This window comes from Commensalibacter sp. M0355 (assembly GCF_016101365.1).
Lineage (GTDB): Bacteria > Pseudomonadota > Alphaproteobacteria > Acetobacterales > Acetobacteraceae > Commensalibacter > Commensalibacter melissae.
Genome location: NZ_JACFQQ010000002.1, coordinates 409,919 through 467,589, shown reverse-complemented (window position 1 = coordinate 467,589; position 57,671 = coordinate 409,919). Strand labels below are relative to the sequence as shown.

The 57,671-nt window shown below is 36.6% G+C and carries 48 protein-coding genes and 1 riboswitch (2 of these 49 running past the window's edge); of the genes, 30 read left to right on the top strand and 18 right to left on the bottom strand.

Annotated elements, in window-relative coordinates; genetic code table 11:
- On the top strand, positions 1 to 2,075 hold the 3' portion of the coding sequence (locus H3T44_RS05815) for an MMPL family transporter (RefSeq protein WP_198196525.1). The gene continues 538 nt to the left of window position 1, outside the view; only the last 2,075 of its 2,613 coding nucleotides appear in the window; its start codon lies off the left edge, out of view; it ends in the stop codon at positions 2,073 to 2,075.
- A 45-nt stretch (positions 2,076 to 2,120) separates the two neighbouring features.
- Here H3T44_RS05815 and rdgB read toward each other — a convergent pair whose 3' ends face one another.
- Positions 2,121 to 2,726: an RdgB/HAM1 family non-canonical purine NTP pyrophosphatase gene (rdgB, locus tag H3T44_RS05810; protein ID WP_198196524.1), complete on the bottom strand. Its 606-nt coding sequence runs from the start codon at positions 2,724 to 2,726 to the stop codon at positions 2,121 to 2,123.
- A gap of 324 nt (positions 2,727 to 3,050) precedes the next feature.
- Between rdgB and H3T44_RS05805 the strand changes: the two genes are divergently transcribed.
- The 22 genes from H3T44_RS05805 (at position 3,051) to H3T44_RS05700 (ending at position 31,009) form a co-directional block, all read left to right on the top strand.
- The gene (locus H3T44_RS05805) at positions 3,051 to 3,953 is read left to right on the top strand and encodes an aldo/keto reductase (RefSeq protein ID WP_198196523.1); all 903 of its coding nucleotides are present in this window, start codon (positions 3,051 to 3,053) and stop codon (positions 3,951 to 3,953) included.
- 122 nt (positions 3,954 to 4,075) lie between these two features.
- A complete protein-coding gene (locus H3T44_RS05800) occupies positions 4,076 to 6,613 on the top strand; it encodes a penicillin-binding protein 1A (protein ID WP_198196522.1) in 2,538 nt (845 codons plus the stop codon).
- Between the two features lie 80 nt (positions 6,614 to 6,693).
- A protein-coding gene (prfB, locus tag H3T44_RS05795; protein WP_110438641.1) for a peptide chain release factor 2 occupies positions 6,694 to 7,825 on the top strand; the annotation gives its coding sequence in 2 pieces (ribosomal slippage) (positions 6,694 to 6,762 and positions 6,764 to 7,825; 1,131 coding nt in all).
- Positions 7,826 to 7,918: 93 nt separating this feature from the next.
- The gene (locus H3T44_RS05790; protein ID WP_122123220.1) at positions 7,919 to 8,632 is read left to right on the top strand and encodes an energy transducer TonB; all 714 of its coding nucleotides are present in this window, start codon (positions 7,919 to 7,921) and stop codon (positions 8,630 to 8,632) included.
- Between the two features lie 455 nt (positions 8,633 to 9,087).
- Positions 9,088 to 10,041 carry a MotA/TolQ/ExbB proton channel family protein gene (locus H3T44_RS05785; RefSeq protein WP_232347525.1) on the top strand — a complete coding sequence of 318 codons (954 nt, stop codon included), beginning with the start codon at positions 9,088 to 9,090 and terminating at the stop codon, positions 10,039 to 10,041.
- Positions 10,042 to 10,067: 26 nt separating this feature from the next.
- On the top strand, positions 10,068 to 10,490 hold the full coding sequence (locus tag H3T44_RS05780) for an ExbD/TolR family protein (RefSeq protein ID WP_370552732.1): 423 nt from the start codon (positions 10,068 to 10,070) through the stop codon (positions 10,488 to 10,490).
- A 52-nt stretch (positions 10,491 to 10,542) separates the two neighbouring features.
- On the top strand, positions 10,543 to 10,983 hold the full coding sequence (locus tag H3T44_RS05775; protein ID WP_232347524.1) for a biopolymer transporter ExbD: 441 nt from the start codon (positions 10,543 to 10,545) through the stop codon (positions 10,981 to 10,983).
- Between the two features lie 29 nt (positions 10,984 to 11,012).
- The gene (locus H3T44_RS05770; protein WP_198196521.1) at positions 11,013 to 12,245 is read left to right on the top strand and encodes a lipopolysaccharide assembly protein LapB; all 1,233 of its coding nucleotides are present in this window, start codon (positions 11,013 to 11,015) and stop codon (positions 12,243 to 12,245) included.
- A gap of 199 nt (positions 12,246 to 12,444) precedes the next feature.
- Positions 12,445 to 13,011 carry a NifU family protein gene (locus H3T44_RS05765; protein ID WP_155567806.1) on the top strand — a complete coding sequence of 189 codons (567 nt, stop codon included), beginning with the start codon at positions 12,445 to 12,447 and terminating at the stop codon, positions 13,009 to 13,011.
- Between the two features lie 74 nt (positions 13,012 to 13,085).
- Entirely contained in the window at positions 13,086 to 13,682 is a 597-nt protein-coding gene (locus H3T44_RS05760; protein WP_198196520.1) for a malonic semialdehyde reductase, read from the top strand.
- Between the two features lie 4 nt (positions 13,683 to 13,686).
- A complete protein-coding gene (locus H3T44_RS05755) occupies positions 13,687 to 14,379 on the top strand; it encodes a tRNA (adenosine(37)-N6)-threonylcarbamoyltransferase complex dimerization subunit type 1 TsaB (RefSeq protein WP_110438647.1) in 693 nt (230 codons plus the stop codon).
- A 21-nt stretch (positions 14,380 to 14,400) separates the two neighbouring features.
- Positions 14,401 to 14,850 (top strand): ribosomal protein S18-alanine N-acetyltransferase, encoded by a 450-nt coding sequence (gene rimI / locus H3T44_RS05750; protein ID WP_198184729.1) that lies wholly within the window; start codon positions 14,401 to 14,403, stop codon positions 14,848 to 14,850.
- A 175-nt stretch (positions 14,851 to 15,025) separates the two neighbouring features.
- Positions 15,026 to 15,469, top strand: a complete 444-nt coding sequence (locus H3T44_RS05745) for a Fur family transcriptional regulator (protein WP_110438649.1) — start codon at positions 15,026 to 15,028, stop codon at positions 15,467 to 15,469.
- A 55-nt stretch (positions 15,470 to 15,524) separates the two neighbouring features.
- Positions 15,525 to 16,373 carry a GNAT family N-acetyltransferase gene (locus H3T44_RS05740; protein WP_198184730.1) on the top strand — a complete coding sequence of 283 codons (849 nt, stop codon included), beginning with the start codon at positions 15,525 to 15,527 and terminating at the stop codon, positions 16,371 to 16,373.
- Positions 16,374 to 16,435: 62 nt separating this feature from the next.
- Positions 16,436 to 18,010: an apolipoprotein N-acyltransferase gene (lnt, locus tag H3T44_RS05735; RefSeq protein ID WP_198196519.1), complete on the top strand. Its 1,575-nt coding sequence runs from the start codon at positions 16,436 to 16,438 to the stop codon at positions 18,008 to 18,010.
- A 33-nt stretch (positions 18,011 to 18,043) separates the two neighbouring features.
- Positions 18,044 to 20,197 carry an FUSC family protein gene (locus H3T44_RS05730; protein ID WP_155567811.1) on the top strand — a complete coding sequence of 718 codons (2,154 nt, stop codon included), beginning with the start codon at positions 18,044 to 18,046 and terminating at the stop codon, positions 20,195 to 20,197.
- A 71-nt stretch (positions 20,198 to 20,268) separates the two neighbouring features.
- Positions 20,269 to 22,179: a hypothetical protein gene (locus H3T44_RS05725; RefSeq protein WP_198196518.1), complete on the top strand. Its 1,911-nt coding sequence runs from the start codon at positions 20,269 to 20,271 to the stop codon at positions 22,177 to 22,179.
- 158 nt (positions 22,180 to 22,337) lie between these two features.
- Positions 22,338 to 24,455 (top strand): FUSC family protein, encoded by a 2,118-nt coding sequence (locus tag H3T44_RS05720; RefSeq protein ID WP_198184734.1) that lies wholly within the window; start codon positions 22,338 to 22,340, stop codon positions 24,453 to 24,455.
- A gap of 115 nt (positions 24,456 to 24,570) precedes the next feature.
- Positions 24,571 to 26,751, top strand: coding sequence for an FUSC family protein (locus H3T44_RS05715; protein WP_198196516.1), 2,181 nt, complete (start codon positions 24,571 to 24,573; stop codon positions 26,749 to 26,751).
- Between the two features lie 42 nt (positions 26,752 to 26,793).
- A riboswitch (TPP riboswitch) is annotated at positions 26,794 to 26,886 on the top strand.
- A complete protein-coding gene (locus H3T44_RS05710; protein WP_198196515.1) occupies positions 26,878 to 29,289 on the top strand; it encodes a TonB-dependent receptor in 2,412 nt (803 codons plus the stop codon). (Overlaps the previous riboswitch by 9 nt.)
- Before the next feature lie 14 nt (positions 29,290 to 29,303).
- Positions 29,304 to 30,230, top strand: coding sequence for an ABC transporter substrate-binding protein (locus H3T44_RS05705; RefSeq protein ID WP_232347523.1), 927 nt, complete (start codon positions 29,304 to 29,306; stop codon positions 30,228 to 30,230).
- Positions 30,231 to 30,343: 113 nt separating this feature from the next.
- Positions 30,344 to 31,009, top strand: a complete 666-nt coding sequence (locus tag H3T44_RS05700; RefSeq protein ID WP_198196514.1) for a DUF805 domain-containing protein — start codon at positions 30,344 to 30,346, stop codon at positions 31,007 to 31,009.
- Between the two features lie 711 nt (positions 31,010 to 31,720).
- On the opposite strand, the gene H3T44_RS05695 is transcribed toward H3T44_RS05700, so the two are convergent.
- Both H3T44_RS05695 and H3T44_RS05690 read right to left on the bottom strand, forming a co-directional pair.
- On the bottom strand, positions 31,721 to 32,635 hold the full coding sequence (locus H3T44_RS05695) for a phosphate acetyltransferase (RefSeq protein ID WP_198196513.1): 915 nt from the start codon (positions 32,633 to 32,635) through the stop codon (positions 31,721 to 31,723).
- Between the two features lie 3 nt (positions 32,636 to 32,638).
- Positions 32,639 to 33,160, bottom strand: a complete 522-nt coding sequence (locus H3T44_RS05690) for a DUF721 domain-containing protein (protein WP_122123246.1) — start codon at positions 33,158 to 33,160, stop codon at positions 32,639 to 32,641.
- 3 nt (positions 33,161 to 33,163) lie between these two features.
- Here H3T44_RS05690 and mutY point away from each other — a divergent pair, with 3 nt between their 5' ends.
- The 3 genes from mutY (at position 33,164) to H3T44_RS05675 (ending at position 35,717) form a co-directional block, all read left to right on the top strand.
- Positions 33,164 to 34,225, top strand: a complete 1,062-nt coding sequence (mutY, locus tag H3T44_RS05685) for an A/G-specific adenine glycosylase (RefSeq protein WP_198196512.1) — start codon at positions 33,164 to 33,166, stop codon at positions 34,223 to 34,225.
- Between the two features lie 25 nt (positions 34,226 to 34,250).
- Positions 34,251 to 35,252, top strand: coding sequence for a ferrochelatase (hemH, locus tag H3T44_RS05680; protein WP_198196511.1), 1,002 nt, complete (start codon positions 34,251 to 34,253; stop codon positions 35,250 to 35,252).
- 63 nt (positions 35,253 to 35,315) lie between these two features.
- On the top strand, positions 35,316 to 35,717 hold the full coding sequence (locus H3T44_RS05675) for a POTRA domain-containing protein (RefSeq protein ID WP_155571717.1): 402 nt from the start codon (positions 35,316 to 35,318) through the stop codon (positions 35,715 to 35,717).
- Positions 35,718 to 35,719: 2 nt separating this feature from the next.
- Here the strand turns inward: H3T44_RS05675 and H3T44_RS05670 are convergent, their stop codons facing one another.
- The gene (locus H3T44_RS05670) at positions 35,720 to 35,869 is read right to left on the bottom strand and encodes a hypothetical protein (protein ID WP_155580137.1); all 150 of its coding nucleotides are present in this window, start codon (positions 35,867 to 35,869) and stop codon (positions 35,720 to 35,722) included.
- A 56-nt stretch (positions 35,870 to 35,925) separates the two neighbouring features.
- On the opposite strand from H3T44_RS05670, the gene H3T44_RS05665 reads away from it, so the two are divergent.
- A complete protein-coding gene (locus H3T44_RS05665; protein ID WP_198196510.1) occupies positions 35,926 to 36,249 on the top strand; it encodes a multidrug efflux SMR transporter in 324 nt (107 codons plus the stop codon).
- 59 nt (positions 36,250 to 36,308) lie between these two features.
- On the opposite strand, the gene H3T44_RS05660 is transcribed toward H3T44_RS05665, so the two are convergent.
- The 5 genes from H3T44_RS05660 to H3T44_RS05640 all read right to left on the bottom strand — a co-directional run bounded on the left by H3T44_RS05660 (position 36,309) and on the right by H3T44_RS05640 (position 41,478).
- A complete protein-coding gene (locus tag H3T44_RS05660) occupies positions 36,309 to 37,304 on the bottom strand; it encodes an aldo/keto reductase (protein ID WP_110438664.1) in 996 nt (331 codons plus the stop codon).
- Positions 37,305 to 37,501: 197 nt separating this feature from the next.
- Entirely contained in the window at positions 37,502 to 38,584 is a 1,083-nt protein-coding gene (locus tag H3T44_RS05655; protein WP_155571718.1) for an AI-2E family transporter, read from the bottom strand.
- A 90-nt stretch (positions 38,585 to 38,674) separates the two neighbouring features.
- Complete coding sequence (locus H3T44_RS05650) at positions 38,675 to 39,484, bottom strand: ABC transporter ATP-binding protein (protein WP_198184739.1); 810 nt, start codon at positions 39,482 to 39,484, stop codon at positions 38,675 to 38,677.
- Positions 39,485 to 39,494: 10 nt separating this feature from the next.
- On the bottom strand, positions 39,495 to 40,607 hold the full coding sequence (locus tag H3T44_RS05645; RefSeq protein WP_198196508.1) for a glycosyltransferase 61 family protein: 1,113 nt from the start codon (positions 40,605 to 40,607) through the stop codon (positions 39,495 to 39,497).
- A 43-nt stretch (positions 40,608 to 40,650) separates the two neighbouring features.
- The gene (locus H3T44_RS05640) at positions 40,651 to 41,478 is read right to left on the bottom strand and encodes an ABC transporter permease (protein WP_198196507.1); all 828 of its coding nucleotides are present in this window, start codon (positions 41,476 to 41,478) and stop codon (positions 40,651 to 40,653) included.
- A gap of 312 nt (positions 41,479 to 41,790) precedes the next feature.
- Between H3T44_RS05640 and H3T44_RS05635 the strand changes: the two genes are divergently transcribed.
- Positions 41,791 to 43,323 (top strand): lytic transglycosylase domain-containing protein, encoded by a 1,533-nt coding sequence (locus H3T44_RS05635; protein ID WP_232347522.1) that lies wholly within the window; start codon positions 41,791 to 41,793, stop codon positions 43,321 to 43,323.
- A 905-nt stretch (positions 43,324 to 44,228) separates the two neighbouring features.
- Here H3T44_RS05635 and H3T44_RS05630 read toward each other — a convergent pair.
- The 7 genes from H3T44_RS05630 to H3T44_RS05600 all read right to left on the bottom strand — a co-directional run bounded on the left by H3T44_RS05630 (position 44,229) and on the right by H3T44_RS05600 (position 51,128).
- Positions 44,229 to 44,486 (bottom strand): hypothetical protein, encoded by a 258-nt coding sequence (locus tag H3T44_RS05630; protein WP_198196506.1) that lies wholly within the window; start codon positions 44,484 to 44,486, stop codon positions 44,229 to 44,231.
- 65 nt (positions 44,487 to 44,551) lie between these two features.
- The gene (nfsB, locus tag H3T44_RS05625) at positions 44,552 to 45,208 is read right to left on the bottom strand and encodes an oxygen-insensitive NAD(P)H nitroreductase (protein ID WP_198196505.1); all 657 of its coding nucleotides are present in this window, start codon (positions 45,206 to 45,208) and stop codon (positions 44,552 to 44,554) included.
- A 673-nt stretch (positions 45,209 to 45,881) separates the two neighbouring features.
- Entirely contained in the window at positions 45,882 to 46,133 is a 252-nt protein-coding gene (locus H3T44_RS05620; RefSeq protein ID WP_198196504.1) for a hypothetical protein, read from the bottom strand.
- A 142-nt stretch (positions 46,134 to 46,275) separates the two neighbouring features.
- The gene (locus H3T44_RS05615; protein ID WP_198196503.1) at positions 46,276 to 46,980 is read right to left on the bottom strand and encodes an SDR family oxidoreductase; all 705 of its coding nucleotides are present in this window, start codon (positions 46,978 to 46,980) and stop codon (positions 46,276 to 46,278) included.
- Positions 46,981 to 46,990: 10 nt separating this feature from the next.
- On the bottom strand, positions 46,991 to 48,469 hold the full coding sequence (gene purF / locus H3T44_RS05610; RefSeq protein WP_198196502.1) for an amidophosphoribosyltransferase: 1,479 nt from the start codon (positions 48,467 to 48,469) through the stop codon (positions 46,991 to 46,993).
- Between the two features lie 57 nt (positions 48,470 to 48,526).
- Complete coding sequence (locus H3T44_RS05605; RefSeq protein ID WP_155568974.1) at positions 48,527 to 49,192, bottom strand: CvpA family protein; 666 nt, start codon at positions 49,190 to 49,192, stop codon at positions 48,527 to 48,529.
- 202 nt (positions 49,193 to 49,394) lie between these two features.
- A complete protein-coding gene (locus H3T44_RS05600; protein ID WP_110438675.1) occupies positions 49,395 to 51,128 on the bottom strand; it encodes a Na/Pi cotransporter family protein in 1,734 nt (577 codons plus the stop codon).
- 339 nt (positions 51,129 to 51,467) lie between these two features.
- Here H3T44_RS05600 and H3T44_RS05595 point away from each other — a divergent pair, with 339 nt between their 5' ends.
- Entirely contained in the window at positions 51,468 to 51,677 is a 210-nt protein-coding gene (locus H3T44_RS05595) for a hypothetical protein (protein ID WP_122123259.1), read from the top strand.
- Between the two features lie 224 nt (positions 51,678 to 51,901).
- Here the strand turns inward: H3T44_RS05595 and H3T44_RS05590 are convergent, their stop codons facing one another.
- Together H3T44_RS05590 and metH are read right to left on the bottom strand one after the other, a co-directional pair.
- A complete protein-coding gene (locus tag H3T44_RS05590) occupies positions 51,902 to 53,059 on the bottom strand; it encodes a polysaccharide pyruvyl transferase family protein (RefSeq protein ID WP_110438677.1) in 1,158 nt (385 codons plus the stop codon).
- Positions 53,060 to 53,149: 90 nt separating this feature from the next.
- Positions 53,150 to 56,647, bottom strand: a complete 3,498-nt coding sequence (gene metH, locus H3T44_RS05585) for a methionine synthase (protein WP_198196501.1) — start codon at positions 56,645 to 56,647, stop codon at positions 53,150 to 53,152.
- Positions 56,648 to 57,085: 438 nt separating this feature from the next.
- Between metH and H3T44_RS05580 the strand changes: the two genes are divergently transcribed.
- A protein-coding gene (locus H3T44_RS05580; RefSeq protein WP_370552685.1) for a peptidase domain-containing ABC transporter crosses the window boundary here: on the top strand, positions 57,086 to 57,671 show its beginning. It continues 1,685 nt past the right edge of the window; 586 of the gene's 2,271 nt are visible here — the first part of the coding sequence; its start codon is at positions 57,086 to 57,088; the stop codon falls past the right edge of the window.

Sequence of the window (57,671 nt, the reverse complement as noted above, 5' to 3'; positions counted from 1 at the left end):
ATGGATTTGCTAAAACATTAGAGAAAGCATCACAAAGAGATTTTGAACCTTTTTCATGGGAGAAAAGTCTTTCTGGAGAACTTTCAAGTTTGGCTGGTCGATATCAAATCGTAGTGGCAAAACCAAAAATGGATTTAACCTCCTTGCAACCTTCAGGGGAGGCTGTTGCGTCATTAAAAAAAGCAATTTCTTCCATATCATATGTTCAAAGAGGAGATGTGAAGATTCATATTACAGGAGATGCAAAAATCAATGATGAGGAATTTTCCACGGTCATGGATGGCATGGTTCTCGGTCTTTTTGCCTCTTTTGTATTGGTTGCGGGCTGGTTATTCCTTGCAGTAAAAACCTGGCGTATTATTTTACCCATACTATATGTGTTATTGATCGGTTTGATTCTTACAACAGGTTTTGCTTCAATTGCGGTGGGCACGTTAAACCTTATATCCGTTTCTTTCGCAATTTTGTTTGTCAGTATTGCTGTTGATTTCGCAATCCAGTTTTCTGTTCGTTTCAGGGGGCAAGATATTCAAGCGGATGACAATACCAATAAAAGGCAATCAACTTTATTGGCATTGTCTAAAACAGGATATGATACAGGTCATCAGATATTTACAGCTTCTGTTGCGGCAGCAGCAGGTTTTTTGGCGTTTACTCCGACAAATTTTGTTGGGGTTAAGCAGCTTGGCTTAATTGCTGGCACGGGTATGATTATTGCCTTGATCTGCACGTTAACACTTTTGCCAGCCATGTTAACAATTTTACAGCCAAAAATAGTTCAAGCTATGGCTGGTTTTCCCAGATTGAAAAGTTTGGATAATAAATTTCGACATTATCGTTGGTATATCCTTGCTGTTTATGCAGTGATTGCTGTTATCGGCATTTTCTTTCTGGTTGATCAAAAGGTCAGCTTTGATGCAGACCCATTTCATACCAAGGATACCCATTCTGAAGGGATGAAGGCTTTACAGCTATTGATGAATGATCCGAATACTAATCCTTATACAGCAGATGTAATGGCTAAATCTCCTGAAGAGGCAAAAAAACTCGTAGATCAGATTGGTCAGCTTTCTTCAGTGCAAAATGTTATTTGGCTTGGATCTTTTGTTCCGGAGGATCAAAAAATTAAAATTCCAATGATCAGGGATGCAGCGTCGGTCTTGTTAAACACTTTGTCAAACACATCAATCAAATCTAGACCATCAGCATTGGAATTACGTCAGTCTATGCAAAAAATGTTGGATAAACTCAATTCGGTGCAAAATATACTGACGTCTGATAGTCCATTGGAAAGAATACGTCTTGCATTGCAAAAAATTGTCAATATGTCTGATAATGACCTCATGAAAATCAATGATGATCTGGTTCGTTTTCTTGGTTTTCAATTGCACCATCTGGAAATTATGTTAACGCCATCAGCCGTTTCTTTAACTGATGTTCCCAAAAAGTTGGCAAATGAATATCGAACAAAAGATGGATTATACAGGATAGAGATTTATCCAAAAGGCACAAATCTTGATAATGAACAAATTGCAACGTTTGTTAAACAAATTCGTTCCGTTGCTCCTGAAGCGGCCGGAACTTCCGTTGATATCATAGAAAGTGCAAATACAGTGGTTCATGCTTTTATTATTGCGGCGGTTATGGCGATAATAACTTTGGCCATCATTATATTTATCGCATTACGTCGAATATTGGATATGTGTCTTGTATTAATGCCTTTGATATTGTCAGGACTTATGACAATTATTGTGATTGTCTTAATCGATCAGCCTTTGAATTTTGCCAATATCATTACATTACCGCTTTTACTTGGAGTTGGTGTATCCTTTAATATCTATTTTGTAATGAATTGGCGTGAAGGACTATCGAATCCCTTATCATCGCCAACTGCTAGAGCGGTTCTATTTTCAGCTTTAACAACTGGAACGGCTTTTGGATCTTTGGCAGCTTCAGCCCATCCTGGAACAGCGAGTATGGGGTTATTACTATTGATATCCCTAGGATGTACATTGGTGGCGACATTAATATTTGTTCCTGCGTTATTACCCAAACGGGATATCGATAGGGAATAAATCTATTGGGATGTTTCATTCCAATAGATTATATAGAGGTAAGGGTTAGAAACAGGCCTGAATGAATTTTTGAAAAGCTAGAGCACGGTGACTAATTGAATTTTTTTTCGAATCAGACATTTCTGCAAAAGTTAACAAGTTATTTAATGGTTGAAAAACGGGATCATATCCATGACCGTATTGTCCACGGGGAGGCCAAATAAAATTACCGTCAACTTTTCCTTCAAATTCATATGTTTTACCGTTTGGATATGCAAGGGATAGCACACAGATAAAATAAGCCGATTTATCAGGAATGGACTGTAATTTATCATGTATTTTTTGCATGGCCATAGAATAATTCTTATGGGGTCCCGCCCAACGAGCAGAATATAAACCAGGATCCCCATTCAATCCATTAAGGCAAAAACCGGAATCATCTGCCAAAGCAATCATGTTTGAGACATAACTGGCTTGTAAAGCTTTCAAACGGGCATTTTCATGAAAGGTTGTCCCTGTTTCTTCAGGTTCTGTCAGGTTAAGTTCACCTGCCGAATGAATTCTTAATGAAAAATTGGAAAGTAATTGATGAATTTCCTTTACCTTATTTGGATTATGGGTGGCGAGAACAAGTTCTGTATCACGAATAATTTTAGGTGGAAGCGAAAACATTTAAATTCTTTCATCATTCAAAAATTAAATATGTTTAAATGAGAATTACCTCTGATTAAATTATAATGCCATAATAATTTGTTTAAAATTAGAATAAATATAAGGTTATGATTTTAATGTACAATAAAATAATATTTCTAGATTTATTTGCGGCAATTATTTTTAATATGATCTAATAAAATTTCATACTGAATAAATAAAATTCATTATTAAAAATATTACTTTATATCATTCTGATAGATAATTTATTTTTCTAAAGTGGTATTTATTTTATAAATCATTTATTTTTAATAATTAATGAATGATCTATGATAGGAAAAAAGAATGCAGTCAATTGATGCGGCTTTAGCGGGTAATTTTCAATTTGATCACCAAATCAAGATCAATCGAATGGGATTTGGTGCGATGCGTATTGTTGGTAAAGGTGTATGGGGGGAACCTGAAAATCGTAAGGAAGTTATTGCAACTTTATATCGTACGCTAGAATTGGGGATTAATTTTATCGACACGGCAGATAGCTATGGTCCTTTTATCAGCGAAGAATTAATTTGCGAAGCACTTTATCCTTATCCGAAAAATGTATTGATTGGCACAAAAGGGGGGCACACCCGGCATGGGCCGGATATTTGGCGACCCATTGGCAGTCCAGATTATTTACGTCAATGTGTTTTAATGAGTATGCGTCGTCTAAAACTGGATCAAATCCGTTTATGGCAATTGCATCGTGTGGGGGAAGATACTTTTCCGGAATTACAGTTTGAAGCTATCGCCAAAATGCAGCAGGAGGGATTAATCGGTCATGTCGGGTTATCTGCCGTATCTGTAGGGATGATTAAACGTGCGTCAAAATTTTTCAAGGTTGCTTCCGTTCAGAACAAATATAATCTGGTTAATCGGGAATCAGAAGCCGTTGTTGATTTTTGTGATGAAAATAATATCGCTTTCATACCTTATGCACCTTTGGAACAGGGTGTGAAATTCACTGGTCCTGTTCTTGAAGAAATTATGAACAAAAAACACGCCTCAGCCCGTCAGATAGCGTTGGCCTGGCTATTAAAACGTTCAAAAATCATTGTTCCCATTCCCGGTACGGGTTCCGTTCAACATTTAGAGGAAAATACAGCAGCGGTGAATGTTAATTTGACGGATGATGAATGGACAAAACTTGATTTGGAGGGGAAAAAGATTTGGGATAAACAAAAAAAATCTGCAAAATTATATTTGTAAACTGAATAAAAGATCGACATATTCTTGGAATAACAACATAGTTGTTTTTTACTCATATTAAAAATGTTATATAAGAATAACTCCTAATAATCGAGTTTTCACAATTGATGTAGAGTTTTTTTATGTCTTCGAAAAATTCTGATCCGTCTAATGCTGGTAATAAATATAGTAATTCAATTATAAAACGCCCCAGATACCGTATATGGCGGATGTTGGTTGGAATACTTGCAGGCTTGTTCCTTTTTATTCTTGCGGGAGGTGGATTATTTGCCTGGATAAAATATGAGGGAGCTGTACAGGATTTGCCTACTGTTGAGGGGTTGAAAAATTATGCCCCGCCTGTTATGAGCCGGATATATGCCAATAATGATCGTGTCATGGCAGAATTGGCATCAGAGCGGAGATTATTTGTTCCTATTACCCTTATTCCGGATCGGGTCAAGAATGCTTTTATCTCGACAGAGGACAAGAATTTTTATTCTCATGGCGGGATAGACCCCTTGGCAATTGTACGTGCGGTTGTACAAGATATGTTCCGTAAAACGTCAGGTAAGCGTCTGGTGGGGGCCTCAACGATTACGCAACAGGTTGCGCGTAATATGTTGCTTAACAATAAGCGGAATTTGAATCGCAAGATTAAGGAAGCTATCTTGGCAATTCGAATTGAACAATCCCTGACCAAAGATCAAATTCTGGAAATTTATTTAAATGAAATTTATCTTGGTGATGGTGCCTACGGGGTTGCTGCGGCCGCACAAACTTATTTTCATAAAAATCTTGATCAGCTGACCGTGGCAGAAGCGGCCTATCTCGGTGGATTGCCGAAATCTCCTTATAATTATGATCTTTATCATCATCCAAAAGCAGGGCTGGAACGTCGTAATTTCGTTTTGAGCCGTATGCTAGAAACTGGTGTAATCAGCAAAGAAGTCTTGAAACAGGCAATGGATGAACCTCTGCAAGTGACACAATCTGTTATAAGACGTGGACCTTTGGCAGGAACACAATGGTTTTCCGAGGCTGTAAGGCGTGATCTGATAGATCGCTATGGAATGGATAAAACAATGCAGGGTGGTTTGGAAGTTCATACGAGTTTGGATCTGAAAAATCAAAATCTAGCAACAAGGTTAATGCAGCAGGCATTAATGAAATATGATCGGCAACATGGTTGGCGAGGTGCAATAAATCATTTAAATATTGAAGATGGAAAAGAATGGAGTGATTTGCTAGCCAGACAAAAAAATCCTGCCGGGATATTGGATGCATGGCGTGTTGCCATTGTTTTGAATAGTAGTACGGGAAAAGTTGGATGGTTGGAGAATAAGAATGAGAAATTGGCTTTATTGGAAAATAAGGATGTAAGTTGGACAAAGCGTTCTTCTCATCCATTAAAAATGGGCGATGTTGTTTTAATTGAGCCTTTGGCTGATAATGGTAAAGTCGCCTTGCGTCAGGTTCCTCTGATAGAAGGTGCGTTAATTTCTGTTGATGTTCAGACAGGCCGCGTTTTATCCATGTTTGGTGGTTGGTCATTTGCTGAGTCACAGTTTAATCGAGCAACACAAGCTCAACGACAACCAGGCTCTTCTTTCAAACCCATAGCTTATCTGGCGGGGATGGAACAAAATATTCCGCCATCTCAGATTTTTATGGATTCCCCTTTTTCAGCAGGTAGTTGGCATCCAAACAACTATGAAAAAACATTCTGGGGACCAACAGCGTTACATAATGGCTTACGTTATTCAAGGAATTTGGTCACCATTCGTTTGGCCGCTCAAGTCGGGATGAATGCTATTTCAAATTTGGCAATTGCATTAGGTGAAGTAGATTCAATGCCTAAGGTTTTACCTGCCGTTTTGGGTGCTGTGGAGACAACGGTTTTCCGTCATGCTGGTGCCTATGCAAGTATTGCGGCAGAGGGGTTGTTAACAAAACCAACCTTAATTGACTATATTCAGGATCGGAATGGAAAGGTAATCTGGCATTCAGATGTCTTGAAGTTGGAACATTCGGAAGATCCAGATAGGCTTCCCCTTATTATTGATCATCGTAAACGTGTTGCATCAGCTCAAAGTTCCTATCAAATTATAACCATGATGGAAGACGTGATGAAACGTGGAACCGGTATGTCGGCAGCGCGTGGGATAGATCGTCCACTTGCCGGCAAGACAGGAACCAGTCAGGATTTTAATGATGCGTGGTTTGCAGGATTTTCACCGGATGTCGTGACAGTAGTATGGTTTGGGTTTGATCAGCCAAAAACATTGGGAAAAGGTATGTCTGGCGCTGTTGTTGCCGCGCCAGTTTGGAATGAATTCATGAAAAACATTCTGGCTAATCGTCCCAAACTTGATTTTGCAAAACCAGAAGGTGTTTTTCTAGCAAGTTATGATACGAGTAAAGGAAGTGTAACCGATGCTTTTAAGGAAGGACAAACCCCGGGAATTAGCATCAATTTGAATAAGGGGGCAGCAACGGGTGAGTTGACAGCCCAGGATACAGGAGCTGAAAATATACCTGATTCTGAAGAGTCCATGGATAGTAATGAGGGGATTGTATCTCCATCTAATGAAGGAAGTGAAAAAAAGATTGGTGAAAAAACAGGTCAATCTTCATCTTCAGGTGAAGGGGAAGATATAGGTATGGGTGGATTATATTAAGGTTGACCTTGTATTTTTATTAAAATCTTGTTAATTGGATTAATAATTAATTGCATTTAAGGTAAATAAAGGAAACGAGTATGTCTGCGGAGAGTGATACACTCCAACAAACAATAGAGCAGTCTTTAGAACTGCTGAGGAGGCATCTTTGACTGGGATACAGCTAAAGATCGTCTAGCCGAGTTAAATAACCGCATTGAAGATCCCAATCTATGGGATGATGCGGAAAATGCGCAAAAGATTATGCAGGAAAGAACAGGGCTTGCCAATCAAATTGAGCGGGTTGAACGGTTGGAGCAGGATTGCAAGGAAAATCTTGACCTAATTGCGTTGGCTGAACAGGACAATGACATGGAAATTGTTCAGGATGCCTTGCAACAATTGCAATCAATGGAAAAAGAAGTTAAACGTCTTGAATTGGAAAGTTTACTTTCTGGTGAAGCCGATCGGAATGACTGTTATCTGGAAGTGAATTCCGGGGCAGGAGGCACGGAAGCGCAGGATTGGGCTGAGATGATGTTAAGAATGTATACACGTTGGGCTGAACAACATGGTTATAAGGTAACCATGTTGGAAAGTACTGAAGGGGAACAGGCGGGTATAAAATCGGCAACATTGCAAATAAGCGGGATAAATGCCTATGGGTGGCTGAAAACTGAAGCGGGAGTTCATCGCTTGGTTCGTATTTCGCCTTTTGATTCCGCTAAAAGGCGTCATACATCTTTTGCTTCTGTTTGGGTTTATCCAGTTATAGATGATTCAATTGATATTGAAGTAAATGAATCAGATTTGAAAATCGATACGTATCGTGCATCGGGTGCTGGCGGACAGCATATCAATAAAACGGAATCAGCCATAAGAATTACCCATGTTCCAACAGGAATTATTGTCGCTTGTCAAACGGATCGATCACAACATCGTAATCGGGCAACAGCAATGGAAATGTTGAAGGCCCGTCTATATGAATTGGAATTAAAAAAACGCGAGGAAGAGGCGGCACAGACAGAAGCCAATAAAACTGATATAGGTTGGGGTCATCAAATCCGTTCTTATGTTTTGGCACCCTATCAATTGGTGAAAGATTTGCGAACGGATGTGGAAAAAACCAATCCAGATGCTGTTCTGGACGGTGATCTGGATGATTTCATGGCAGCGGCACTGGCTTTAAGGGTGGGGGCAACACGTTCAGAAGCAAGTGCGAAAGCAACATGATAAAAAGGCTTTGTTAAAAACTTTGACTAATAATGATTTATCAGTGGATAAGTATTGAAGATGAGTAATTTCACAGGAAATGGAAAATGATTCATGGTTAATCTTAATCAACGTCATCCTATTGAATCTATTGGTATTTTAATTCTTGTTATTTTGTTTCATATTTTTGGAATTCTTGGATTATTGTTTCTGATGCATTCCAATAAAAAAGAAGATATGCCTGCTCCATTAGAAATAAGGGTTGTAGATGTATCTTCCGCCGCATCCTCAGCTTCCGCACAGGTTTCACAACCACCTGCACCGGAAATGATTGTTCCACCTCCACCAGAGATTGAGCCCCCCCCAATTAATACAGAAGCCCCTGTACAACCTAAACCGCCTAAAATTGTAAAAAAACAAGTCAAAAAAAGGGAACCGGCTGCCCAACCTGCAAAAAGCTCGGCATCCGATAGTCAAAATCAAGGGAATATGAATGGTACATCTGGTGAGGGGATGTCGAATACTCCAAATGATGGTCCTCCTGACAGAAGTGCTGGCAGCCGTGCACTTAATGGTGTTAAAATGAATTATCCTCCTGATATGGAAGCGGCGGGTAAGGAAGGTCGGGTTATACTATCCTGTGATATTGAAGCGGATGGCCATACCAATAATTGTAATGTAATTGAAGCCAAAGGAGGAAACTCGTTTAAAGAAGAGGCTCTACGCTATGTGGCTTCTGCCCGTTATCGTCCAGCCACACGCAACGGTATGCCAGTAAAAGAGAAAAATCATCGTCTTACAATCAGTTTTAAATTAGGTGCTGGATAAATGGTTCATTTATTTTGGATTGGATATGTCAATTAATCATCTTAAATGCAAATAAAGTTAAAATTTCTTTAAATTTAGTTACGTTAATGTCGAAAAATATGAATAAATTTACCAAACAAGATATTGGGCAGACCAACATTGATAATCTGTGCTTTCATGATATGAATTTTTATGACAAAAATTTTAGGGATGGTTTAGTTGATGCTTTAAATATTTGTAAAAATATATTTAAGGAACATGATCGTTACGTTATTGGGTTATCAAAAATCAACCCTAGAGCGTCACCAATTCGATAACAGATATGGTATATAGGTTTGAAATGAACCTAGAATCAATTATAAGTTGATGGTTATTCATATCAATATAAAAATAAATAACAATGAATATGTTTATGTTGTCTGAGGTTGTTTAAAGAAATTACTGCCCAGTAAAATTAACGAAGGAATGTGTTAAATATGGATAAAAATAAAAGTTTATTTCGATTGATTCGTTTTAAATTCACTGTGATTGCTGCATTTTCTGGAATGCTTTGCCTGTCAGGTATAAACAATGGTTTTGCACAGCAGCCTCAGCAAAATATACCAACATCAACTGCACATGATAACTCCGCTTCTCAACCAATGCAAAATTCAGCGGGTAGCAACGTAAATCCAGTCGTTTCTTCGACCATAGACAACCCAGTAAAACCGGAAGCTGCTCCTCAATCATCAGAAAATCCATATGGTTTAAAAGCTTTGTGGAAAGCGGGTGATATTGTTTCAAGGATAACATTGCTTGTGTTGGCAATAATGTCAGTAGGGAGTTGGTATGTAATCGTTGCAAAAATTGCTGTCCAAAATCGTGTAACGCGTGCTGGAAAAGAAGTGCGTGAAAAACAGTTCTGGCAACAAAATACTTTAAAAAAGGGTACGGAGAGTTTAGGTAGTAACTCTTCCTATCGATATATTTCTGAAAATGGTATTGATGCACTGATGCATTATGAAGGCTCCTTGCAGGAAACGATTGATTTATACAGCTGGGTGTCCATGGCCTTACATAGAGCGCTTGACACGATACAGGGACAATTGCAAGGTGGTCTGGCTTTTTTGGGAACGGTTGGATCCACTGCCCCTTTTGTAGGATTGTTCGGAACAGTCTGGGGTATTCATCATGCCTTGACCGCCATTAGTATCGCTGGACAGGCTACCTTGGATAAAGTTGCCGGTCCTGTAGGCGAGGCTTTAATTATGACAGCAATTGGTTTGGCTACGGCTGTTCCTGCTGTTCTGGGATATAATTTCCTGGTTCGTCGCAATAAAGTGATTATGGATCAAATTCGCAATTTTGCTGCAGATGTTCAAACAGTCTTACTTGGGGGAAACCTGAATAATAAAAAAGCGATCCCCGAGCAAGGAAAGAGAGGCCCATGAGCTTTAATTTGAATGGTAATCGTGGTGTGGGGGATTTTATCAGCGCGGAAGGGGATAATGATGAGGTGGTATCCGAAATCAATACAACCCCCTTGGTTGACATCATGCTTGTACTACTGATTATCTTTTTAATCACTATTCCTGTTGCCACACACGCTGTAAAGGTTGATATACCAGAACGTAATAGTCATTTAACTCAAACCAAGGTAGGAAATATAGCCCTTGTCATTAAGGCGGATGGTCAAATATTTTGGAATGAACAGCTATTACCTGACGATAATGCATTAAAGGCAAAATTGGCTTCGGTAGCATCTTTACATCCTCAGCCCCAAATTCAAGTTTGGGGAGACATACAGGCAAAATTTGAGAAAGTTGGTCAGGTTATCCAGGATTGTCAGCAAGCCGGGATCAGTCGAGTTGATTTTATTACGAAACCCATTAGGAAATAGTAATACGGTATAGGGTTAAGCCAGATTATATGATTGAAAAGGATATAGTATAATGCGTTTATTACGTTCTGGACATGCTCGCAGAATCATGATTCAGCAAGGTGAAAAGGAAGAAGAGGTAATGGTAAATATTAACACGACTCCCTTGATTGATGTAATGCTGGTTTTATTGGTAATGTTGATCATAACTATTCCCCTACAGACGCAATCCGTACAATTGGCCTTGGGAAGAGCAGTTCCAGTAAATGAAACAGAACTTCCAAAAACGGTGACAATCGGTATTGATTTTGATAATAGTTTGTCAATTGATGATACTGCTATTTCCAATGAGAATGCGTTACTTGATCGTTTTCGTGAAATAGCTGCTAACTCTGACCAGCCAGTTGTTATCGTAAAGCCCAATCGATTGGCCAATTATAAAAATGTTGCCATTGTTTTGGCAGATGCCCAACGGTTAGGAGTAAAAAAGATAACAATTGCCAATCAACAGTAATGAATGAGGATAGATCGGGATATTAAACTATGAAACCTGTTTCTTTATTGCGAAATTTATGGATGGTGGCTTTATTGGGAACTGCTGGAGGTTTATATTCAGTTTCTATTGAATCCAAAGAAGTGGTAAGCCAAAAAATGGCTGCTCCTTTAAAAAATATAGAACATCTTATGAAACAGGGAAAGATTGCCCAGGCCAATGCGGCGCTTAAGGAAGTTCAGACAATTCCAAATCCTTCCGCCTATGAAAAAAATATTATTGAACATTTGCGGATTGCTTTGGCAATCAAGCAGAATAATCTTGATGCAGCCTTTACCGGATATGATGAATTGATTAATTCCACACGTACGTCTGCATCTGAAAAAATTCAAATAAGAATGGCGCAGGCCAGCCTTGCCTATCGAGCTCGACAATATGTGAAGGCAATAGAATATATTAAACAGTATTTTTTGGTTGGTGGTACCAATACACACATGAAAACATTGTTGATCCAGTCATATTTTCTTAACAATAACTATAAGGAAGCAATGACAGCTCAGCAAAAACAAATAGATGAAGAAATAAAAAATGGTCAGGTACCAGCTGAATCCCAGTGGCAAATTATGGCTAATTGCCAAGAAAAACTTGGAGATCAGGATGGTTTGCGACATAGTTACACGCAATTGGCTATGCATTATCCCAAAGCCGAATATTGGGGACATATTATGGCGGCACTATCATCCAGTCGTGATTTATCACCCTCTGTCAAACTTGAAATACTCAATTTGCGTTTTAATATGAATTTAATGAGGACCAGTGAAGAATATATGGAAATGGCGGAAGTGGCAATGCAAGCCAATATGTCGCATTTCGCATTGAAAATCCTTGCGGCTGGTTATGACAAGGGAGTATTGGGTACGGATCATAACTCTACACGTGTTATGAGATTTAGGAAATTTATTCAGGATAAAATTAACGAGAATAAATCAGCGTTACCTGCAAAATTGGAAGCTTTCGAAAAGGCACCAAATGGTGATGATATGTTGATGCTTGGATATGATCAGGTTATGGACGGTAAAGGTCAGTCAGGTCTGCTATTGATGAAGGAAGCACTGAAAAAAACGTTGAAAGATTCTAATGAGGCGTTGCTTCATTATGCTATGGCACAACTACAAGTTAACCAGAAAAATCAATCAATTCAAAATCTAAAATCTATCCAAGCACAGGGAGTTATAAAAGAAATTGCTGATTTATGGCTGATTAAATTACAGACAAAATCCTAAATCTTGAAATAGGATATATTGAAATACTGAGTAATTAATAATAATATGCTTTTTCGTGAAGAGGATAGTTTGCGATATTTTTAACAATTGTTTATTTATTTGCCTATTTTGATAAATCCACTTAAAAGGCATATTTCTTGATAGGTTTTTATTTGGGTAAAACCTGTTTATTTAAGGTGGAGGGATTAAGGAACTGGGAATGCTTATTCATACGGAAGAAACACCAAACAATCATGCATTGAAATTCATTTTGGGTAAACCGATCCTTGATTCGAACCAGACAATTGATTTTACGAATAAAGAGGCTTCAAATATGTCGCCACTCGCATTGAGCCTGTTTGATGTTGAGGGAGTGAAACGTGTTTTTTTTGGTCACAATTTTATTGTTGTAACCAAAGATGAGAAAGTTTCCTGGTATGGGCTGAAATCAGCGTTAAGTGCTATTATCATGGATTTTCTCTTGATGAAAAGACCCGTTCTCGATAAAACTTCAAAAGTCAATGTGATCGAGATGGAAGTTGCACCTGAGGATCAAGCGGTTGTTGAGCAAATAAAATGGATATTAGATACGGAAATTCGTCCCTCTGTAGCCAAAGATGGTGGCGATATCATATTTTACGGTTATAAGGATGGATGTGTTTATTTAAGAATGCAAGGATCCTGTCAGGGATGTCCCTCTTCAGCAATGACTTTGAAACATGGGGTGGAAGTGATTCTGCAGCGACATCTTTCTGAGGTTATTACTGTGGAGCAAGTAAGAATTTAATTTTATTTGCTAAAGAAAATATCAAAAAAATCTATGTTTCGGATCAATTCGGATGATTGAATTGGAAAAAAGAAATGGATGAAACATCTTCTTTGTCTATGGAATGTCTGGATCGTCTTTTTAATTTGGCACGGACGCCTAGGGGTTGGTTAAATAGGGATGTGGAAATTTCTGTTTTATATCAGCTTTATGACTTGGTAAAAATGGGTCCTACTTCTGCAAATTGCCAGCCGGCTCGGTTTACTTTTCTTAGTCATCCGGTAAGTAAGGAAAAATTGAGATCCGCCCTTACAGACGGGAATATTGATCTGGCACTATCCGCTCCTGTTATTGTTATTGTAGCATATGATCCAATATTTTATGAAAAATTACCGATTTTATATCCAGCGGTTGAATTGAGATCATGGTATGCGGGAGACATGTCATTTGCTGAAGAGACGGCTTTGCGCAATTCTACTTTGCAGGGAGGATATATGATTGTTGCGGCTCGTTCATTGGGGCTTGATGTTGCTCCCCTATCGGGTTTTGACAATACAATGGTGGATCGACTGTTTTTTGAAGAGCAGGGTTGGCATTCCAATTTTTTGATATGTTTGGGATACGGGAATAAAGAAAATATTGGGGAACGAAATGAAAGGCTTGCGTTTGAGGAAGCCTGCTTAATGTTGTAAATCTATGAAAAACGATAAAACAATTTTAGTCATTAATGGTGCCTCTGCATCTGAGCAGGCACCTAATTTTATTTCTGTTGTTGTTAAGGATCAAATATATAGGTTGGAATGTGAAAAAAAATCCTTTGAACGAGGTGCCCCAGAACGATTTCCAATCTATTTCAATGAATTTGTACGGAACGGTTATTTAGTCGCTAATAAGATTGATCTTATTTCTATTATTATTGGACCTGGATCTTTTACGGGATTGAGGGCTTCCATTGCATTCTCATTGGGATTGCAAACAGGGTTACATTGTCCGGTTGTCCCTTTACGCCGTGGTGAGGCGATTTTTCCATATATCGAAAAAGACTATTCTGGTAAATTAGTTTGGCATATGACCCTGGCCCGAAGAAATAGGGTATTTATTGAAACCAATCAAAAATCTGAAATAAAAGCTTTCGATTTTGTTGATATACCATGGCCGGAAGAAGAAGTTATTTTGTCAGGTGAAGCGTTTCCAATTATAAAACCTCTTATTCCAACAAAAGTCAATTGGCGCAAATCCTCTATAAATGAGGCGGATGCAGTTATGATGGCCAAGATTGCGGATCATTATGATCAGGGTGATAAAGTTACGAATAAACTCTATCCTTTATATATAGATCCTCCCAAAGCGAGTTTACCTGCTGGTGGACTGCGAAAAGCACCAAAATAAAAATGCCGAGAGAATGAAGTGATGCCGATACAATTTATTACAGAGGGAAATGGTTTAGAATATCCATTGGCATTATTACATCAATCCGCTTTTCCAGAACATGAATATTGGAAACCTGAAGATTTCAAAACACTGATGGCTTTACCTACACATTCTGCATGTGTCTATATGGATAAAGAAAATGTAATGCTGGGTTTTCTATTTTACTCCAAAATTATTGATGAAGCGGAAATAGTTACTTTTGCTGTTTCCCCCCCCTTTCAGGGAAGAGGGATAGGCAAGGCCATTCTTGAGCAATTTATAAAAAAAATGAAAATGGAAAACATCAAATCAGTTTTTTTAGAAGTTGCTGAAGATAATAAAAAGGCATATCAGCTTTATTGTAATTATAATTTTGAAGTTCAAACAAAAAGGGTTGATTATTATGGTAAAAATAAGAATGCTTATCTTATGCTGAAGTCTTTGTCCTAGAACGACTCTTGGTAAATAGAGAAATATATCTTTTTTAATGATTTGAATTAAGTTATAAATAGTTTGAAGAAAGCTATCTTTTGAAGTTATAATTTTTGTTGAAAATTGACTTGGCAATTGTCCGTATTCCAGTTAGGGCGCATATAGGCTTCTTTGTAATAATTGAATGAATTGTATGACACGTGAAAAAATGAATAATTTATCTCATATAGAACGGTTATGTATTAAGAAAGGTCTGAAAATGACCGGGCAGCGACGTGTTATTGCCCATGTTCTTTCGCATGCCCATGATCATCCCGATGTTGAAGAGTTATATCGACGGGCCTCAAAATTGGATAATAATATCTCTGTAGCCACGGTCTATCGTACTGTTCGTTTGTTGGAAGAAAAGGGTATTCTGGAAAAACATGATTTTGGTGGGGGACGTGCCCGTTATGAAGTGACTGAACAGGGAACGCATTATCATTTAATCGATGTTGATACTGGAAAAGTGATTGAATTTGAAGATCCTGAGCATATCAAGATGATCGAGATCATGGCGAAAAAATTAGGGTTCGAACTGGTTCAGCATCGGTTGGAACTGTTTGGGCGCCGTATTAAGACAGAACAAGATTCGTAATTTTTACAAGATATATATAAATTATTTTGGTTTATGATTTATATAGAAAGAAAATATGCATAGGGAAAAGAGAAGCGGTTCTTTATCAACTTTAGAATTGAGAAGAGATAAATTTGTTGAATTACGTTCAGGTAGCCTAGGAGTCAGGTTGGCCGAGACAGAATCGGAAAAGGATGCAGCCCGAGCTTTACGTTATCGAGTGTTTTATGAAGAGATGGGAGCGATTCCTAACGAGAATATTCGTAATCTTAAAAGAGATTTTGATGAATATGATGACTTTTCAGATTATTTACTGGTAATTGACTATAATAAAATATCTGATCATGAGCGGGTCGTGGGAACCTATCGATTAATTCGAAAGGAAAATGCCGACAAGGCGGGTGGTTTTTACAGTCGTGCAGAATATGATCTTTCCGTATTACAGGAATATCCTGGCAATCTTTTGGAGGTCGGTCGCTCTTGTGTCCATCCGCAATATCGTAATCGATCCGCAATGCAGTTATTGTGGGAGGGAATTGCTGCCTATATTTTTTATTATCGAATAGATATCTTATTTGGTTGTGCCAGTTTCCCGGGAACAGACCCCGATCAATATGCCGAAATCTTAACCTATCTTTATCAAACTCAATTGGCACCCCCAGCTTTGTTAGTCAAGGCATTGCCAGAGCGTCGTGTGGAAATGTTGCGTGTCGATCCGCATCATTTGGATCATTTTCGTTGCCGATTGGAACTTCCTCCTTTAATTAAGGGTTATTTAAGACTGGGAGGATATGTTGGGGATGGTGCTGTTATCGATCAGCAATTTAATACCACGGATGTTGCAATAATTCTTAAAACTGAACTCATTGCAGATAAATACTATCGTCATTATGAACGACGTTTGAGAGACGCATTGGAATTTTGAATTATTCATGAAGTTTGAAAATTTATAAACTATTTTATAAAGTTATTTCATACATTAAGAAAATGGATTTTCATTTGGATAAATGGCATGACTTAAAAGGATGGCAAGGGGCATTGTATCTCACAGGTTTGGGAGGAATATCTGCCTTGGCTTTTCCACCCACCTATTTTATATTTATTTTATTTTTGTCATTTCCGTTACTTCTGCATTCAATTGATCATTCCAAAAATTGGAAATGTGCCCTGATGAAAGGGTACTGGTTTGGTTTTGGTTTGCATACAATCGGATTATCGTGGCTTGTAAATGCTATACTGATACGGGCACAGGACTTTTGGTGGCTTGTTCCAATTGTATCTCCATTATGTGCGATATTACTTGCATTATGGACGGGTTTGCCTACGCTTTTCTATTATTGGATAAAACCTTCAAAAAAATTAAAAATTTTTGTTTTCGCTGGTTTATGGACCGTTTGTGATATGTCCAGAGCGGTGATGTTGCCGCCTAATTGGTGGAATCCTGTTTTGACAGGTTTCCCATGGAATCCTTTGGCCAGTACCTGGGAGATCCCTGGCAGGATAGGGGATATTTTTATCCAGACCGCTTCCCTTATTGGAGTGGATGGATTGACATTGATAACGGTTATTCTCGTCTTGCTTCCATTATATGGAAAAAAAGGATGGATGATTATCGCTGGAACTATTTGTGGTTTGGCTTTATTTGGTTTTTACCGTTTGGTAGAAAAACCGCCTATTACAGATAATAATACACCCATTGTTGCCTTAATTCAGGGAAATATAGCTGAAGATGACAAGATAGCGAATACAGATCCTCGCCGAATTTTCCAGAAATACATGCAACTTACTTCGGATGCGGTTGTTCAGGCGGTAACCTTGCGTCAAGAATTGGGGCAGTTTGAAAGACCTATCATTTATGCCTGGCCTGAAAGCTCTTTTCCGGGAAGTATTCAATATGATGACGCAGCCAGAAAAGTTATGATGCAAAATAATCCAGATGCCTCTTTCGGTATTATAGGGGCCATCACCCAGCAAGAACCAAATATTCTTTACAATAGTTTGGTAGTTTTAAGGCAACCGGATGGAGCGATTGATCATGTATATAATAAAGTGAAATTGGTACCTTTTGGTGAATCCCAACCTTGGTATATTCCATTTCATGTTGTACCTGGACAGGTTTTAACACCAGGTGAGGGAAATGTCACATTGAATTTATCAAGAGTAAGTTCTTTTGCACCATTAATATGTTATGAAGTTATTTTTTCGGGACAGATTCTTGATTATAAAAATAGACCAAAATGGATATTGAATTTAACAAATGATGCGTGGTATGGAAATTCTGCCGGTCCTAGACAACATCTTGCTGCGGCAAGATTGCGTGCCGTGGAGGAAGGAATTCCAGTTGTGCGTGTAGCAAATACGGGAATATCAGCAGTTTATGATTCTTATGGAAGAAAAATAAGCCAGATTGACTGGGGCGTCAAAGGAGTAAGGGCGGTTGCGTTACCAGGAGCTTTGTCTTTTACGTTGTTTTCGTTGGGACATCGTTTTATTCCTTTTTGTTTGTCACTTATTTGTATTTTTACAGGAGTAGCAGGCAAATTCCTCTCGAGGGGGAAATAATTAACTAAAGGGCTAAAGAACAAGGTTGTATGGATGGAGAATATTCGTTTAAAGTTGAATTGGTTTAAATTCAACGTTTTTTTACCAAATATACAATCTTTTAAATGGTTATACGCTCCTAAAAAAGAAGCCATTTTTTTCTCATTGCGAACAATCATTGCCTCTTTTCTTGCTTTGGCAATTTCCTTATGGATGGAAATGGACAGCCCCAAATGGGCTGTTATGACAGTATGGATTATTTCTCAAACCTCTCGGGGAGAGACGATAACCAAATCAAAATGGCGTATTGTGGGAACCATAGTCGGAGTTGTTGTTTCGGTTTTGATTGTTGCCGCATTCCCTCAGCAACCATTTTTATTTGAAATATGTCTGGCTTGCTGGATAGGGGGCTGCTGTTTTTTTGCAAGCCTAATCCGTAGCTCCAGTTCCTATAGCGTTGTCTTGGCAGGATATACCTGTACAATTATCGCTTTTACAGCAAGTTCTGATCCTGAAAATGTGTTTATGCTGGCAATGTCCAGGGGCACTTATATTATTTTAGCTGTATTGTGTCAGGATTTAGTTGAACGTATTTTTGCTTATAATCAGGAGAAACAGGCTCGATCTAATATTGAGAAGAATATGTTAATGGCCATAACAGGAGCCCTTAATGTTATCAAGGATGTTTTTAATGGTGATTATCAGGCTGTCTACCGGGTAAGGGAAACCTTTTCTGCTATTGCTGCAACAAGAAACACCCTAGAATTCAGAAAAGCTGAAATGACTGGTAACGATCATATGATTGACCATGTTCATGCCACTTTGTTTTCTGTAGTCATTGTTTTGACTAGATTAATGAATCTAGTGCTTTACATGCGGGAATTCAAAGAGGCAGGAAATGATTTCCATAGTATTTTTTCGCAAGTTCATACTTATGTTCAATCTCTGATTCAATTTATAAATAAGAATATGGATTTTAGAGCGCATATGCAAAAGCTTGCCGATCTTCGTTGGGAATGTCGACAGATTATTGCCAATCATATTTTTCATGACACGGCTTTAAACTATTCAGATCGTGAATCTATTGAAAAACAGTCTTTTCTACATCAAAGAATTTTATATCGGGCTTTAAGTGAATTATTGGGCGAGTTGGAAGTGGTTTTAAGGGAATACAGAATGGTTCACAATCCTCCCCTGCATGACCGTTTTACATTTAGAATGCCTCCACTGCTTAATTTCAGATTGGCCTGGTCGAATGGATTGCGTGTTTTTTTGGTGGTGATTTTGTGTTGTCTGATTTGGGAAGTTACTGCCTGGCCTAATTTTACAAATGCTCTCGGATTTTCCTGTATGATTTGTGGCCGCCTATGCCTTTTTGAAAATAGTTATAAATTTTCATTGGATTTTCTAAAAGGCACAGTTTTGGCCATGATTGTCAGTGGTATTATGAATGTTACCTTAATTGCGTCAGCAAATACGATTGAGTTGCTCTGTATCGCTTTTTTCATTCCAGCTTTTATCGGGGGATTGGCGATTTATAATTTGCCAACCCGTGGTATAGGGATGAGTTTCACAATCTTTTTATCATTGATGCTGGTTGTTGATAATCAGGATAAAATGAACGAACTGACTTTTTTCAATACGGCTTTTGCCACTGTGGCAGTGGCAGCGATAGCTATTTTTTCATTCCGATATATCGCACCATATTCACCAATTCAGGTGCGAAAATCAATTCGTCAAAGAATGATAAAAGATATTCATACCCTGCCAGTATTATTGACCATTCCTCCGGCAAGAAAATGGCTTGCGGTAACGACGGACTGGTTTGTTTCATTGATGAGGCAGTTTGACCCCGCTAAGGAGCTAACACTGATTAGACGGTATAATCAAGGTGCATTGGCGGTAATGGTTATCGGGATTAATATTATTGAAATGAGAAAAATGATCATTCATGACATTTTACCTGAGGATGTCAAAAATCAATTGCGTGTTGTTATTAGAAGAATAAGTCATTTTAAAGGAGGACATCATGTCAGGACTGTCTTGATCATTAAAAGTGCTATTCGACGTTTACAGTACAGGGAAAGTCATGAAAAAAACCTTGCACAAAGACTTGAAATCGGTACGGCAATTGCATGTTTAATACCAATACATTATGCATTGGAAAAAAATCTTACATTTTTCAATTTATCATACAGTGATAATTAATGTGTCCCTGTTATGATTAATAATTTTAATTATTGAATAGAATAAATAAAATTATTTGAATGGTATAATTTATGTTTATTGTTTCCAATCTTTTATTTTTAATGATTATTACCATAATTTTACTGTTTTACAGTTATGTTGTCGGATATCCATTTGCCAGAAAAGTAAATAAATACGGATCTTTTGAATTATCTTTCCCTTTTGGTATCGCTATTTTGGGAATAACTGCATTATGGATCAATAATTTATTTAATATTGGAACATTTCAGGCCGCTATAATATTTTTATTTCCTCTGGGTCTGACGTTTTGGATCAATAAACCGAGTATTGAGTGTTATAAAAAAGGTTTTTCTGACAAACCGATTATTATTTTACCTCTGATTTTGTCATTTATAGCAGTATCAGGTGTTTTTATCAAAATAAATGGATCTGATGTTGGGATTTCTACACCCTTATTTGACCATATAAAAATAGCCTTAGTTAATTCAATTGTTAGGGATGGCTTCCCTATAATAAATCCTTTCTGTATTGATCCATCTTCAGGAGAATTATTTCATTATTATTATCTTTTTTATTTATTGTCAGCAAATATTGTTGTATTTTTCCATTGTTCAGGTTTAAATGCCGATATTATTCTTGCTTTTATTTCTGCATTTATTTCTATATTTACTTGTTTCTATTTATTAAGTGAATTATTTTCGAAATCTATTAATAAAAAAAAAGGTCAATACTTATTTTGTTTCTTTTTATTTTCTGGTTCGATTGTTTCTTTTGTCGATTTATTGACTGGTTATAAACTTTTTAAAATTCTATCAAATGTTCATCCCCTAGAATCATGGATTGTTCAAGCCGCTTGGGTGCCACAACATCTCTTGGCTGCATCATGTTCAATTCTGGCCTTATTTTTAATTGGCGCAAGAAATTTAAATAATAAAATAATTTTATTTTCAATTATTATTTTGGTTGGTGCCGGATTCAGCTTTTCGGTATGGGTTGGGGGGCTTACATTTGCGGTAACATCATTAATGATTTTTGTTGAACAAATAGTTGGGAAAAAAAATAAAAAAAATGTGTTAATTAACTGGTTATGGCTGGTTCTGGGGTCTTTTATAATCATTTTACCGATTATGTATAATGTCATTACCGTCCCTGTAAGGGAATCCGGTTTTCCAATACGTATATTTATATATAATTCATCAGTTTATAAACAGTTTATAGATTTTATTTTCTTTTTCACTGGGGCAATGATTTTATGGTTTCCGGTAATAATAATTGGATTATATTGTTTGATATTTGAGATTTTATTAAAAAGAATAAAGATTGATCCATCTTTTAGGGTAATATTATTTATCTGTTTAGGGTCAATTTTTGTTTCTTTATTCATTCACAGTAGTATATATAATGACGATTTGGGTTGGCGTGCAATTTTATTATTTGTTTTGACAGGAACAACGATTGTCACTTTTTATGTCAATGAATATTGTTCCAGTTTCAAAAAAGCAATTTTTATATTTATTGCTCTAATTGGTATTATTGAACCATTAAATTTCAGTAAAATGTTGATATTCGGTGCGGATTATTATAGACCCAGACCAAGTTTAAAAGAATTAAACAAAATAACTCACCAAACCCATAAACAGGACAGATTACTAATTAATATTCATCAAAACGAGACTTTTGAACCATGGGGGGGCAATTTATTGCCACCTGTAATGGTTAACAGAAAATTTTGTTTTCAAAATATTAGCTATGTCAAAACTTTTGGGCCTAACTGGGGTGAAAAGGTTGAATTGATGGATCATGCGATCAGACAGTTTTATAACGGTAAGGCCAATGATAAGGATCTGGCCTTGATTAAACAGTTTCAGTGTAATGCAATAATTGTTACACGTTATGATCCGGTTTGGAGCTATATGCCTTATACAGATTTAACCAGTGTTTATTCTGATAAAAATTTGAGAATTTATAATTTTAATCGGTGAGGGAATATTTTTAAAGTTAAATCATGATGTTTTTTTCCTATTATAACAAAGTCAAGTAAATGTTATCATGGCGTTTATGAATATTTAATTGATGCTATTTGTTCTGATCTCTGATATATCCCTTTTCTAAAGCTGTATATTGAAGATCAGGCATTCAGATGCGTCTTAGCGATTTTACATTACCGTCATTTAGCTGGTTATTTGCCCCACAAAAAACAGCCTTGATATTTGCGCTTAGAACCATCATTGCCTCTTATATTGTATTGGTCATTGCTTTATGGATGGAATTGGATAGTCCGCGTTGGGCAATTATGGCCGTATGGATTGTAGCCCAGAATTCATCCCGTGGGGAAATCCTTTCCAAAGCTTATTGGATCATTACCGGAAATGTCATTGGTATTATCATGGCATTGGTTATTGCGGGCTGTTTTCCACAACAGCCTTTTATTTTTGAAATTTCAGTTGCCATTTGGGTGTCATTTTGTTGCTGGATTGGCAGTTGCACAAGAAATTTCAGGGCTCTGGGTATGGTGATGGCAGGATATAGTTGTGCCATTGTTTTATATGGTGCCGTTGATAATTTAAATAATGTTTTCATGCTCGCAATGGCACGGGGAAGTTATTTTATTTTGGGCATACTCGCAGAAAATTTTACCGCTCGCCTATTTGATCTCAATTTGCATCATCAGGCCCATAGAAAATTGACAGAGGATTTACAATTGTCAATTGAAGAGGCTGTTAAATCCGTTATTAATATGATGAATGGAGATGATTGGGCGGTTCAACGATCAGATCAATTTTTGGCATCCGTTATTTCATTAAATAATAATATTGAGTTTCGTGAAAAGGAGATGCAGGGTACAGGTCATACAGGGGATCATGCCAGGGCTGTATTATCTTCAGTTTTGAGTTTGATTATCAAAGCTTCGGGTTTATCCATTTTAATGAAACAGACAGAAGGGAAAAATTTACAATTTTCAAGTATTTTACCCCTTACACAAATCTATTTGCAGGAACTGCTAAATCATCTTAAGTCGGGTATTTCCATTGATGCATCCTTAAAAGCTTTGAATTCACTAAGATGGGAATGCCGACAACGTATTGCTGATAGTTTTTACCGTGTATTAAAAGAAAAAAAAATTTCGGATGATGAATATGCAGAAAAAACTTTAAATGATCGTATATTATATCAAGGTTTACGTGAAATTTTGGCAGAATTAGAAGTTACTCTGAAAGAATTTGCTAAAAGTCGAGATATGACCTTGAAAGACCACTTTCGTTTTATTGTCAAAAATAGTTATGATTTCAAAAGAGCTTGGAGAAATGCGATCAGGGCTTTTGTGGCAATAACATTTGGTTGTATTGCCTGGGAAATTACTGGTTGGAGCTACGGTCCGCTTTTTCTTGCATTTTTATGTATGGGATGTGCACGGTTCTGTATATTTGAGAATGCTTCGCTTGCCTGTAAGGGTTGGTTTAAGGGGGCGTGTTGGGCTATATTTGGTGGATTTATTTATAATTTTCTTTTCTTGCCTATTATTACGAATATAGAGGTTCTCTATTTTGTGCTTTTGATTCCGTTCATGATCGGGGGATTAGCAATGGCGGTGCCAAAATATGCTGCGATCGCTTCGGCATGCATGTTTTTTTTCTGTTATATGATTGGATTTACTAATGTTGGTAGGATGGATGAAGTAACCTTTTTTAATGATTCAATGGCTATTTTCATGAGTGGATTATTCGCCTTTACCGCATATCGATTGGTTTTTCCTTACCAACCTCGTAAATTGAGGTTTCAGTTAAGACAGAAATTGCTACATGGTATGCATCATTTGGCGAATGCTATTGTTGTTCCATTACCTAGAGAGTGGATTAGTTATGTAATTGAAGCTTTTGTCGTGTTAATGCGTCAGCTTGATGAGGACCGAAATACGACACTGGTGCAAACCTATCGTCATGGAACGATGGCCGTGACATTGATTGGTGTCAATATCATTCGGTTGAGAGCGATGGCTGCCCATGACATCATGACGGAAGATATTAAAAATATTCTAAAAGTTGTTTTAAGACGTATTGCGAAATTTGATGGCCGTCATGCCAAATATGGTCCACATGCAAGAACTGTTGTGATTGCCCATCGTGCCATTTCTCGGTTTCGGGAAAGGGAAAGTCATGAAAAAAATCTGGCAATCCGTATAGAAATCAGTGCCGCTATTTCTTCCCTAATAATTATTTCATATGCCTTGGATAAAAACGGATCTTTCTTACGGTTGTAGCTATTGAACATTATCAAATTGCCAGTAATCTCTTTTCATTTTTCAAAAAAAAGAATAGTTTGGAAACTGTCATCATATTTATGTGATTAAAAAATAAAAAGGTTTTTGTGAGTAGGTGATCGGATCCGCCAATGTGCCGTGGTATAAAAAATATTCATGGTCCAGAAAAAATTTCTTAGAAAATTACCGTTGGATTTATGCCCCAGGCTGGTCAGCATTTATTTTTGCCCTTAGAACTACCATTGCTTCTTTTTTGGCATTGGCAATCGCTTTGTGGCTGGAATTGGATAGTCCAAAATGGGCTCCCATGACAGTTTGGGTTTGTGCAAGGAACACATCACGTGGGGAAACGATATCAAAGGCATATTGGCGTAGTGTTGGAACCGTTTTTGGAGCTATTGCCGCTGTTGTTTTTGTTGCGGTTTTTCCTCAACAGCCATGGTTATTTAACATTACAGTTGCCTCGTTTGTCGCCCTTTGTGTTTGGTGTGGAACATGCATGCAGAGTTTCAAGGCGTATGCCATGGTTTTATCAGGTTATACCTGTGCGATAATTGCCTTTAGTTCCATAAACGATCCACATGGAACATTTATGATGGCAATGGCCAGAACCACTTATATTCTTCTCGGGGTTTGGTGTGATAGTTTCGTGGGTCGTTTTTTTGATGTTAATATCGATAAAAATGCTCGGACCCAATTAAACAACAATCTTAAATTTGCAATCTGTGAAACGATTCAGTCTGTTGTCAATATGCTGTCAAAAGATGAAAAGATGGTTTTGCATTCACAGGAATTGCTGACTTCGGTTATAAGTTTTGATAATTCAATTGAATTCAGGCAGATTGAAATGAATGGTAATGATCATACAGGGGATCATGCACATGCGGCTTTATTTTCAGTGACAGCTGTTTTGGCGCGAAGTATGGGTCTGTCCATACGGATGCAGCATTTCAAGAATGTAACAGCTGACTTTGCTAGTATCATTCCCAATGTTCAGGAATGTTTAAAAAGAATTTTAGATTCCATTGAAAATGATCATGATTTTAATTTGGACCAATCTTATTTGAATAAACTGAGATGGGAATGTCGACAGCATATTACAGATAGTTTTTACAAGAAAATTGATACTGAAACTCCCGATAAGGGGGCAAAACAGAGGGAAATTGTTTTTAACGACCGTATTCTTTTTCGTAAGTTAAGTGAATTACTGGGTGAGATAGAAGTTACTTTAGAGGAATATCATAAAAGCAGTCATCCTATTAAAAATGATCATTTTAAGTTTCATGTTTCTGCACCTTTAAATTTTGATCTGGCTTGGAAAAATGGTTTGCGAACTTTTGTCGCAATGATATCTGCCAGTTTGATGTGGTATATGACAGGCTGGAATATGGGAGGAACCATGGTCTCCCTGACTGGAATGGGATGTGCACGTTTCTGTTTGTTTGAAAATCCTGCACAAGTTACTTTTGGATGGTTTAAAGGTACATTTTGGGCTTTATTGGCAGGAAGTATTTTGACGCTTTATCTCATTCCACCGTTGGGAAATTTCGAATCTCTTTGTATGGCACTTTTTATTCCTACAATGTTGGGTGGATTGGGAATTGCCAATTTGAAAACGCTTCCTGTATCCGCTTCCTATGCCGCATATTTACCCTATATGTTGCAGCTGGATAACCAGGTCAGGTTGAATGAATCAACATTTTTCAATAATTCCCTAGCTTTGCTAATGGGGATATTTTTCGCGATTGCTTCTTTCCGGATAATATACCCCTATAGTCCTCTTAAAACCCGTTTGCATTTACGGCAAATGCTATTGAAAAAAATGCATGCACTCGCTTCTGTATCTTTTTATAAAAGAAGTCCCCGGATATGGCTTTTTCAAACAGCCGCTTTGTTGGTTAATATGGTTCGACAGTTGAGTGGTGAGTCCAATACAAAATTGATTCATGCATATAGCCAGGGTACTGTGGCAGTGATGATGATCGGATTGAATATACTTCGTTTGCACTCCATGATCGATCATGATGTTGTGACTGAAGATATAAAGATCTTATTGAGAATTGTTTTAAGACGTATCTCCAAATATAGCGGTAAATATGGTCGGACAGTCGCGGTTTGTCATGCGGTTGTAAAAAGATTGAGAGAGCGTGAAAAAAGTGAAAAAAATCTCGCCCTTCGTATGGAGATTATTGCCGCCGTATCTTGTTTGACTGTCATTGCTGATTCCTTAGATAAAAACAAGGCTTTTCTGGATGTAACTCATCCTTTCCTGCTAAAAGAGGATAGTGTCATATAAAAGACTTGTAATTAATTAAAAAATTGATAAAAATCATTTTGTTATAAATCACCGGGGTGTCCGTTAGGGGCTGAGAATAAACCCGTAGAACCTGATCTGGGTCATGCCAGCGAAGGGAGGAACTTAATGCGATCAATTTTATTTGCTTTTGTACGTTATCTTTTACTGTTAATCCCTATTTTGGGGAGGCTTCCCTCTATTCAGGCAAAAGATATTCATATTACTCAATCTCAACCAGAAACTCATTCGATAACGAGACAGGAAATGCAGTCTGATCCTGGTGAGCAGATTATAGTCAAGGGAACTTTCCGTGGTTATCCTTCTGCCAATGGATATATTGGTAAGCAAGCTGGTGGGGGATTGATTAGACCAGAAGATTCCGTTCGATCCCTTAGTACCGTTTCTTCGGATTTTATTCATAAACAGGCACCCACGTCCAATGTTTACAATCTTATAAGTCTATTGCCAGGTGCAAATGTGTCGGGATCGGATCCTTTCGGACTTGCCACGCAAACGGACATGACGGTAAGGGGAATGACTTCTGATTCTATAGGATATGTTCTAGAGGGAATGCCCTTAAATGATGTGTCCGATGGCGGTGGCTATTTGAATCAGTTTGTTGATATGGAAAATCTTGAATCGGTAGGTTTAAGTCAGGGAAGTCCCGATCTTGACAGTCCTGTTTTTAATGCAGCCGGTGGTATTGTCAACATCAAGTTTCGTGAACCATCTGATCATCTGGGTGGAATGACCCAGTTTTCATATGGTTCTTATCATACGGGTAAGATTTTTGCCCGTATGGATACCGGAAAAATTGGCAAAACGGGTATTAAGGGTTTTATTTCCTATTCTTATACGGATGGGGACAATTGGCGTGGAGCCGGATATGACCATCGTCAACATGTTGATTTTAAATTTACCAAAGAATGGGGGAGTGACAATCGGGTTTCATTGCTTGGTAACTGGAACCGCTCTTTGATGAGCAGCTATTATACGCCCACTAAGCATGAATGGAAAATGAACGGGATAAAAAACGGTAATAATTATTCAGGCACATGGTATCATAATGGAGTAGACAATAGTAATTACTGGAAATTATATCAGCAAACCTTTCAGCAAATTTATCTTGCAACTCCGGGACAATTCACGCTGACAGATAAATTGCAATTTACAGTAACTCCCTATTTTCAATATGGTTATGGAAATACGCCATATGGAGCTATGCTTTCCGATCATGGATTATGGCAGGGTAAGCTTCCTGTGGAAGGGAGCATTTCCATTCCAGGGGCTGTTGACGGTCAGGGAATGGTTATGGGAGATTGGTTCCAGCGAACTTATCGTTCAGGTTTTACTCCAGAATTACATTTAAGATTAAAACATCATCATTTATACTTGGGATATTGGTATGATTATTCAGACAACTTGATAAATGAACCTTTTACGCCAGTATCAGAAAATGGCAAACCATGGGACTTGTGGGGGGGGAAAGGCAAGACGATCCGTTTACCAGACGGTCAACCACTTTATGCAAGGGATACAAGTATAATTACGCAAGTAAATGCGGTATTTATCGGGGATCGCATGAATTTTCTTCATAACAAACTGCATATTGATGTGGGATTTAAGCAAGTTATGCTATCACAGGCTGGATATAATCGTATTCCAGGACCTCAATATCGTACCGGTAACAATGTTGCCAAACCATTGCCCAGAATTGGCATGGTTTATCAATTTACAAAGGAACATCAGCTTTTTGTCAGCGCAAGTACAAATTTTTCTGTTCCCCATCAATCAACGTTGTTTGATACCTATGATCCAAATTCTGGAACATTGACAAAGAAGGGGACAAATCATTTGAAAACAGAATATTCTATCGAGGAAGAGATTGGCTATCGCTATAATGGTCCACGACTGGTTGGTTCCGTTACATTTTTTAACTATAATTATACCAATCGCATGATCAAAACAGTTTTACGACAAAACAATGCATGGATAGGATCTTCAATTAATGCGGGTGGACAGACCTCACGTGGAATAGATGCTGAATTAGGGTTGAAACCCTGGCATCATTTTAGCCCCTATATATCAGGGGAGTATTTAAATGCAACCATGGATAATGATTTTAAAACACGTGGAGATTATTTGCCTACCAAAGGAAAAAAAGCGGTAAGAAGTCCATCCTGGCAGTTTGCAGTAGGGCTAACCTATGATGATGGACATTTTTTTGCCAATGGAAATATGAAAATGGTAGGCAAGCAATATGCCACCTTCATGAATGATGAAGCAATGGGTTCTTATGCAACTGGCAATCTTGCACTTGGATACCGTTTTGATTCTATTTCTTTTGCAAAATATCCAGAAATCAGGCTTAATTTTATAAATATAACTGATCAAAAACATCTGTCAGGAATAGGTACTCCAACATCAAATGCTCATAATACGGTTGGAAAAAATGGGACTGTAATCAAGGGTTCATTACCTTATTATAACATTGGTGGAGGATTTGCCACAATGTTAACGCTAACGTCCGCTTTATGAAAGTCAGGATGATGATGAGAATTTCAAGAATATTTATCTTTTTTGCGATTTTGTGTTCCATTTCCCAGGTAAAGGCAGAGGATAAAGTCACCGTAATTTTGGACTGGTTTCTCAATGCAAGTCATGAATCTTTGCTGGCTGCTCAATATAGTGGAGCTTTCAAACGTTACAATCTCCAGGTTGAGATGATCTCACCCGCTGATCCTGGTACACCACCAAGATTGGTAGCTGCGGGACAGGCAGATATTGCGATCTCCTATCCTATTCAATTGGGTATGATGATTGACCATCATATTCCGTTAATACGAATTGGATCTCTTTTAAATCAGCCCTTAAATACATTGATTACCTCGCGGAATATCAAGACCTTACAAGATTTAAAAGGAAAAAAAATCGGTGTTTCCGTTGCCGGGGATGATCATACGATTTTGAAAACAATGTTGGAAAAGACAAACGTTCAGTTATCCGATGTACAGATCATCAACGTTAATTTTCAGCTAGAACAGGCATTAATGACTGGGGCAGTTGACGCAGTTATCGGTGCATCACGGAACTATGAAGTGATTGATCTTGAACAGAAGCATTATCAATTCAATATTTATAATCCAGAGGATTATGGTGTTCCAATTTATGATGAAATGATTTTTGTAACTCGTCCTGAACTTGTAAAAGATTCACGAATTATCCGTTTCATGCAGGCCTTAAAAGAGGGGAATGTATATTTGAAAAGCCATTCTCTAGAAGTGTTTAACAAGACAATTAAAGATCATCCTGAATTGAATACGCCCTTAAATAAAACCGCTTGGAATGTGACCCTAAATTTATTACCGACAGATCCGGTTATCTATGATAAAGCAAGATATCAACAATTTCTTGATTTTTTGTGGAATAAAAAGGTTATCAAGCATCCTGTACAAATTTCATCATTTACAGCTTATTGATAAATGGTAATAATCTTAATAATTTTTTAAATATATTGAAAGTAACATGGAAGTCAAATAATATCAAAATTATAATAAAATTTATTTAAGTTCGAAATTTTAGAAAGATTATTATGCAGGGTCAATTACTAAATTATATAGTGCAAGATAATAAAGGCTATATTGTTGGAGATAATGGTCAACGTTACCAATTTTCTGGAAATGAATGGAAAGAAAATCGTATTCCAACCAAAGGGGAGCGTCTAGATTTTGAGGTTGATGCCTCAGGACAAGCTAAATCAGTTTTCTTCGCTCTTGATAGTCAGAATGGTTCAAGTCATGAACAAAATAGTGATCAATTCGATCCAAACATGCATGAATTATATCAAACAGAGTCAACTTATAATATGTTTCAATGGTTCTGGAAATGTTTAAGAAATCTTTTTAATTTTTCTGGAAGGGCAAGAAGAAAAGAATATTGGTTTTATATGTTGATTTTGTTTTTATTAACTATTTTTACTAATGTTTTTGTAATTCTGGTTGTTGGTTTTATGGTTGGAAATCTTGATGACTATACAATGAGCATATTGACAAATATTACAAGTTCATTACTAGTCATTGTTTTTATAATCCCCTCATTCGCAGTAACCGTTCGACGTATGCATGATATAAATCATTCGGGTTGGTGGCTTCTAATAAGTTTTGTTCCCATTATTGGTTCAATATTATTTCTAATATGGATGTTGAAAAATACCAAATTTGAAAGAAACAAATGGGGATCACCTGCTAAATCCAGATAGATGATAATTTTTATGAAATTCCTATAATCATTAAATTTGGTATAGAATTTAAAATTCATATACTATTACGGTTAAAATCCGTAATAGTATAATTTAAAAAATCATATAGTGTTTGAAATAATTTTGCATAAAAATGATTTTAAACCAGAGGCAGACAACTTCACATTGTTGCACTTCAGAAAATAAAGGCTCTTTGTTTAGAAGACAATGATCAATGTTATCAATTTCTGGGAAAAAAATGGTAAGAAAATTATCATCCAGCCAAAAGGGGAATGTCTTGATATTGGTTGTTGGCGCTTTGAAACAAGCATATTTTTTTCTTGTTCCTGTTGAAAAATTCTAATAAATTTTGTGAATTATTAAGGTAGAAATAACCAAAAAAATTCGGTTACATTTCATTTCAGGATTTATTGTTAATCTTTATTTTGTAAATATATTTTTTTAAGATTTTCATAAAAATTTTTAGGCGGTTTTGTGTTGAGAAATCTTGCTGTAATTATTCATCACTTACATGATATTAATTGTTCAGGCTAATGGTTATTGATGTATCCGACTGATAAATGTTTTATTATTATTATTTGACATGCAATGAATACATAATACCGGATTTATCAATGGGAATCTCCTGTCTAAATTTTTCAACAATTAAGATATATCTTGAATTAGGGACCATATTAGAAGGCAGTGATAAAACTGCCTTAGGAATTTTGATTAATGAGTTAAACTATGATGATAGGATAATTTTGCCATAGCACAGGAAACAAGACGACTATCCAAACTGCTGGCACGACTGGTTAAAATGATTGGGGCCTTCGCACCTAGTACTATTCCAGCACTGTCTGCCTGTCCAATGAATGATAGAGATTTGAAAAAAATGTTTCCTGCCTCTAGATTGGGAACAACCAGAATTTGGGCCTTTCCAGTTACGGGTGTATCAAGACCTTTTATTGCCGCTGCCTCAGGGCTGATGGCATTATCTAATGCAAGAGGTCCATCAAGAATACCATTAACAATTTGTTTTCGATCTGCCATTTTGCACAAGGCTGCGGCTTCAAGAGTAGAACTAATATCTGGATTTACCATTTCTACGGCTGAAAGAATTGCAACCTTGGGAACGCCATATCCTAAAGCATGATGCAGATCTATGGCATTTTGAATAATATGCATTTTAGTGACAAGATCCGGGACAATATTAATGGCGGCATCTGTAATCATGTAAGGGGTATTCCAATTGGGACCATCCATTAGGAAAACATGGGTAATGCGTTTACCTGTTCTTAAACCGGTTTCTTTATTGATTACAGCTTTCAAGAGAATGTCCGTATGCAGACTGCCTTTCATCAATAAATGCGCTTTTTGCTCGCGAATTAATTTTACACTATGTGTGGCGGCCTCAAATTCTGAAGATGCCTCAATAATTTGATGGTTTTTCAGATCCAATCTATATTGTTCGGCGATAAGCTTGATTTGTTTTTTGGGACCAACAAAAATTGGGGTGAGTAAACCAAGTTTAAAGGCTTCAAGTCCTGATTCGATAGCGGTTGCTTCGCATGGATAACATACAGCACAATAAGGTGGGGATTTAACCTTTGCTTTTTCAATAATTTTTTGATGATGGTTATACATGGATCAATTTTTTCCTTTCTTTTTTATTTGTATGTGCCCCCCCAATCGTGACAGTGCGTTTTGCAGGGGACCAGGCGGTAGTATCGGAATTTCTACAGGTTCCACCAAAGATGAATGATTTATAGATTTTGTCAAAGGGTAAGTGTTGTGTCGTTGGTAAACAAATTTTAAACGAGCCACAATTTTCTGGCCAAAATAAAGATTGATTTTTTCAATAAGACGTTCAGAAAAATATTGAAGTTCGGTTGCTGTTGTATTAGAACATGCAATTGTTAACGTCCCGTTGGCTAGATGACGTGGAGATGTTCTATTGCCGTATATAGGGCCGATAATATCGACCCAATTAATGCTGATCTGGCTGTGGGCAAGGGATTTTTGGCGAAAAGCCTGTTTCGTAAGGCTATGAACAGTACCGCCAATTTGACTCATTGTAAAGGTGCGCCTGTCAGGATGTCGAGAATTCTGTTCTTTTGAAGTTTGTGATAAATTGCGTTTTTTTTGGTTTTGTTTCGGAATATTTGTCATTTTATGTCAAAACAGGGTTTTTGTGCGCAGTCATTATTAGAATGGTATGATCATAATCGGCGAGATCTTCCTTGGCGAGCAAAAAAAGATGAAAAACCAAATCCTTATTATGTGCTGTTAAGTGAAATTATGCTTCAGCAAACACAAGTTGCAACGGTTATTCCATATTTTTACCGTTTTATAGAACATTTTCCAACTATTAATATTCTGGCAGATGCAGATCGTGATACGGTCATGTCACTATGGACTGGACTGGGATATTATAGTCGAGCCAGGAATTTGCACCGTTGTGCTCAGGAAATTATGCGTAAAAATGGCGAGGTTCCTGATACGGTCAAGGAACTAAAGGCTTTATCAGGTGTTGGAAATTACACAGCGGCAGCGATAGCGTCAATTGCCTATAATGTTCCTGTAGTGCCAATTGATGGTAATGTCGAACGTCTGACAGCACGTTTATTTACTATCGACGCAGAGTTACCAAAAGCAAAAAAATATCTTGATGAAAAAGCTGGTCATTTAAATGATGATCTTATAGCTAAACAAAGAGCTGGTGATTTTTCCCAAGCGTTATTTGATGTGGGAGCAACAATTTGCAAACCAAAAAAACCTTCCTGTTTATCATGCCCTTTGTCTAGACAATGTTTGGGATATAAAAAGGGAATAGCTGAAACATTGCCAAGAAAGGTTGTAAAATCTTCAAGACCTGTAAGATATGGAATTGCTTTTTTTATTCAGGATCGGGAAGGCAGGATTTTATTTAGGAAACGTCCAGCAAAGGGATTGCTGGGTGGAACCTTGGAATTGCCAGGCACTCAATGGGATTTAAAGCCAATATCACTGGATAATGCAAAAGAAAGCGTTGGGGTGAAAGGATTATTTGAGGACAAAGGTTGCATTAAACATGTTTTTACACATTTTGTGCTTAAATTAAGACTTTATAAAAGAATAGAAAAAATTGATTTATCGTTTAGAAATCGAGATGAGTTATGGTATGATTTCGATGACATACAATTTCTTCCATTTTCTTCATTGATGAAAAAACTTGTTCAACTGGGCTTAGATTGATACATAAATACAGGTGGTTTTAAATATGCAAACTGTCGTAAGCCCGAAAAAAATTGGGATTTTATTGGTAAATCTGGGAACACCGGAAGCAGCGTCTTATGGCGCAATACGACGTTATTTATCAGAGTTTCTCTCGGATCGACGTGTTATAGAAATGAATCCTTTGATTTGGCAACCTATTTTACAGGGGATCATTCTAACAGTTCGACCATTCCGGATTGTAAAACCTTATCGAATGATTTGGGATAACCAAGAAAATAAAAGTCCATTAAGTGTGATTACAGAACGTCAAATTCAAAAGTTGCAATCACGGTTCAAGAACAAACCTGTATTAATTGATTGGGCAATGTCATATGGAAAACCATCCATTGAGCAAAAAATCAGTCATTTCTTAAAAAAACAATTTTATCATTTATTTCTCTTGCCCTTATACCCGCAATATAGTGCGACAACCACGGCAAGTGTCAATGATAAGCTATTTAGAATTTTGCAGAAATATCGCAAACAACCTGCAATACGCACGATGTTTTCGTTTGCGGATCATCCGGTTTATGTTCAAGCTTTATATAAACAAATTGAAATGACCTTAAACTCATTATCCGAACAACCAGAACGTATAATTTTATCTTTTCATGGTCTGCCGCAAACCTATGTCGATAGAGGGGACCCCTATGAACAGGAATGTCAAAAGACCGCCACGGCATTGCGAAAAATGATGAATAAAGATGAGCGGTATATGCCGTTGGTTTATCAGTCCCGTTTTGGGCCCGGCAAGTGGCTAGAACCTAATATCACTGATGTTATTAAAAAACTCGTCACGGAAGGTGTAAGAAATATAGCGGTCATGGCGCCGGGTTTTATAACAGATTGTCTTGAGACAATTGAAGAAATCGGTCATCAATATAAAGCTTTATTTTTAAAAGAAGGAGGTAAAAAATTCATTTATATTCCCTGTCTAAACGATGGGGAAATAGGAATTGATATGCTTGAGGGCTTGATTAATGAAGAATTGCGGGGGTGGATTTAAATATCTGATTATTTTGATGAAATATTGAAATAAATGATTTTAGCTTAAGGAATGAGAAAGATTATGCAAAATATATATAGAATACACAATAAATTTTATTATTTGTTTATTATAGGTTTCAGTTTTATTTTACCATCAACAAATGTTTCGGCTTTGGTTGAGCATCAGAAAACCTCTATAAAAACTATTTCTTCAATTGTATCTCACCCTGACAAATCAGATAACGACAATCCTGTTATAGATTCAATTTTATTAACCGGAAATAAAAAAATAAGTTCTGAAAAATTATTACATGTTATTCCACTTCATCAAAGAAGTAATGTAAATGAAACAAAAATAATGCAATCAATGTTTAAAATTGCGAAAGAATATAAAAAAGCAAATATAAAAGTAACAATAACCCCAATTATTGGTAAGGTTATTAATAATCATACATCTATTCAATTTGATATTCACGAAAAATAATATTAAAATTGATTGAATTCATTTGTATCTTGGGAAATTCGTTCTTCAATTGTTTTTTTGGTTTTTAATGTGGAGCCGATAATTTTCAATATAAATAAAATCAACAGGCCAATGATAATGTCAATAATAATCATAGTGCCAAAAATACCCATAATCTTCCTCCTTTAAAAATTCTAATTTATTATATGTTGAAATGGTTTGATTGTTAATGCCTTATTTATATTTAACAATGGCTATCTGTATTGAAATTATTGCGACAAGCAGTTTAAAAGCATCAAATGGTTTTACAAATTTGGGATTTACGATTGTTTCCCTGATAGGATATGCCATATCATTTTATTCATTATCGATCGCATTAAGGATCATTCCTGTTGGAATAGCCTATGCAATTTGGTCTGGGGTGGGAACAGTAGGAATTTGCATGATTGGATGGGTGATTTACCAACAAAAATTAACTATGATTTCAATTATGGGAATATTATTTATAATTATAGGAGTTTTGATTATTAATTTAGGACAAAATTCTCATTAGGAATTAATTGGAAGCGTTGATTCCATTTAATGATTATAGAATAAACGCCCCAATTTATTTTATCGGCTTGGTGGAGCCATAAAAGAAGGTTCTATATTTTTCTTAATATGTTTGGCAAGAATTTCATCAAGTTCTTTATAGTCCTCTTTTGTCAATTGCCAGCCTAAAGCATCTTGAACACCATTTATCTGTTGGGGTTTTCTGGCTCCCCAAAGTGCAATATTGCCTTTATAACGATCAATGACCCAGCGAACAGCCAAGGCTAGCAAACTTTTATTGTAGTTTTTTTGTGCATATTCTTCCAGATCTCTAGTCGCTGCCAAATAATGTTCGAAAAGGGGTGGTTGAAATTTAGGATCAGATTTTCTCAAATCATCCCCCGTGAATTTAGTATCTTTGTTCATTTTTCCACTTAACAAGCCACGGCAAATTGAACCGTAACAAAGGGTGGCTAATTTATGTTTTTCTGCGCAAGGAAGAATATCATTCTCGATACTTCTTTCGAACATGTTATATGGAGGTTGAATAGCGGCCAAATCGGCATATTGGCTGAATTCTTCAATTTGTTTGGTTGAAAAATTGCTGACACCGATTGCTTTGATCTTGCCCTCTTTTCTCAATTTTTCCATAGCCTGTGCCGTTTCTTTAATCGGGGTTTTATCATCTGGCCAATGAATTTGATAAAGGTCAATATAGTCTGTATTCAGTCTGCGTAAAGAATCCTCAATTTCTTTTTGGATACGTTTTGGGCTGGAATCTCTAAACATTTTACCAGAATTATCCCAATTTAATCCGACTTTAGTGGCCAGTACAATATTATCTCTTTTCCCTTTTAAGGCTTTACCTACGACTTCTTCTGCATGGCCAAAACCATAAACTGGCGCTGTATCAATCATATTGATACCATTGTCTAGTGCTGCATGAATGGTTTTGATAGCATTGTCGTCATCGGGTCCTCCCCATGATGATCCGCCGATTGCCCATGTTCCTAGAGCAATTCGAACGATTGTTTTATCAATATTGTGGATTTTGATTGTGTCATGTTGATTAGTCATGATCCCTCCTTATAAGACTTAAATATTAATATCAATAATAAGTTTATCATGATTTATATTTTGCGCGTAATTATTATTTAAATATTAGTAGTAAAGATATTAATATTTAATTTTTCATTAATCAATATAAATGAATATTTAGTAATAATAGTAGTAAATAAAATTTTTATTTGTGTTTCTACAGTTTTATTATTGAATCATTCAATGGGGGGCAGTTCTTCATCTGATTTCAGTTTCGGAGTACTGGCATCCATAATGGCTAGTATTGCAGCTGTCAGAGGTGAAGCAAGGATCAGTCCTGGCATGCCTAAAATTGTACCAAAAACAGTTTGAGATAAGATAGTGATAGCAGGAGGCATTTTTACAGTATGTTTTTGGATAAGAGGTGATAAGACATTTCCTTCTAAAAACTGGATGATACAATATAAGATTATGACTAATATACCTTCTTTATTACCTTGAGAAAAACCAATTAAAACAGCAGGAACAGCCCCTATGATTGCTCCGATATAAGGGATAAAATTCGCCATGCCGGCAACAAAACCCAATGCAAGGGCCAAGGGTACCCCAATAATGCTTAAACCAATGAAAGAGCAAATCCCGACGACTAGCATGTCCAGAGATTGTCCAGCTGTCCAGGACCATAAGGCATGTCCGCCAACCATTAATAATTTACGGATTTTTGGACGTTGACGACCTGGGAAAAGACGGAGTAGGCCATTACCGTATAAATTTGGTGAGGCAGCAAAATATAAACCCGCTATGAATACAACAAATATGGTGCCAAGAACCCCAAATACAGATGTAATAAAACCGGTCATTGAACCTGCAATTCTAGAGCCAAGGGTAAAATGAGCATTACTATTATTAGAACCCCCACCAATAGAATTGGGAAGATAATTCATAATCATGTCCCCCAAAGGATTATTATGCAAACGATCCCTGAAAGTCCCGACTTGAGTTCCAAGAGCATGTTTTAATTTGATAATTTGTTCATTAATCTGCGGTCCGCTGGTTAGGATGACTGCACTAATAATGCCAACAATTAAAATTAAAACTATGGTCAGAGCTAGCCAGTGGGGAAGATGTGTATGTTTGCGAACGATCGTTGCAAGTCCCTTCAGAATTATGGCGGTTAGTGTTGCCGCAAAAATAATCATCATCAAATCGCCAATAAGCCAGACTGCTATAACCCCTACGGTCAACAAGATGACAATTTGAAGAAGAGAATAGAGCTGTTCCTGTTGGGTTGGTTGTTCTGAATTAGAATTAGGAGACATTTTATTATATATTTATAATATTATGAATATGATCCATCATGCGATGATTGTTGTGATAATTCAATAGTTAAATAATATCATGTTGAGTTTTTAGAAAGAATTTTCACGCATGCTTTTTTCATAATGGCTGACTGTCTCTTCCACTGATCCGTCAGCGTATATTTCTCCAGCTTTTAGCCATATTACACGGGTACACCATTGCCTAATGATTGGCATGGAATGTGTTGTTAAAACAACAATTTCTGCCTTATTGATTATATTTTCTAATCGTTGTCTTGCTTTACCCTGAAAATTATTATCTCCAGCCATAAACCATTCATCCATGAGCAAAATATCTGGGGTTACAGATGTTGCCAGACCAAAGCTTAATCGCATCATCATACCTGCAGAATATGTCTTGATTGGCAAATCGAGAAATTCATGTAATTGTGCGAATTCCTCAACATCTTTTTCCAGGGCTTTGATCTGCTCATTATTGTATTTAAGACGTTTACCCCTTAAATAAATATTTTCTCTACCAGAGAGGATACGGTTCATGCCAGCATTCGTATCCAATAAAGATTCTATTTTACCGTTAGTAATGATTTTTCCAGAATTGGGTTCGTATATTCCAGTGATTGCACGAAGCAGGGTTGATTTTCCTGCCCCGTTGTGGCCGATCAATCCAATACGCTCTCCCGCTTTTATTGATAGATTGATATTTCGCAATGCTTGAACTGTTATACGGTTAGTATTGTCAACCAGAATATCAGCACCTGTTTTCTGGTTTAAGGGTTGTTGTTTAGAGATGAACTTTCCTGCCTTAGCAAATAATGTTTTTTTTAAGGAACGATGATTGCTATGATAAAGAGGGAATTGTAATGAAAGTTCCTCTAATTTTATAAAACTTGATTGATTCATTGATTGGATTTTATAACGCTCTTACATTACGAACAGTATTTTTAAAAAATTCTATATTGATATTATCTTTTAGCATGTCAATAAAGCAGTAGTTGATATTGTTTGTGGAGGCTATTAAAAAAGGCCAACATGATATGCTGGATTTATTTTTATTAAAAGAGGTCAATTCCAATAAGGTTGTGTCTTTTTGACAGAAATATAGATTAATCAGTTCAGGACAATGTGGAGCTATGATAAATTCAGCCTGTGAAAAAAGTGCGATTTGTGATTCCCAGTCCATATTCTCTAAATGGATAATGGGTAAATTCAATTCATTACAAGCCTGGGTCAAGATTGATTGAATATTATCAGAAAAACAGGATTGATTTTTCTGATTTGTTGCAATTAAGAAATTTGTGGGAAGGTTATTTTTATATCGGGAATTTTTGTTAATGAAATTGAAGATTTTTCTAGTGTCATGAAAATTGAAATAATCGTAAGGATAATGACTGTTTGGATGGAATAATGCTAGTTTTTTCGCTTTATATATACCGTCCTTCAAAAATATTGTACGAGAGTTTAGCTTAGCTTTTTCTAATGTGTTATCATATAATTCACGAGATATTGAATTACCAATGAATAGATTATTGTTTCTATATTCAGGAATGGCAATTTTCATTGTTGTAGGTGTATATAAATTTGCCAGATAAGATTTTGACAGACAATATCCCATCCAGTGGTCGTATTGCATCCATTTGGGATCAAAAGCGAGAAAAATTTCTTCTAATAATTGTGCATCATTCAAATTAATCTCTATTTGATCTAAAGACTGATTTTTACAAAAATGAAGAGTTTCATCAATTAATTGTAGATCATTTGTTATAACTACACCATCGAATCCCTCTTGAACAATAAAATAAGCATTTTCAAGAATTGATAAAAAGAGATTTCCTTCAGGGTTATAGGTTAGAATATCATTTAAATTGTTATTGTGCGGATCAATCTCAAATCCTAAATCATTTAAATTTTGCCCTTCGTAAGCCGGGATCAAGGGATGACGCAAACGTTTTGAATGATTAACTGAGCTTTTCAATACGCCAGGCGGGCGAAAAGTAAAAATAGAACAATTTTCCTTAATATTCATGGTTCAATCGCTTTGTATATCTTATAAATAAATAGTTTAAATTTTATATCCAAAAAGCCAGCCTTGTTTTCGACCGTATAAACATTATCCAAGCAAGTCCCCATAATACAAAACTATAAACTAAAGCACTTAGATAAACAGAAATGGTAGGGATTTCACCTAGAATAGGTCCCTTGATGATCTGCATTGTGCTAAATATTGGATTAATTAAAAGTAAATATTGATGTTTGTGAATTTGATATGGCATCCACATGATCGGGGTGATGTAATAAACAATTTGTATAAGACTGTTGATTATTTGAGGAATGTCTCGAAAACGCGCACAAATACAACCTAGAAAAATACTGATGGCAAGACTATTGATAATCCAAATAATAAATCCTGGTATGGATAATAATATAATCATACCAGGCCATTTATTGTAATAAAGAATTACAAGAAAGGGAGTAATGCAGTTTAAAATGGTAATCAGGAAATTCCTGACAACAGTACGGATCGCTTGCAGGAAAAAGGGAAGTTTAAGTGAATGAATGAAAGTGTCGGTTTGTAGAAAACATTGACATGCATCAACAATCATATTGGCAATACCGTTTTGCCAAAAAATAAAAGAGATTGAAAGATAAGGGAGATAGGTTTCCGTATGGATTTTAAACAGAGAACCGTAAATGAGACCAATTGCCAACATCATCGTCGCTGATGAGAATGTCATCCATATAGGTCCTAAAAGGGAACCTTTATAACGTAATTTGATATCTAGCCATGCCATTGAATAAGCTAGTTTCCACAATTTTAAACTTTCTTTAATATCGATCCAACATTGTAGATGTCGATAATAAAAATTCTGATTACTGGTTCGTATTTGCGTGGACATTTTAAAGATTAGACATCAATTCTTGTTGAAACAAAATATTTAGTCATGGTTTATCATAAAGAATAAAATATACACAAATCATTCTTCAAAAAATGACGGGGATTTTTTTTATTCTTATACTTTTAATAATAAGTTTTCTTACTCTATTGTAAAGAAATGCTTTATAATGTACATCTTAGATAGAATTCTTAAAGTGTTTATCTGATTCGTACAAGTCTTTGCAATCCGAACAGCTTCGTAAGATAACACTGAAAAAAATGGATTTATTTGGAAATAAATTCTTTATGGAATGTAGATAAGGGTAAAGGTATAATGAAGCGATCAGAAGATTTTACAGGATCTGGCGAAAAACTCAAATCTGGTTCAATGAAGTTTATTATTTCCAGACAAAACGAAAAACAACTTCATGATAAATCTCTTTATTTATCCATGGTTCGTTTTGGTGTGCTCGGATGTATTATTGGAATGTTGGCTGCATGTGCAAACAATGCACCCCGTCAGCAACAAATACCTATTGCTCAGGAAGTTGCGCATTATAAAGCGAATGCCCGTTCTTACTATACTCCACCAGGGCCTCCAGAGGATCCATGGGGGCCATATATTCGGGAGGCATCTGCTCGGTTTGATGTGCCTGAAATATGGATTCGGGCAGTTATGCAGCAGGAGTCTGGTGGAAGTTTATACCATAATGGGCAACTGGTAACTTCCGGTCCCGGTGCGATGGGGTTGATGCAGTTAATGCCCCCAACATATGATGAAATGAAAATTGCTTATAATCTAGGTGATGATGCTTATGATCCTCATGATAATATCATGGCTGGAACGGCATATATTCGTCAAATGTATGATATTTATGGCTCTCCAGGTTTTTTGGCTGCATATAATGGGGGGCCTGGCAGATTGGATGATTTCTTAACACATAATCGTACATTACCTTTGGAAACCCGACGGTATGTTGCCTCAATTGGCCCTCAAATTCAGGGTATAAAACCAAACCGACAATCGCAAGCTGATTTGATGGTAGAGGGTCATGAAAATGGTATGGGTGTCAGTGCAGTTCAATATGCTGCGGCAACGCAAGCCGGATTTCAAAGAATGGCATTATCGCCTCAAGCTCAGGCAGTGCAGAATGCATGGCAAAATCGCCAGACGACAGAAACGCTTAATCAGGCCAGTCTTAATGGGACAAGCTCTGCAACAACTGATAGTTTGAACAGGCAAAGTTTACAAGGAGCGGGCTCAGCAGCGACACAAGTTGCTATGGCATCACCATTGCCTTCACAGCCTGCTGTATCAACCTATCCAGTTAAATGGAAGAATTTTGACACTCATCCAGTTGCTTCTTCAACTGCACCATCAGTCGTTACGCGTCAAGATGTTAAATCAGCATGGTTGGCTAGGGGATATCAATCAACCCAGGCACCAGCAATGCAATCGCGTCCAATGCCTGTTCAGGTTGCATCAGCTCCGGCAGCTTTGCCATCAAGATCAGAACGGAAACAATATTATAGACCCATTTCCTACCAATTTCCAGCTGCAGTGGCTACTGTAAATTATAATCGTAAAAGAGGTATGGATTTAACTAAAAAAGAAAATGAGTCATCATTATCAGGGAACTGGGGAATTCAGGTCGGAGCTTTTGCTTCATCAAGTCAGGCGAAAAATGCTATTGGTATTGCAAAAAATCGAGCTTCTCTTTTTTCAGGTAAACAACAGGTACAAGTCGTTCAAAAAGGTAAAAGCAAGATATATCGCGCTAGGGTGACAGGATTAAGTTTAAATGCCGCCCAGATGGCCTGTAAAAAACTAACTGCTTGCATCATGGTAAAACCATCCAATAGTTAATGATTCTAAAATTTAATTCATTAGCTAATATTAAAAGCGTGCCAAATAATTATATGTCTAGTTCGCTTTTATTAAAAATTAAATTGTGAATATCTGCAATTTGGGTTCAGTTATTGCCCGAAAAAATTGAAGGTCTGTTATAATCTTACGGTTCAACTGTTCTACTGCAATTCATGATCAGTATGGATTATGCATAATTGTTCTTCCAATTGCAATGGTATCAGCTTGTATGACTTGCCAAAATAGTTTTGGCTTTCAATGGAAAGGATATTACAACAACAGTAATAGTTGTAATGTCTGTTTGTTGCTTTATTTTCTCTGCAAAAAAAGCTTAAAACCTGGTTGGCAGGAATCAGCAGACCAAGGTCAAGATTGCATATGAAACGTGAATAACAGCAAAACCTAGTTTTTCCGATTTCTTGCAGAACAAGATGGATTCTTACAGATTTTATCCGATTTTGACTTAATCAATAGCGGAAATTTTTGCCCAAACAAGAATGTTGGTAGAAATTTCTTTCTTAAGGCTTAATAAACCTTTAAAGGGAAATGTATGTGGTTAAGTGAGTTTTTTTATATTAATCTGATCTGAGATTAGATGGTAGAAAAAGAAAAGCATGAAGTAATATTCATTAACCATATGAATGTCGATGTCATTCAAACCGATTATTTTTTCGTTGCTAATTAATTAATAAAATCCAGATTTGTTTTTTTGATTACCCCTTGATGGTCGTTCTCGTTGGCACAGGAGAAACCAGAAAAAATGGCTGAAGGAACAGTGGTTTGCCAGCCATATAGGTCAAGATGGAAGAATAGGATGCATATCTTTGATTATGGGTTTTCCATGGAATATGAGTTGAAACTTTTCAATCAGCATAGACCAGTTGAATGGCGACTGACATTGATGATTAACGACGTATACAGAAATCAAGTTCATTTTTAGCTTGTTTTGCTTCTTCAGGCAATAATTCGACACAGTGAGGAGAAGTTTGTCTTTTAAGTGAAACAGCTGTTGCCTTGATAATTAAAAAATCAGTTCCAGATTTAATATACTGCCAATATGAACAAGATGCCAATCTGTTTTTTTCAACATTGGCACTATATTGGCATAATGACGGTATGATAATACGGTTTTCCAGAGATAGGAAACCGATTTTATGGTTCAAAAAGGTGAATCAATAACCTATTATTGTTACACAATATTGTAATCGTTAAAAATCAGTTATCCTGATTAACAGAATGTAAAGAGTTCCTCTTTGGGGAAACGTGATTTAGGTTGTTTGGCGTTATAATCAGTTTTATCATGATAACCCAAAGTAATTACAAGAATACTTGTAAATCCTTTTTCTTTTAGGTGGAATTCTTTGTCTAAAATATCTGCATCAAATCCTTCAATGGGACTAGCATCTATATTTGCTAACGAGGCACCTAGTAATAAGTTTCCAAGAGCAATATAACCTTGTTTTGCTGTCCAATTGGGAAGATCCTTTAGAATTTTTTTATGCAGATTCATATATCCGATATAAAGATTGATAAATTCTTCCTTGTTTAAATTTGGGTTATGACGGCCATCCTTAATTTCTTGTTCAATAATTTTGCGAATATAGGCTTCATCCATATCTGTTTTTGAACAAATAACAATTGTATGTGAAGCACGGTCAACCTTGTGTTTATTATAAAGGAATTCTTCCCTTACCATTGATGAGGCAACGCGCTTAATACCATTTTCCGTGGAAGCGACAATGAAGTGATAAGGTTGTGAATTAATTGAAGTAGGTGTGTAGCGTAAAAGGTCAACTAACTGATTTATAATATGATCAGGAATTTTTTTTGTTGGATCATATCTTTTAGCGGTAAAGCGACGGAGTGCAAATTTTTCGATATCCATGATTATCCTTACGTTAATAATTCATAATAAAATTATATACATGTAAAAAATGTATAATAAATTAATATATGCCTATAATCGTAAAATGAATGGAAAAAGAGATCAACCTTAAAATGGTCGGTTTATATTACGATTATTTAAAAGTGATAAAGAATTATGTAGTTACAGCCCGTATAATGATAGATAAGATATACATGCAATTCAATTCTTTAATTATTAATTAATTTACAACTCTAAGCTTGTATTGAGTGTTTCATGAAATGTTTTATTAATATAGAAATTTGTACTATAAAAATTAACTTACCAATTTAAACATGTTATTTTTTAAAAATGTATTTTTTCAAATTTTTTGTGTCCATTTATGAGAGTCAACAACATTTTAATTTTTCATAGTAAATAGATGAATAATTTGAAGATTAGGCAGTGTATTTAGATAAGATTTATAGCCATTGATGCTATTACTTAAATAGCAAATATGCGGGTTTAAGGTTTTGCTAAATTATAGATTTTATTTGGATGAATGCTATTGAAGCATCAATGCATAATTTTATTATAAGGATGAAAATATTATAGATATCCGGGGGAAAATTTTGTAACAAAAAAAGGTAGGATTTTACGGTTATTTTGTATAGTGGTATTATCTCAAAATATTTTATTAAATTTTAATAAGATATCAGTTAAAAAGGTTTTGACACTTAATTTTATTAAATAGAATTGATAGCGTAATAATCAGCAAGGTAAATAAATTTATCGAGGTTAGAGAGGAAAGATGCGATAATTTTATAGGAATGGGACCTGTAGTAACAGATTGAGGTCCATAGGTTAAAAGGGTAAGGGCATAAAAATCAATAGTGAGAATATAAATTGTCCAAGCGATAATACTGCTAAACAAGATACCATAAATGATACGGTTAAATTTTAACATGCTTCCTTCCTCCTTTCACAGGATATAATTTTTTTCATTCGTAATATCCCATTATTTCAAGTAGGTTTATTATTATATTGAAAATTATAAAAAAAATCAATTTAATAAAGTGGTTATATCAATTAATTTTGACTTATTAACGTTATGGATTTTGTTTTTTTAGTAAAAAAGCAAGAATTATTTTTGCCGTTTTTTCTGGCGAATTAAGCTTATCTTTATCTTCCGCAGGAAAAAAGGATTGCCTCAATAAGGTTTTGGTTGGTGGAGGGGTAATGGTTTGAACATGAACTGTAGAGATATCCTTTATTTCTTCTTTCCAACAATTTATAAGATTTTGAATAGCTGCCTGAACAGAGGTGACTGATCCCCAAAATGCACCGGGTTTCGTTATCCCCTGAAGAAAAAGAGCTTGAGAATTTGGTGTGGCGCATAACAAGGGGGACAAAGTTCGAACAAGTTTCATACAGCTTGTAAGATTGATGGAAATATTTTTTGACCAGTCTTGATCCGTTATTTGGTCAACAGGTGTAAGTGGCGTGTAATGAAAGGCTGCATGAATGAAAATATCAAGTTGATGGAATTGCTGGGCAATGGAAGGGCCAATATTATCAATTGTTGTATCGAATGGATTTTTGGGTTGCAAATCAAATGGAAATAAGGTGGCCTTACCACCTTTTTGGCGGATTATATTATCTGTCTGTATTAATCCTCCCTGCGTTCTTGCGCTGAGAACGCAGTGTGCACCAGCCTCGGCCAATGCTATGGCACAAGCCTGACCTATGCCACGACTTGCACCAGTAATGAAAGCCACCTTGTTTTTAAAAGGGAGAGTAACTAAGGATGACATGACAGTTTCATTATTTATTTTGTGTTAGGTTCATGTCATGATCTGTAAGTTGAATAGGATAGTCTCCTGTAAAACATGCATCACAATATTGCGGCTTTTCGTTATTTCTTTCCTTTTCTTCCAGAGCTTTGTATAACCCATTGCATGAAATGAATCCCAGTGAATCTGCCCCAATCAATTTGCACATTTCATCAATATCATGTGTGTGTGCCAGTAGTTTTTCTTTTGATGGAGTATCAATTCCGTAATAACAGGAAAACCGTGTGGGGGGAGAGGCAATACGCAGATGAACTTCGGCTGCTCCTGCAGCTCTGACCATTTCAACGATTTTTTTGGATGTTGTTCCACGGACGATGGAATCATCAATTAAAATGACGCGTTTGTCTTTTAAAATTGAACCGTTTGTGGAGTGTTTGAGTTTTACTCCAAGATTACGGATTTGATCAGTCGGTTCAATAAAAGTCCTTCCTATATAATGACTACGGATTATGCCTAACTCAAATGGAATATTGCTGGCTTTTGCATAGCCGAGCGCAGCAGGCACACCGGAATCGGGAACAGGAACAACAATATCTGCCTCAACGGGATTTTCAAGCGCGAGTTCGGCTCCAATTTTTTGACGTGCTATATATACGGATTTATTTTCAATAATGGAATCTGGACGGGCAAAATAAACATATTCGAAAATGCAAAAGCGATGAGAAATATTATGAAAAGGTTTAATGGAACGGATACACTCATCATTAATGATGATGACTTCACCAGGCTCGATATCACGGACAAATTCCGCGCCCATGCTGGAAAGTGCACAGGTTTCACTGGCAACAACCCAGCATTCTTTTTCCTTATTCTGGTTGAGTTTGCCGAGTATCAGGGGACGAACACCTAACGGATCACGAGCGGCAATTAACATATCCTTGGAAAGGGCCACCAGAGAATATGCACCCTGAACCTGTTTTAAGGCATCAATAAAGCGGTCAATAACATTGCTGTACAGGGAAATGGCAATCAAATGGATAAAGACTTCGCTGTCTGTACTGGATTGGAATAGGCATCCTCTGCGTACCAGGGATTGTCTAAGGAGTTGTGCATTGGTAAGATTTCCATTATGGGCAACAGCAAATCCACCAAATTCAAAATCACCATATAAAGGTTGTACATTACGAAGCTGCGTGGCACCTGTTGTAGCATAGCGATTGTGACCAATCGCAATTCCACCTGGTAATTTGGCGATAACCTGGGGATCGGCAAATACTTCACCGACCAGCCCCAAACCACGATGAATATGAAAATTTCCATCGTAAGTAACAATACCCGTCGCTTCCTGACCTCTATGTTGTAAGGCATGTAATCCCAATGCAGTCAATGATGCGGCATCCTGTGTTGTCCAGACGCCTACCACGCCACATTCCTCATGAAATTTATCATCTTCATGATCTGGGGATGTATGTATTGTTGAATAGGATATTGATTCGCTAGATTTATTCATCGCAATTCCGAAAATAAATGAATAGATAAGGGTTTTATGAGTTAAAAATGGCCAGGATTATTGTGAGGGAGCAATTGAGGAATATCCCCCCTCTGGTTGAACAGCAGAAGGCTCATCATTATGCGATTGATCTGTCGAAGAGGATTGATGAGATATTCCATTATGTAATCCAGTTCCGTCAGGTATTGATACTCTTGGTGTCTTTGTTTGGGGGACAACAACATCCCGTTGCATTGAGCTTGGGAGAAGATTATTAATCAGGACAGCTCCCTGATATATATAGGGAACCATTTGACTTTCTTGAAGAGGTTCAGGCCATTGTGCGGCAGGAAAAATTATTCCGCCAATCAGATAGAGAATGGCCAACCCTGCATATCCCTTAACCCCACCACATATTGCACCAAGTAATCTGTCCAGACGACCCAAAAGGGAGATTCGTGCAGAATTTTGACCGACAACGGCATTTGCCAGCGCATTAATGACAATACAGGTCAAGGCAAATATAACAATAAAAGAGGCAATATTTGCCAAATTTTCAGAGTTTACGTAAGGCGATAGCTTGGGGGCAAGATCGGGATACCAGCGATTGGCCAAGCTGGCTGCAATAATCCATCCAAATAGACCTATACATTCACGAGTAAACCCTCGCGTAAGACCGGATAAGGCACCAAGGATAATTACACCAAGACAAACAAGATCAATCCAGTTCATAGAATTAAGCACTTGATTAACTTATTCCCTTTAATAAGATTGTAAAGCGGTATTAGTAAATAAACAATTCATTTACCGCAATGGGTAAATAAAAAATATTTTTATAATTTTTAATTACAAAAAACAAATAACTGTAAATTGTTTGATAATCATAGATCTCAATTATGAAGGTGGTTGAACTATATCATAAATAGAAATTATTTTTTAGAGTTTTTCAATCACGGGTTAATATATTATCTTCACGTTGTAAAATCTTGATTGGATCATTGTCGTAATTTTCTGTATCCTCTTCAGGTTGCAGACGGCTGGGTAATAGCATTCCATTCTGATCCAGAACAGGGTAGGCGGCTGAAGCTACAACATGAGTGTTTGTACGTTTTAAATCACGGGCCAATTCAATCATGAATGAACCATACTGAATCTGGTTTTTTTTATCGTCTGTGCTTTGTCGAAGATTTTCATAATAGATAGCGATAACTTTGCTTTCAATTTCACGGAATATATCCTTCTCTTCGGCAAGTTTACGGGCAATATTCTCGTCTTCATTAATCAGCAAGGTTGCTGTTGTATGCAGATTTTTATGGATGCGTCGCATCATTTTTTGCAATGGATCCATCATGGGTTTTGGTAAAATGATTCTTTGTTTAACCATTTTCTGTACGGTTGAAAGAACATTCCTGTCTAGGACATCACCCGCATTGGCAATTTGTGTACAGAAGGTTAGGATTTTTTCCACCTGATTCAATTCATTTTGATTCAAAGCTTCGGGATCCAAACCGGTGACGTAACTTTGTATTGAGTTTGTTAATTTATCTAGCGTATTATCAAAACGTCGTGCGGCGCTGGCAATTTGAGGCGTTTGATTTTTAAAACTATCGTCAACACCATTCAGCATTTTTTCCAAAATATCACATAAACGCAATGATTCTCGGGTTGCATTGCCAAGGGCAAGAATAGGTGATTGTATGACGGATTTATCAAGATAGACTGGTTTTGAGGGATCCTGAACGGTTTCCTCTTTTGTGCGTGGAAATATTTTTTTTAGTAAATTGGCGTAGGGGGTTAGGAAAGGCAAGAATAGAAGTGCCGTTGCAATATTAAATAATGTGTGAAAATTGGCGATAGATCGGTTGATATCAGGATAGTAATATGTGAACCAATGGGTGAGTGGATGAATAAAGATAAAGACAATGGCCGCACCGATAACACGGTTTATTAAATTTCCCATAGGTAAACGTTTGGCAATCACGTTTTTTCCTGTTCCCTCTATCACGGGATTGAGAGCGGTACCGATATTGGCGCCCAAAACCATGATAAAGGCTGTTTCAGCAGGTATGACATTGTGAGAGGCGAAGGACGCTATTAGCAATACAACCGCCACGGAAGAATGCATAATCCAGGTCAGGATCATTGATAATAAAATTGTAATAAAAGGCATATCTGTAATGTTGCCCAATACTGTACGAAGCGCTGGTTGGTTGGTATAGGGATGAAGGATTACCAGAAATTGATGTAGGGAGATCAGAATCAGGCCTAATCCGATGAAGACGCGTCCAAAATCACGGATATGATTAAGACCCCGGCGAAACATGATGACGCCTACCAAAACAAAAAGAGGTGCGATACGGGACACGTCAAATGATAATAGCTGGACAATTAGGGTGGTTCCAACATTTGCCCCCAGCATAACCGCCAATGCAGAAGGTAGTCCGATTACCCCATTGGCGGCAAATCCAGTGATCATAAGTCCCGTTGCAGTTGAGGATTGCAAGATTGCAGTGATGCCTGCACCTGCGATAAAAGATTGGAATCTGTTTCGTAACATGGTTGACAGGAAATGATTTAACCGTGCGCCAAACGCTCGTTGCACACCGGTTTGAACCATATGAACACCCCATAAAAGCAGGGCGACACTACCAGCAAGATCAATTACAGTAACAAAATTCAAGGAATATCCTCTTTTAAAGTTTTAAGTTATTGAAGTTAGAAGAAAAAAGTTTTTTAAATAAAAAAAGTTATAAATTAAAATTATATAAATAATTGAAAAATTCCTTGTCAAAAGGTGAATATAGCATAATTTTACGCGCTTGAAATTAAACTTTCCAATTTAATTCTCGAAACTGTCGGATTTAAATTTTAAAAATATTACTGGTATCGGTTTTCGTTAATTGGGATATTTTGATAATATATTGATTTTTTTGATATTTTTCAGGAAGAAAATTGCTTTTTCATTATTTATATCATAAATTAAAACAATTACTATTTCCATATAAAGGAGAATATAAATATGTCAGTATCGGATCATGATTATATCAATTTTTCACAAGATGATGAATTGAATTATATTTTAAAAAAATATCATAAATCTCAAACACATGAAAATCGGGTTGAATTGAAAAAACTTGGTCAAGCCTATAAGGATGAAACAAGGTCAAAAATGCTAAAACATGTTGAGTTTTATCCTTATCTAGAAAAACACTTAGATAAATTAAGATAAACTGGGGTTGAGGATGATAAGGGATTAATTTTTAAATAGTAAAAGGTGATAAAGCCATCACTATGTTATTGTTATGTAAATTATAAATTATTCTAACCTTATCACAATGTTATTGAATATAAATATAAGATTTAAATTAATTATTTATTATTGTGAATTGAATAATTGATTATATTTTTTAATAAATACCGTTTTGCTAATTTTAAATTTTATTATGGAATGATTTATAACGGAAAACTATCAATAATTTGGTTCTTGGTGTTTTCGAGTTTATCAAAATAGCTTAAATCAAGTTGTCTTAATGGAATATGATTTAAATTTTTGAATAAAACGGGGTTATAAAAATTTATTTCTGTACGATGTATGCCTGCGAAATAATCAAAGAATTTCCATTTTCCTCCATCATGCAATTTATTATCCCACAACCAAATATTTGGGATATGATAGCTGTCTGCAATAACAAGTCCATGTAAACTGCTGGATGCAATATATTTGCAGGATTTTAGCTGGTCAATAAAAACGTTAATATCAGGATCGGTGATATCAATAAAAAGAGTATTGGGTGTATTTTGTAATATTTGCTCTACCCAACTCTTTTTATATTGACTGTGATGAACAATAAGACCCCAGTCATATTTTTTTTCTTTGTTGGGGTTATATATACGATCACATATTAATCCAGGATCCCCATAAGGTAATTTACATTTATGTGAAGTTAAGGATTCATGGGTCAATGGTCCACGTAATAAAGAAATCTTGAATAATTCAGTAGGTAATGAGGAAGGTGAAAGAGTTCCGCTCCCCCATACAGGATAAATTCTGTTTCTTGGTGTTGCCCAGTTTAAAATGCTGCCTATTCCGATTAAGTCTGTGTTTTTTAAATTGGTTCTACATATTATTTTTTTACTTAAATATCCAATAATATATAAATTTAGTTCATCACCTATATTTGTGAACTGTTTGTTGCGCCACCAATACAGATTAACAGAATTGTTCATTTTTTTGTTAACCAGAGTGTTGAATTGGTTTATATCAAATTTTATTTTATGTGCTTTTTGAAGCTTGAATTTCTTCCATTGTTTATTTTTTAGCTGTACAGTTTGAAATAATGTTTGATGATGATGTGTTGTAATGGGAATATTATAATAATAACAGTTTAATCGTCGGGAAATAAAAGAGTAATTTCCAGGAAATTGATGTTTTATAATAACATGATCAAACAGGTTTTTTTTATCATGGATGAATCCTGTTTTCATATCAGTTGTGGACAAATAAACAGGGTGGTGATTGTTTTTTTTCTGAACCATATAGAGGTGATGGTTTAGATAGCATAAAGAAGATTCTTCTTCAGTTCTGCAGATTATAAAATTTTTAAGTGACATAGTTAAAAAAGTTTTTAACCTAATTTAAATTTTGTCACCTAAATTAAATGTGAATGTTTATTGCGTCAATGAAAATTCATATTTTTATTGTTATACAATAAAATATTTTGCTTTAGGATGAAAAATTACCAAAGCTGACGTTGACTGCTCTGGATGCAATTGCCATTCTTCAGATAGGGAGATTCCAATCTGCTTTGCGTCAAGAAGATTCAATATATATTTTTGATCCTCAAGATTAGGGCAAGCGGGATAGCCAAACGAATATCTGGACCCGCGGTAATTTTGCATCAACAGCTTGTTCATATCAGGATCATCTTCACTACTGAAACCTAGCTCTGCCCTCATTCGTTGATGCGTATATTCAGCCATTGCCTCGGTTATTTCAACAGATAAACCATGCAAATATAAATAATCCTGGTAACGGTTTTCTTCAAACCAGATTCTGGCTGTATCTGAAGCTTTTTGACCTACAGTGACAATTTGCAAGCCAATTACGTCACGAATGGGATCATTATAATCCCGGATATAGTCAGTGATGCAAATGCGTTGATTGCCAGGCTGTCTTGGAAGGGTAAATCGGCACAATTCGGTTTTCCCATCCCTATCGAAGAGGATTAGGTCCTCAGCGCTCGCAGCGGCTTTCCAGTAACCATAAACGGCTTGTGGTTGAAGGATTTTTTTCTGTTCACATTGTTGGATCAATTTGTATAGGATTGGTCGTAAATTTGTTTTCGCATCTTGCAGGAATTCTTCCAGCGTTTTTCCCTGCTTTTTCATTCCCCACTGCAATTGATATAAAGAACGTTCGTTTAGGAAGGGTAAAACAGCTTTTAAACTGATTTCCAACTTTCGCGCACCCCAAAATGGTGGATTGAGGGGAGGTTCGTGAGAAGTCATTTTATTTCTTCGCAAGGATGATTCTTCCATGGAAAGAGGAGCTACAATGGTTTTTTCCTTTTTTTCGGGACGTTTGGGTCTTTTATTTTTGATTTTTTGGGCAGCTAGATAATTATCTAAATCACCATGGGTTAATTGTTCCATAAGTGTCAAACCATCAAAGGCATCCCTGGCATAGGCAACCATCCCGTTATTTTTTTTATAGATTTTCGCACAATCTTCTTCAACGTAGGCACGTGTTAAAGCTGCTCCTCCGAGTAGGACAGGTATGCTGAGGCCTTGTTGCGCCATTTCTTCAAGGTTTTCTTTCATGATAACAGTTGATTTGACCAATAATCCAGACATGCCGATCGCGTCAGCATTATGTTCCTTTGCTGCCTTAATCATGTCTGCTACAGGTACTTTAATGCCTAGATTGACAACCTTGAAACCGTTGTTGCTTAAAATGATATCGACAAGATTTTTGCCAATATCATGTACATCCCCTTTAACTGTCGCCAAGATCATCGTACCTTTGGTTTCATTATTTTTCTTTTCCATAAAAGGTTCAAGAAAGGATACGGCTGCCTTCATCGTTTCGGCAGATTGCAGGACAAAAGGAAGCTGCATTTTCCCGGATCCAAATAATTCCCCTACCGTTTTCATACCATTAAGTAAAAGGGAATTGATTATTTCAAGGGGGGCATAGGTTTCCATCGCCTTTTTTAAATCATCCTCCAAACCTTTGCGATTTCCATCTACAATTCGGTTATGCAATTGTTCTTCAATGGTGGTAGCGATAGCGCGAGTTGCCACTTGTGTGGCTTTACGATCAGCAAAAATTTCTAAAACTTTTTTGAGCGGGTCATAATCATCAGTTCTTCGATCAAAAATCAAATCTTCAATGACTTTAACTTCATCTTTGTCCAAAAGGTGCATGGGCCGTATTTTAGAAACATGAACAATGGCAGCTGTCATTCCCATTTTCTGGGCATGATAAAGAAAAACAGAATTCAAAACTGCTCTGGCGGCTGGATTAAGTCCGAATGATATATTGGATAATCCGAGCACAATTTGAATGTCAGGGAATTCATCGTGGATGGCTTTGATCCCTTGTAAGGTCCATAAACCCAGTTTACGGTCATCTTCTACTCCGGTGGCAATAGTAAAGGTAAGAGGGTCAATCATCAAATCGGAGTGAGGCAGGCCATATTTGTTACAGGCAAAATCAACTAATCGACGGGTGATTCGTAATTTGTCTTCAGGTGTTCGTGCCATTCCTTGTTCATCAATGGTTAATGCAACAACAGCGGCACCAAATTTACGGGCCAGTTTTAAACGATGGGCCGCTATTTCTTCACCATCCTCAAAATTGATTGAATTAATGATGGGTTTTCCACCATGAAGTTTAAGACAAGTTTCAATCACTTCCGTACTAGTAGAATCTATAACGAGAGGAACATTGATAGATGACGTGAGGCGAGGAATAATTTCCTTCATATCCTTTTTCTCATCATGACCTACAAAAGCCATACAAACATCCAGGGCGTTTGATCCTTCTTTCAGTTGTTCACGACCGATTGTAACGCATCCATCCCAATCTTGTTGATCCTGTAAATCACGCCATTTCTTAGAGCCATTGGCATTACAGCGTTCCCCAATCGAAAACAGACTATTTTCCTGTCTTAAAGGTGTGGGGGTAAAAAGACTTGAAACCGAGGGAATCCATATTGAACTTCTGGGTATACAGGCTGGTCGGTCTGTGAAGCATCCCCCCATAGCCGCTTCGTTTTTGAGCATCTGATCAAATGCAGCAATATGATTAGGATTAGTTCCACAGCAACCACCGATCATATTTATTTTCTGTTCTTTTATATAACGGGACATCCAAACGGCCATTTCTTCTGGAGAAAGTGGATAGTGCGTTTTACCGTTGACGAGTTCTGGCAATCCTGCGTTAGGTTGCATTGAAATTAAATGCGGCCAGTATTGAGATAGCCATTTGATACCCTCGGCCATTTCCCGAGGACCTGTTCCGCAATTCATTCCCATCATTTGAACATCCAACGCTTCAATGACGGTCGCTGCGGCAGCGATATCACTTCCAACAAGAAGGGTGCCTGTTGTCTCAATGGTTACTTGTACAAAGATTGGTAAAAAAATATCAGCTTCTTTTAATGCTATCTTGGTTGCGTTTACAGCAGCCTTGATTTGAAGTGGATCTTGGCATGTTTCAATTAAAAAAGCGTGAACACCTCCTTCAATCAAACCTCTACATTGCTCTGTAATAGCGTCTTCAAGTGAATCATAATCAATATTTCCCAAGGAGGGTAGTCTAGTCCCGGGTCCGATTGATCCAAGAATATATCTATTTTTTTTATCAGCAAATGAATTTGCGGCTTCATTGGCAATTTCAGCGGCACGTTTGTTGATTTCTCTTGTTTGGTCCTGAAGGTCAAATTCGGATAGGGTGATGGAAGATCCTCCGAAAGAATTTGTTTCCACCATATCTGCACCTGCTGCAAAATAGCGTTTATGAATATCCCTAATCAAATCGGGCCTAGATAAATTAAGGATTTCTGTACAGTTTTCCTTTCCCCAAAAATCTTTGTTAATATCGAGGTCAAGTGCTTGAATGATGGATCCCATTCCTCCATCACATAAAAGAATCTGTTCATGAAGTTGATTCAAAAGCTGACTTTGTTTGGACATAGAAAACCTTGATGTTAGCATTTTTTATTTATTAAAATCAGGATACTCAATTGAAATATCTACCATAATTTTAATAAAATGAAATTTATTAAATAAATAAAAAAAAGAATAAGAGATCCATTTCGCATTTTAATTATTTGAATTAATTTTGATACTCCAAGTCCGGTTTGAAGATATGTGAAAAGAATGATAGGGTAAAACTCATTATAGTATTTATTGCATATTCAGCATGAAAAGAATTGAATTATTAAAATGATAATGATATTTTGGCAGAAAAATTGCAAAGCATTAATTGATATAGTTAATTAAGGAAATGATTTTATTGTTTATTTTAATGGTCAAATGAATTTATGATAATGAAGACTGCATATTAAAAAAAGCTGTTCTTATTAAAAATTTGTAAAATATTTTGTTAATTTAATTGATAAAGGATGATCGGTGGATCAACCAGATAAGGGCTCCATACAGTCAGGAGCAGGGCAAAGCAATAATCAAGGGAAAACGCAGAAGCTTTCCCCAATGATGATTCGTTTACGGGCAACAATGGCAGCTGCAAAATATCATGGGGTTGATCTTGATATACGTGATTTTGCAGCTGAGCCTGGTGAAGACTCTCCATCCCCGGCAACCTTGGCACGCTGGTTGAATAGTCAGGGGCTGATTGCTAAAGGGATGCGTTTGAAATGGCGATATTTGATACGCTTGTACAATTCACCTCCCATAGTACTAATGTTTAAGGATGGTTCCGCAGGATTGATGGTGGGTGTCAATCCTGAAAAAAGGATTGTTTTTTTAAGAGATCCGTTGAAGGGAGAGGGTGAACCTCCTATTCCTGTTGAAGAAGTCCGTTTAAGGCAGGCATGGACAGGTGATATTCTTCTTGTAAAGCAAAATAAAAACCTGTCTGAAAGTGAAGATAAGCTCGATTTTAAATGGCTTTTCAAAATGGTATTGCGTGAACGTGCCTCCTTGCGTGATATTTCAATAAGTTCGATGATAATCAGCGTTTTGCAAATTTTTCCTG

Bases quoted from the DNA above. Each gene is read 5' to 3' on its own strand.
- rdgB (WP_198196524.1), bottom strand. From the start codon at position 2,726: ATGTTTTCGCTTCCACCTAAAATTATTCGTGATACAGAACTTGTTCTC.
- H3T44_RS05805 (WP_198196523.1), top strand. From the start codon at position 3,051: ATGCAGTCAATTGATGCGGCTTTAGCGGGTAATTTTCAATTTGATCAC.
- H3T44_RS05800 (WP_198196522.1), top strand. From the start codon at position 4,076: ATGTCTTCGAAAAATTCTGATCCGTCTAATGCTGGTAATAAATATAGT.
- H3T44_RS05790 (WP_122123220.1), top strand. From the start codon at position 7,919: ATGGTTAATCTTAATCAACGTCATCCTATTGAATCTATTGGTATTTTA.
- H3T44_RS05785 (WP_232347525.1), top strand. From the start codon at position 9,088: ATGGATAAAAATAAAAGTTTATTTCGATTGATTCGTTTTAAATTCACT.
- H3T44_RS05775 (WP_232347524.1), top strand. From the start codon at position 10,543: ATGCGTTTATTACGTTCTGGACATGCTCGCAGAATCATGATTCAGCAA.
- H3T44_RS05770 (WP_198196521.1), top strand. From the start codon at position 11,013: ATGAAACCTGTTTCTTTATTGCGAAATTTATGGATGGTGGCTTTATTG.
- H3T44_RS05765 (WP_155567806.1), top strand. From the start codon at position 12,445: ATGCTTATTCATACGGAAGAAACACCAAACAATCATGCATTGAAATTC.
- H3T44_RS05760 (WP_198196520.1), top strand. From the start codon at position 13,086: ATGGATGAAACATCTTCTTTGTCTATGGAATGTCTGGATCGTCTTTTT.
- H3T44_RS05755 (WP_110438647.1), top strand. From the start codon at position 13,687: ATGAAAAACGATAAAACAATTTTAGTCATTAATGGTGCCTCTGCATCT.
- rimI (WP_198184729.1), top strand. From the start codon at position 14,401: ATGCCGATACAATTTATTACAGAGGGAAATGGTTTAGAATATCCATTG.
- H3T44_RS05745 (WP_110438649.1), top strand. From the start codon at position 15,026: ATGACACGTGAAAAAATGAATAATTTATCTCATATAGAACGGTTATGT.
- H3T44_RS05740 (WP_198184730.1), top strand. From the start codon at position 15,525: ATGCATAGGGAAAAGAGAAGCGGTTCTTTATCAACTTTAGAATTGAGA.
- lnt (WP_198196519.1), top strand. From the start codon at position 16,436: ATGGATTTTCATTTGGATAAATGGCATGACTTAAAAGGATGGCAAGGG.
- H3T44_RS05730 (WP_155567811.1), top strand. From the start codon at position 18,044: ATGGAGAATATTCGTTTAAAGTTGAATTGGTTTAAATTCAACGTTTTT.
- H3T44_RS05725 (WP_198196518.1), top strand. From the start codon at position 20,269: ATGTTTATTGTTTCCAATCTTTTATTTTTAATGATTATTACCATAATT.
- H3T44_RS05720 (WP_198184734.1), top strand. From the start codon at position 22,338: ATGCGTCTTAGCGATTTTACATTACCGTCATTTAGCTGGTTATTTGCC.
- H3T44_RS05710 (WP_198196515.1), top strand. From the start codon at position 26,878: ATGCGATCAATTTTATTTGCTTTTGTACGTTATCTTTTACTGTTAATC.
- H3T44_RS05705 (WP_232347523.1), top strand. From the start codon at position 29,304: ATGAGAATTTCAAGAATATTTATCTTTTTTGCGATTTTGTGTTCCATT.
- H3T44_RS05700 (WP_198196514.1), top strand. From the start codon at position 30,344: ATGCAGGGTCAATTACTAAATTATATAGTGCAAGATAATAAAGGCTAT.
- H3T44_RS05695 (WP_198196513.1), bottom strand. From the start codon at position 32,635: ATGTATAACCATCATCAAAAAATTATTGAAAAAGCAAAGGTTAAATCC.
- H3T44_RS05690 (WP_122123246.1), bottom strand. From the start codon at position 33,160: ATGACAAATATTCCGAAACAAAACCAAAAAAAACGCAATTTATCACAA.
- mutY (WP_198196512.1), top strand. From the start codon at position 33,164: ATGTCAAAACAGGGTTTTTGTGCGCAGTCATTATTAGAATGGTATGAT.
- hemH (WP_198196511.1), top strand. From the start codon at position 34,251: ATGCAAACTGTCGTAAGCCCGAAAAAAATTGGGATTTTATTGGTAAAT.
- H3T44_RS05675 (WP_155571717.1), top strand. From the start codon at position 35,316: ATGCAAAATATATATAGAATACACAATAAATTTTATTATTTGTTTATT.
- H3T44_RS05670 (WP_155580137.1), bottom strand. From the start codon at position 35,869: ATGGGTATTTTTGGCACTATGATTATTATTGACATTATCATTGGCCTG.
- H3T44_RS05665 (WP_198196510.1), top strand. From the start codon at position 35,926: ATGCCTTATTTATATTTAACAATGGCTATCTGTATTGAAATTATTGCG.
- H3T44_RS05660 (WP_110438664.1), bottom strand. From the start codon at position 37,304: ATGACTAATCAACATGACACAATCAAAATCCACAATATTGATAAAACA.
- H3T44_RS05655 (WP_155571718.1), bottom strand. From the start codon at position 38,584: ATGTCTCCTAATTCTAATTCAGAACAACCAACCCAACAGGAACAGCTC.
- H3T44_RS05650 (WP_198184739.1), bottom strand. From the start codon at position 39,484: ATGAATCAATCAAGTTTTATAAAATTAGAGGAACTTTCATTACAATTC.
- H3T44_RS05645 (WP_198196508.1), bottom strand. From the start codon at position 40,607: ATGAATATTAAGGAAAATTGTTCTATTTTTACTTTTCGCCCGCCTGGC.
- H3T44_RS05640 (WP_198196507.1), bottom strand. From the start codon at position 41,478: ATGTCCACGCAAATACGAACCAGTAATCAGAATTTTTATTATCGACAT.
- H3T44_RS05635 (WP_232347522.1), top strand. From the start codon at position 41,791: ATGAAGCGATCAGAAGATTTTACAGGATCTGGCGAAAAACTCAAATCT.
- nfsB (WP_198196505.1), bottom strand. From the start codon at position 45,208: ATGGATATCGAAAAATTTGCACTCCGTCGCTTTACCGCTAAAAGATAT.
- H3T44_RS05620 (WP_198196504.1), bottom strand. From the start codon at position 46,133: ATGTTAAAATTTAACCGTATCATTTATGGTATCTTGTTTAGCAGTATT.
- H3T44_RS05615 (WP_198196503.1), bottom strand. From the start codon at position 46,980: ATGTCATCCTTAGTTACTCTCCCTTTTAAAAACAAGGTGGCTTTCATT.
- purF (WP_198196502.1), bottom strand. From the start codon at position 48,469: ATGAATAAATCTAGCGAATCAATATCCTATTCAACAATACATACATCC.
- H3T44_RS05595 (WP_122123259.1), top strand. From the start codon at position 51,468: ATGTCAGTATCGGATCATGATTATATCAATTTTTCACAAGATGATGAA.
- H3T44_RS05590 (WP_110438677.1), bottom strand. From the start codon at position 53,059: ATGTCACTTAAAAATTTTATAATCTGCAGAACTGAAGAAGAATCTTCT.
- metH (WP_198196501.1), bottom strand. From the start codon at position 56,647: ATGTCCAAACAAAGTCAGCTTTTGAATCAACTTCATGAACAGATTCTT.